Raw genomic sequence first — 56,753 nt, 5'->3', positions numbered from 1 at the left:
TTGAAAGCATATCCATCATAATCCTCATTCATGAACGGGGCACGGGTCGCATACGCCATCCCGAGCACCGAGAACGTCTCTTCGTCTAGTTCGGCCAATCGTTCTTTGTCTTCACATTGGTTCAAAATTGTTTCGGCATTTACTTCCGGCTCTTGACTGTTTATCGTAACCCGTTCGGCTTGCCAGTGCTCCTCGACATGGCCGTAGCGGACGACGTCCACGTCTTCCGAGCAGCCTGCCGTCAACCATAACAGTGACAATGCCATCAACGCTCGTTTCTTCATGTTCAACCCACTCATTTCTTCTTCAAATCAGGGAAGTAGGACAAGAACGTCTCGGCCCCTTCGCTCGTCAGTTTATATGTCTCTTCGGTTGATCGGTCGGTCACGTAGATGTCCAACTTCTTCGATCGCTATTTATACGTCACCTCGAACTCTTGACCTTTGTGTCCATCGACAATCGTCAAGTATCTGTAGTCACCCTCATCGCCTGAGCGGTTCGTCGGTTCAGCAGAGTCGATCGCTTGGACGAGGTCGTCCATCTCGTTGCCGGCCGCTTTTAAGAGCGCTGGGTATGACAACGGAGATTCTGTATTGAACGGTTGTTGGTGAAGGTAAACGAGTGGACCGGTCACAAGTGGCATGTAGTCTTCCTCAGGCTGTGTCTCGAGCTTCTTTCGTTCCGCTGTCGACAATAAATCCGAGGTGCGGTAGTTGAACCCCATCGTCTCATTGACGACTTTTCCATCGCGGGTATAGGAGAACTCATACAGCGGGTAAGTCTTGTCCGGGACGAGCTCCGTCTCAAGCGGGAGACGTTCGACGGTTAACGCCTCATATGTATGTCCTTCTGTGGTCGGGTCAATCATCGACTCGAGCGGAGTCACAGAAATATAAAGATCCGCAAACATGAGCAGCAAATACGGTTTCTCAGTGAGCTTGTCATAACCAATTGCCAATTTGATATCAGTCATGCCGGCCATCGACGGGTCGAACGAGAACAACGGATATGGACTCGGCATTCCTCCGACCTCCAATTCAATCTCACCGTACAGAGCCGGGGAAAAGGCGACGAGCGTATCGAGGAACGGTTCAATCGGGTTACCTGACTCATTCAATTCATCCGCATTGCGCAAGGCGGTTTTGGCGGAATCGTCGGCCGGTCCGACTACGGGATAGCGATTAATCGGTGTACCTGTCTTCACGTCCACATCGTCAGGGAACGACTCGATCACTTGCGCTGAGAATCGATTTGATGCCATATCACGACAAATGGCATAATTTTCATCTCCTTTCATATACGATACGGCCTTGAACGCATACTCTTCACCCGTGTCCGTCATCGGATAACGGTTCGCCACAATCGTATCGAATACGGTCAAGTCGCCTTTTAGCTCGGTCGTCAAGTCACCGGTACAGGCTTGAAGTGTCTCGTCCGCTGAATGAAGGGAAATCAGCTTCTCTTCGTCATACTTGTTAACGGTCCAATGCGCGTCGACGTACGACAAATTCACGACGTCTGGCTTTTCCCCATCGCAACTGGCCAATAAGCCCATGGATAATACGAGTGCACTGGCTAACTTTTTCAAATCATCCGCCCCTTACAATCTATTTGCACCAATTTTACCATTATATGACTTTAAGGAGGAACAGGAAAAAACCCGTCCACTCTCATGGACGGGTTCGCTCATTCAATTATACGGCTTGATCAATCGCACGCGTCAGTCGCGTCTCGACGTCGTGGGCAATCGATTGAAGCGACTCATCCTCAATCAGCTCGATCAGTTTCGTCGGCTTCGGCATCCCGACATGGGTCGCCCCGTCTTTCGTGAAGACAGCGAGCTTACACGGCAGGAAATAGCCGCCTTCCCGATGTGCCGTAATGACTTTCTTCGCTTCTTTCGGATTACATACTTCTAGGATCCGATAGTCCCCGTCGATCGCTTGGCCTTTCTCTGCGAGCGTCTCGCTCAAATCAAAGTCCCAGAGCACTCCGAACTCTTCTTCCTTGAGCGTCGCTTTCAGCTTCTCGACGACCGCTTCGACCGTCTGGTCTGTCTTGACCGTGTAATCAAACATGCGAATCCCTCCTCGGTTATGGTCTCTTTCGTCATGTACCCGAACTGACTGACGACAAATCGTTCGATGTGATAAAAAATATATGTGATTTGAAACATATTCGATGTCCGTTACGTATGTATGAGAGAAAATAAAGAAGTCCAACCTTACGCAAAGGAGAAGTGGTTGCCGTGACGGTCACCGTATTCACACATACAAGCTGCAGTTCTTCCCGTAAGACGATTGATTGGTTACGCGAACAGAACATCCCATTCATCGAGAAGAAATTGACCGATCAAGGGATGTCGTTCACCGAGTTCAAAGACATGCTCCGCCTCACCGAGAATGGGACGACCGACCTGTTGTCCGTCCAAAAGAGCGTGTACAAACAAGCGGCGGACCAACTTGACGAGATGTCGCTCCGTGAGCTGTACAGCTTTGTGGCGTCGCACCCCCAGATCTTGAAGAGTCCGATCGTCGTTGACGACAATCGGATTCAGATCGGGTTTAGCGAGAAAGAGATTCGTACGTTTATCCCGCGCCATGACCGAATCGCCGAATTGAAACGATTGCTCGACAACAAGTAAGAGCCCTGCCGAAGCAGAGCTCTTTTCTTATGCCTTCTTGAGCCGGGCCGCCAAACGGTTCCCGAACGATTGAATCGATTGGACGAGTAGGATGAGGACGAAGATCGTCACATACATGACCTCCGGCTCGAAGCGGAGATGGCCGTACTGATAGGCGATATCGCCGAGCCCACCTGCTCCGACGAGACCGGCCATCGCAGTCGCCCCAATCAAACCGATCGTCGCAATCGTCAACCCGAGCACGATCGAAGAACGCGCCTCCCGAATCAATACATACCAGATGATTTTCCGGGTCGAGATGCCCATCGCCTCATACGCCTCGACGACACCACGGTCGACCTCGAGCAGCGCTGACTCCATGAGACGTGCGATATACGGTGCCGTGAACACGATGAGCGGCAACAGTACGCCTTGGACACCGATTGTCGTCCCCATGATGAAGCGGGTGAACGGCAGGATGAAGAACAAGAGGATGATGAACGGGATCGAGCGGACGACGTTGATGACGCTTGATAAAATACCGTAGAAATAACGGTTGGCGAGTCGGCCGTTCGGACGCGTCAAGACGAGGAACGTCCCGAGCGGCAAGCCGATCAACGTCGAGATGACAAGCGCGATGCCGGTCATCGTGAGCGTCTGAATCGTCCCCGTCCAAATCAAGTCACCCCAATTTCCCCAAAACTGAACCATGGCTCGTCACCTCCTTCACTTTCACGCCGCTCGCTTCCAAGAAGCGGACGGCTTGGTCGGTCTGAGCCTCATCGCCGTCCAAGTGGACGAGCAGATTGCCGACGAGACCACCTTTTAGCTTTTTAATGCCACCCCCGATGATATTCGGGAGCAAGCCGAACCGTTTCGTCAACTGGGCGAGCACGGCCTGTTCACTTTGATGGCCGATGAACGACAAGTTGACGAGTGTCCCATGTGTGCTCAATTCTTCGACGACTTCTTTCGGCACGTCGAGGTTCGTCTTCAAAAATTTCCGTGTCGTGCCGTGCTGCGGGTCCGCGAACACGTCGAGCACGTTGCCTTCCTCGATGATTCGTCCTGCCTCGATGACGGCGACCCGGTCACAGATTCGTTCAATGACTTCCATCTCGTGGGTGATCAGGAAAATTGTTAATCCGAGTTCACGATTGATGTCGAGCAAGAGATCAAGAATCGACTCGGTCGTTTCCGGGTCGAGCGCGCTCGTCGCCTCGTCGCTGAGGAGGATATCCGGCTCGTGCGCTAGGGCCCGGGCGATGGCGACACGTTGCTTCTGTCCGCCCGACAGTTGTTCCGGGTAGTGTTTTCGATGCGCCGTCAATCCGACGATGTCGAGGTACTTATCCACTCGTTCACGGATCGTGCGCTTATCAAGTCCTTCGAGACGGAGCGGGATGGCGACGTTCTCTTCGACAGTCGCCGTCTTGAGCAGGTTGTAATGTTGGAAAATCATCCCGATCCGATGACGGAGTTTTGAGAGCCCACGTTTGTCGAGCTTCGTGATGTCCTGTCCCTCAATTTCGACATGGCCCGACGTCGGCCGTTCGAGCAGATTGATCATGCGGATGAGCGTACTCTTGCCGGCCCCGCTGCGACCGATGATGCCGAAGATCTCGCCTTTCTTAATCGTGAGCGTGACGTCGTCCAGTGCGGTCACAGTCCCTTTGTTCACCGTGAACGTCTTCGTGATTCCGTTAAGTGCAATCATAGGCCCTCCTTAAAACGCCGGGACGATCGAGCCGTTGAACGTCTCTTCGATGAACGTCCGGACCTCGTCCGAGTGATAGTACGATTTGAGCGTCGCGACGACTTCGTCATCTTTATTGTCGGTGCGGACGACGACGTAGTTCGGATACGGGTTGTCGACCGTGTCCTCGTGGAACAAGGCATCCTCGTTGATCGACAGACCGGCACCCATCGCGAAGTTTGTGTTGATGGCCGCGAGTGCGACTTCCGGGAGCTGGGTCGGGAGCTGTGATGCCTCGAGTTCGATGAATTCAAGGTTGAGCGGGTTCTCGGCGATATCACGTTTCGTTGCCTTGTCCGTCAAGCCTTCCTTCAGCGTGATGAGGCCCGCTGTCTCATAGAGACGGAGCGCGCGTAGTTCGTTCGCCGGGTCGTTCGGGACGGCGACCTTGTCGCCTTCTTTCAAGTCCTCGATGTCGGTCAATTTCTCTGAGTAGAGACCCATCGGGAAGGCGACAGTCTTGAACACGTCGTCGATTTTATAGCCTTTGTCGGACTTTTGCAGTTCAAGGAATGAGAGCGTCTGATAACTGTTCACGTCGAGGCTGCCCTCGGCGAGCGCCGTGTTCGGCGTATTATAGTCGTTGAACACTTTGATATCGAGTTCGAGGCCGTCTTCGGCCGCGAGTTCTTTCACTTTCTCGGCGATCTGTTGGTGCGGCCCGCCCGTGACGCCGATTGTGAGCGACTCCGTGCTGAGCGCCTCGCTCGCGTCCGATTGTCCGCACGCCGAGAGGGCGATGGCGGCGAGTAGTGATGTTCCTGCTAGTACTGTTTTCTGTTTGATGTTCATGTGTTTTTCCTCCTCCAAAATGAAAGCCCGCTACTCATGAAGAGTGGCGGGCACGACAAGACGAAGTCGGACACGCTCATCTCCCAGACGATTTCGTCTGTTGGAATTAGCACCATGATCATAATGATCTGGTTGCCGGGTTTCATAGGGCCAGTCCCTCCACCACTCTTGATAAGCAATCGGTCTATTTAATTGTTATCATCTTACTTTCAATTCTTTTATTTGTAAATAGGTAATTGTAAATTTTCAAAAATTATTTTCAAATAACCTTTATCAAGTGGTGCCGGCAACTGTTGTAACTCCGTCTCGGTTATGACGGAATCGACGAGAATCGGGATGTCACTTGTCCTAACCCCTAGCGTTTCGAGCGTCGTCGGGGCACCGAACCGTTTCAACCAAGCCTCCAAATACGGGACGTCAGCTGAACGACGCAACCGCTCTTGGACGATCAGTCCAAACCCGACCTTGTCACCATGCAAGAAAGAGTGGCTCGATTCGAAGCGGCTGAGCGCGTTATGGACCGCATGGCCCACGGCGACACGTGTCCCGGCGTCACCAAAGCCACCGACGGCTCCGCCGATGGCGATCACGTGATCGACCGCGAAGCGGACGGCATCGTTATACGACTCAAAAGCGTGCTCGCTCAAATCAAGTTCGACGAGACGCCCGCACTGCTCGGCCAAGGCGAGACCGGTGTTGACACCGGCGTCAATCGAGCTGTCGCCACTCAAATAGCGGGCCTCGTAAAATTTAGCGACCGTGTCGATGACACCGGCTCGGAAGTACTCATAGGGGGAGCGCATCATGACCCGCGAGTCGACGATGACCCGCTCGATGACGACGCGGAACATGTCGTACCGGTCGTAGCTCCCATCCTCCTCATAGACGACGCTGAGTGGTGTGAAAGCGGCACAGTTCGAGGCGAGCGTCGGGATGACGATGAGCGGGACGTTCCGTAGAGAGGCGACGAGTTTGGCCGTATCGACGAGCTTACCGCCTCCGACAGCGATCAACACGTCGGCGTCAAACGAATTGATCCGCTCGACTTCAGCGTCCGTACACTCTCCGCGGAACGCCGTGGCTGGATAGTCCGCAATCGCCGGATGGATGTCCCGGACAACGGCATATCCGTTCTGACCGTGCAGGACATGGGCCCGACGACCGTCAATCAAGTCGTCGAGACGGTCGAGCGCGTCATCGGAGTGGTCATACTCGAGCACTGCTTGACGAATCATGCCCGTACCTCCTCATAAGCGGCGAACAATCGTTCAATTCGTTCGACAGCCTCGTCAATCTTTGGTTCCGGTGAGACAAGACCGAAACGGACATAGCCGTTCCCTTCCGAGCCGAAGAAATAGCCCGGCGTGACGGCGACTCCCGCTTCATATAACAGCTTCCGCGAGAATGATTTGGCATCGCCCTCAGGCACTTTCGCCCAGACGAAGAATGAGCCTTCCGGCGGTTCGACGGCCCAACCGGCCCGATTCAATCCGTCGACGAGGCGATCACGACGGGCCTCGTACAGTCGTGCCAAATCGTCGCGAATGGTGCGCGGCGCCTCGAGCGCGGCGACGGCGGCCGCTTGGATCGCTGAGAAGACGCTGACGTGGACGTGGTCCTGATACGTATTGATTGCTTCGATGATGTCAGCGTTCCCGACGGCAAAGGCGACGCGCCAACCGGACATGTTGAACGCCTTCGACATCGTGTACACTTCAATGCCGACGTCTTTCGCCCCTTCTGCTTGCAGGAAGCTCGGCGGGACATGTCCATCGAATCCGATGCTGCCGTATGCGAAATCGTGGACGACCATCAAGTCCCGCTCCTGGGCGAACCGAACGGTGTCGTCAAAGAATGCTGGTGTGGCGACGGCCCCCGTCGGATTGCTCGGATAGTTCAAGTACATGAGTCTCGCCCCTTCCGTATCGAGCGTCTCATAGTCGGGGAGGAAACCGTTCTCCTCGCGTAAGATGAGATCACGGACGACGGCACCGGCGAGTCGTGCCCCGGAGATGTAGTCGGGATAGCCCGGGTTCGGCAGCAAGATCCCGTCCCCTGGCTCGAGCACGCATTGCGGAAGTGTGATGAGTCCGGATTTGGAGCCGATCAGGATTGCGACTTCTGTCTCCGGATCGAGCTCGACCCCGTACTCGTTCAAATAGAACGTAGCCACCGCTTGCTTCAGACGGGCCTGTCCTCGGAACGGACCGTATTGATGGGTCGAAGCGTCGAGGAGCGCCGTCTGGAGTGCATCACAAATCGGCTCCGGCGTCGGTAGGTCGGGCGTTCCTTGACCCAGTCGGATGATATCGCGACCTGCCTGTTCGAGCTCGGCGACTTCAGCGGCGAGTCCGACGAAATGTTGGGGCGGTAACGTCTTAAGTAAGTTTGAGCGTCTGTCAGTCATGAATAGTCCTCCTATGCAAAAAACACCCCTTTCCGCGGAAAGGGGTGTCGAGATACGGACGTATTCAAACAACCACCTTCCCATCTCTCAAGGTCACCTTGCTGGAATTAGCACAGTATTGAATCAATCTGTTGCTGAAGCTTCGTCGGGCCAGTCCCTCCGCTTCTCTTGATAGAAAGTGTTTTATATGCAATTTGTCTTTTTGTAATATGTCACTTAGTTAACCAAACGTTACCAATCTTGTCAATCCTTTTTCGAAAATGTGTGCCCCCTATTGAATCCCGGTAAAAAAACGGTCATAGTAAAAAGTGAACACTATTCTACAAAATTTAAAGCATGAGGGGATGGACCATTGGAACTAAATCGTCAATTGATTTGGAAGTTGAGCGTCATCGGCCTGATTTTACTTGTCCTCTGGAAGGTCATCAGTGAGCCGGATACGATTTCTCGTGTGCTGCACTACGCGTTCCAGTTGCTGACACCGATCATTATGGGAATCGCCATCGCACTGCTCCTGAATACCGTCCTGTCCTATATAGAAGAACGGTTTCACTTAAAACGTTATCAAGGCTTGCTGATCGTCTATGTCACGTTCATCGGAATTCTCGTCATCTCTGCGGTGACGTTGTTCCCGCGCATCTATTCGAGCGTCGCCTCGCTCATCGAGGAGCTCCCATTCTACATCCGTCAGATCGATGGGTTTCTCGCCCAGCTGAACACGTACTTGAAAGAGTACAACGCAACGATCGCCCAGGCCATCGACTTCAGTCGCTTCGAGGAGCGCTATTCCGGTTGGGTCGAGACCGCCGTCTTGTCATCGGTCAGTTACGTGTCGAGCTTCACGATGACGCTCATCAATTTCTTGATCGGAATCGTCATTTCAATCTATCTATTGAAAGACAAAGAGGTCTTTGCCCGTATGTTCAAGCGTCTGTTGTACGCGATGTTCCCTGTCGCATCAGCCAAGACGACGATCGATATCTTTCAAGAGATGGACTACATCTTCAAGCGCTATATCATCGGAAAGTCGCTCGATTGCCTCATCATCGGGGTGATGGCCGTCGTCGGTCTGTTGGTGATCGGTGCGCCTTATGCGCTTCTCCTAGGCGTCATCATCGGAGTATTGAACTTCATCCCGTATGTCGGTCCGCTGCTCGGGATGATCCCGGCGTTCATTATCACCTATTTCTATGACCCGTTCACGGCGCTCATCGTCCTCCTGTTCATCTTCTTGCTGCAACAGTTCGATGGCCTTTGGCTCGGTCCGAAGATACTCGGCGACAGTGTCGGCATCACCCCGTTTTGGGTCATCACGTCGATCATCATCGGGGGTAGCCTGTTCGGCCTCGTCGGCATGTTCATCAGCGTGCCGGTCACGGCGATGATTCAAGTCGTATTGTCTCGCTTGATCGATTATCGGCTCAGTCGTAAGAATTTAAATGAATTATTATGACACATTGATGATTTAGGTTGACACATTTCACAGAAATATCATAATCTTGAAGAGAAGACAGTCCAATGTAGAAAGGAGAGGTACCGATGTCAGTCATTCAACGCTCGCACGTAAAAGTCCATATTGACCGGCAGGCGCCTCTCCGTGATTTGAATCCGTGACGTTCGCCTGCCTTCCGAGGCATGTCTAAGATCGTAGGGACGCGTATGCCTTTGTGCATGTTGCGTCCCTTTTTTCATTCCAAAAATTAAAGCAGGTGAACCTAATGATTCAATCACTTAAACGACTCGACCGCAATATTTGGATCCGTTTCCTCGGGGAGACGATCACCGGCGTTATGATGTTCATGATCGCGCCGTTCCTCGTCCTCTATTACAGCGACAAGCTCGACAGTTACATCCAGGTCGGCGTCATCATGGCGACCGGACCGATCATGGCACTTATCGGCTCGGTCGTCGGCGGACGACTCGCCGATCTATATGGCCGCAAACCGATCATGATGGCCGCCATCCTTGGAGATGCGCTCGCCCTCGTCGGTTTCGCCTTCGCCGAGACGTTTTGGCCGCTCTTGCTCTTGAACGCGATGCTCGGACTTACGAACTCGCTGTTCCATCCCGCCGCGAGCGCGATGGTAGCGGATGTGACCGAGCCTGAACAGATGAACGAGGCGTTCGGACTGTTGCGGATGGGCCATAACATCGGGGCGGCGTTCGGTCCGCTCCTCGGTAGCGCCGTTCTCTTTATCGACCGACAGTACATCTTTTATTCGGCCGCGTTCGTCTTCGTCCTGTACGCGCTCGTCCTCGGCCGCTACATCCGGGAGTCGCTCCCGGAGTCGACCGATGCCGACACGCCGTCGAACCGGGACGTCTTGCGCGTGTTCTACAATGACAAGGTGTTCCTCGTGTTCATCTTCGCCGGCGTCTTCATCTCGATGGGCTTTTCACTCATCGAGAGCATGTTGCCCCTGTTTTTGCGGGAATCGATGCCGTCGTTCACCGATCGCGAGAACCCGTTCGCCTACATGCTAGCTTTGAACGGCATCATGGTCGTCTTATTCCAGTTCCCGATCGCCTCGAAACTTGGCCGCAAGCCGTTCGGAAACGTCATGCTCGCCGGTGCGACCATCTTCGGTGTCGGCATGATCTTGATCGCCGTCATGCCGCGTCTCCTCTACTCACTCGGGACACCGTACCTCGTCCTTGTCAGCATCTTGCTAGCGGTGTACGCGTTCTATACGCTTGGCGAGATGATCATGTCACCGGTCCAACAGACGTTCATCGCCTTGATCGCACCGGAGAACATGCGCGGCGCTTATAACGGGGCCGCTAGTATCCAATGGTTGATCGGCGGGGTGACCGCTCCCATCATGGCGAGTTTGTTCTTCGACCAGCGGGCCGGTCACATCGCCTTGATACTCGTTGGAGCCGCTAGCTGCGTGTCAGGGCTCATTTATTGGCAACTCGGACGACGCATCAGTGCGGCCGAAGCGAAACAGAAGACAGCTTGATGTATAAAACCACACTGAACCTAGTCGTTTAGTGTGGTTTTTGATTTCGTTTCAAAATCGTTAAATTTTGAATTTTTCATTCATTTATTCTTTACAAACATAATGATTCTTTTTATGATAATACGGTCAAGGAGGGATCTTTCATGGAAAGGATCGATAAACAGAAAATTGTGGACAGCGTGCCACAAAAAGGTTTTTTCGGACAGCCTAAGGGCTTGTTCACGCTATTCTTTACAGAGTTTTGGGAACGGTTCTCGTATTACGGGATGCGTGCCATCCTCGTGTTCTACATGTATTACGAGGTATCCGAGGGCGGTCTCGGTCTCGACCAGAACGTCGCTCTGTCGATCATGTCCGTGTACGGCGCACTTGTTTACATGTCCGGGGTCATTGGGGGATGGCTCGCCGACCGCGTCTTCGGGACGTCCCGCGCTGTCTTCTTCGGTGGCGTGTTCATCATGCTCGGTCACATCGTGCTGTCGATTCCTGGCAGCCTGACGTTCTTGTTCATCTCAATGGCATTGATCGTCATCGGTACGGGCTTGTTGAAACCTAACGTCTCGAGCATCGTCGGTGACTTGTATCACGAAACGGACCGTCGTCGTGATGCCGGGTTCAGTATCTTCTATATGGGGATTAACCTGGGTGCCTTCATCTCGCCTTTGATCGTCGGCGGGGTCCAGAAAAGTTACGGTTTCCATTGGGGCTTCGCACTCGCTGCGGTCGGGATGTTCATCGGTCTCGTCGTTTTCCTCGTCACAAAGAAGGGCAACCTCGGTCTAGCCGGCTCATACGTGCCGAACCCGTTGACGCCATCTGAAAAGAAAAACGCCATCAAATATACGACGATTGCGGTGGTTCTCATCGGTGGCCTGTTGGCCGTCTTGATTCCACAAGGATTATTCACGATCAACACGTTCATCGGTCTCGTCGGTGTGTTCGGGATCGCCATCCCGACGATTTATTTCATCATCATGTATCGTAGCCCGAAAACGACAGAAGTCGAGCGGTCACGGATTATCGCCTATATCCCGCTCTTTATCGCCTCGGTCATGTTCTGGGCGATTCAAGAGCAAGGGGCGACGATTTTGGCCAGCTATGCCGATAAGCGGACCGACCTTGAATTTTTAGGGTTCACCCTCTCACCGGCCTGGTTCCAGTCGCTTAACCCACTGTTCATCATCATGCTCGCGCCGGTATTCGCATGGCTTTGGGTCCGACTCGGTGATCGTGAGCCGAGCATCCCGACGAAATTCGCATTCGGGATCTTGTTCGCAGGGTTAAGTTTCTTGGTGATTTTGCTGCCGGCCTACTTTGGTGGACCGGACACGCTCGTGAACCCGCTCTGGCTCGTTCTCAGTTACTTCATCGTCGTGCTCGGTGAGCTCAGCCTGTCGCCTGTTGGTTTGTCAGCGACGACGAAGCTTGCCCCGGCGGCCTTCTCGGCCCAGACGATGTCACTCTGGTTCTTGTCGAACGCGGCGGCGCAAGGGATCAACGCCCAGCTCGTCCGTTTCTACTCACCGGAGAATGAAATGCTCTATTTCGGAATCATCGGTGGTGCGGCCATCGTGCTCAGCATGATCTTGTTCGCACTCGCCCCGGTCATTAAAAAGTATATGCGTGGGATCCATTAATCAAAAAGCCCATTCCTCGGCCGAGGAATGGGCTTTTATATGCTTCGTTTATTTACGGACTTGGATGAGCGACAAGTAGCGGTCAATCAAGTCGTGGTTGAAGTAATCATGGAACCGGTCCGACTTGAGCGATTGAATCGACTCATGGAATGTCGCCGGGAGTGACGAGATGCCTTGGCTCTCGATTTGTTTCGCCGAGTACTCGAACAAGTCGTCTTCGTTCGGTGACGACGGTTCGAGCTGTTGCTCGATCCCTTCGAGTCCCGCATAAATCAAGGCCGCGAGGGCAAGATATGGGTTCGCGCTCGGGTCTGGGTTCCGGACCTCGACACGTGTCGCGCTACCGCGTGACGCCGGGATACGAATCATCGAGCTGCGGTTCGACGGGCTCCAGCAGATGTTGACCGGTGCCTCGAAACCTGGCACGAGACGCTCATATGATTCTGGGAGCGGATTCGTGAAGATGGCCGTCGCACGGGCATGTTTCAGAATCCCTTCGATGAAGTGACGGGCTGTGACTGACAGGCCGTAATCCGACTCAGGCTCTTCGAACGCGTTGACCGTCGGTTTGCCATCCTTATCGTTTTTCCAGACCGAGATGTTGAGGTGCATCCCCGACCCGTTCACGTCGCGGAGCGGTTTCGGCAAGAACGACACTTTTGCGTTTTTCTCTTGGGCTGCCAATGTGACGATTTCTTTGAAGAACTGAATGTTGTCGGCCGTGTGTAACGCGTCATCATATTTGATACCGATCTCGTGCTGGGCCGGGGCCACTTCGTGGTGGACTGCTTCGATGTTGAAGCCGACCTCACTCAACCGGTTGGCGATATGTTGACGTACCTCATAGCCTTTGTCTTCTGAACGTGTCGAGAAGTATCCCGCCTCGTCATAAAATTCTCCGTTCTCGTCGAAGATGAAGAATTCCGGCTCGGCGCCGACGAAGATCGAGTATCCGTCGCCAGCTGCGCGCTCGAGGGCATCTTTCAAGACGTTACGCGGGTCGAACTCATACCGTTCCCCGTCTGGTGTGCATACGTCACAGAAGAACGCGAGGATGCTCTCGTCCCCGTCCTGTTCGTAGCGTGGACGATCTAAATCCGGTCTCAAGAATAGGTCTGAGTTTTTGATGGAAGAGAAACCTGCGATGGATGAACCGTCAAACATCGTCTTCCCTTCAAAAACTTCCGGCAACAATTTTGCAGAGAGAGTCAGTAGCTTCAAGTCTCCAAGCACGTCGGAGAAGTACATATGGATTTGAGTGATCCCTTTCTCCTGAACCGTTTTTTCAATCTCTTCTTGCTTCTTCCTGTTGCCATCCTTGTCAGTTCCGAATAGATTAGCCATGATTCTAAAAAACCTCACTTAAGTTATTTGACAGATCAACACTGTCATGACGTACCTTGCGTACGCTTCTCCTTAAGTCATAACCCACTTTAAAAAGTGTTAAACCCCAAATTTGAAACATCGGGTTGAAAGTGGCTCATTCTGCCGTCGCTTGTTATGATGGAAAGAGACTGAAAAGAGAGGAAGAACGCTGTGAATATTTTTATGACCGGTGCGACCGGATTTTTAGGAGGACGACTCGCCCGCGAGTTGATTCATCGAGGCCATACGCTTTGTGTCCTCGCCCGTACGCCTGAAAAAGTGAAGGCGATGTTCTCGCAAGACGAACTGAGCTCGATCACTGTGCTTTCAGGTGATTTGACGGCCCCGCTCCTCGGTGCGGACGATGAATTTATCGCACGCCATGACGAATCGTTCGACTTGGTGCTCCATATGGCTGCCCTCGTCAAATTTGATGAGGAGCTTCGCGACGAGCTGTTCGAGACAAACTTAACCGGGACGAAGCAAGCGCTCGGGCTCGCAAAAGCGCTACATTGCCCCCGCTTCTTCCACGTCAGCACGGCGTACACGCTAGGAGCGCGTGAAATCGGCGATGAGACGTTGTATGCAACCGATCAAGCGTTCCATAACCCGTATGAAGAAAGCAAGGCCCATGCCGAACAGGCAGTATGGGCAGCGCGACGCGATTTGTCCGTCTCGATTTTCCGCCCCGCCATCATCGTCGGTGACTCGAAAACCGGCGAGGCTGATTCGAAGTTCACGATGTATGGTTATATGCGCGCCCTTGAGGTGTTCAAGCGCCGACTCGAACGAAAAGGTGCACCCGTTGGCCCAATTCGCCTTCTCGGGTCCGAGACAGGCACGTCGAATCTCGTCCCGGTCGACTACGTGGCCGACGTGTTGCTGGCGGCCATCGAGCACGCCCGACCGGACACGATTTACAACGTGACCAATGATGCCCCGCCACGCAATGAGACGATGCTTGAATACATGAAGCAGGCGCTTGAATTCCCGCATCTGAAAATCACGGAGACGGCGAAGTCTTCGCTGAGTAACGTCGAACAGACGTTCAACGAGATGGTAAAAGTGTTCAATCCGTATTTAAATCGCAACATCTCATTCAACGACACGAACACGAAACGTCTATTACAGGACGCCGGATTTAAAACGCTTGATTTAAACGAGCGTTCGCTTCGTCGAATCGTCAACGCTTATTACGAAACCAAATGAAAACAGCCGGGACTGATCCTCATCAGTTCCGGCTGTATTGTTTATGACTTGTCACAGACGAGGACGATTTTTCCGGCTTGAATCTCATTCTCGAGTGATTCGACCATCTCTTTCGTCAGACCAAGACTCTCGAATTGATCGATACGGTCATCCGAGTTTTTGGAAAACTTCGACATGAGCGATTCCCAAAGCCCTTTCTCGGTGATCCGATACGGTTGGACCCCTGCTTCTGCTGCGAGTCGCACCGTCAACTCTTCATCCTTGGCAAATAAATAAATATTTTCGTTCAGACATCCTCCTGACACCATTCCGTTCACTTCATGGTCCACCGAGGTCATATCTCGCACGATTCTTGTTTCTAACATATTCATCCTCCTAAACGTCCGCTGTTCTAAAATCGAATAATATACTATTCCCGAAAAATGAGTCATAAAACCCGTTTTCCGCCAGCGATTTATAAAAGAAAGATTCAAGAAAACGTGACGGTCCAATCTTCAATTTCGAAATGGTCGACGATCCCTCGGATTCGAGCCCGTTCGTCCGGTTCAGACGATACATCATCCCGACTAAGGCGTACGATGTTGATTCCAGTCTGCCAATCGATTTTTCCGCCCCGATAGCCCGCTTGTCTTAACAACCCCGCAATGATCTCCAACTTCTCCCTTTCGGTCGATTTCAATGTATGGGTCACTCTCACATACTCCACTCCTTCCCATTCCAAGCCGTATTGTACCATACTGCCTCTTCATGCACGAAGGTGCGACACCGATTTCAATGGTGGTATACTATAGACATTGAGACAAGGAGTGATGTAGATGCCGAGACAGGATATGAATACGATCATGCTCGACTATATGAATGAGAAAGAGGATTACGAGGCGTTCGCCGCTAAGTTGAAATCGCTCCTTAGCGAACTATTGAACGACGCGGGGATTCAATTTCACTCGATTGTCGCCCGGGCGAAGGAAACGGAGAGCCTTTACGCCAAACTGTCACGTAAACCGTACCAATATCGGTCGTTACGTGACGTCCAAGATTTGGCAGGGATTCGAATCGTGACGTATTTCCATGACGACGTCCGGGCCGTTGCCCGAATTCTCGAGGACGAGTTCCGAATCGACCGCGAACAGTCAATCGACAAATCCACTCTGCTCGACTCAAACGAGTTCGGTTACCTATCCGTCCATTACGTCGTCGGTCTGAGTGACAAGCGGCTCGCTCTCGGGGAGTATCGTCGCTTTGAGGACAAAGAGGCGGAGATTCAAGTTCGTTCAATCTTACAACACGCATGGGCCGAGATCGAGCACGATCTCGGCTATAAAAACCCGAACGCCGTCCCACCGGAAATCAAACGTAGTTTTAGTCGTGTCGCCGGATTGCTTGAGATTGCCGACTCCGAGTTCGTCAATATCCGTAAACAGTTGCGGACGTTCGAACAAGAGACGGTCGAACGGATTGTCGAGTCACCAGACAAGGTGAGCATCACCCGGGACAATTTAAACTATTATATCGCCAACGACGTCACCGTCGAGAAACTCGACAATGCCATCTTCCAGAGCGATTGGCTGCTCGACACCGACCTGTCGACGATTATCGAGCTGACGCGTATGTTCCATTATGCCGAGATTCGCACATTCCAGGATCTGAGCGACACGCTCGATCTCTACTTCAATCGTGCCGTCCAATGTGCGACGCTATTGCCATCGTCGCTCCTGCCCCGTCAAGGGATGGGTGTCGTCTACGCCGTCCTCGCGAAATTGCTCGCAGAAGGGGATGACCAGCAGATCGAGTTCTTCTTCCGCCGCTTCTATCCGGACTTGAAACACTATGATGAAGTCATCCAAGAACTTCGTACCCGAGAAGAGCCATCATAACTTTACAGACTTCATGTTTTTGTTGTAGAATGTTTTTATGTTCTGAAATATATGCAAATAATGATATTTACCTAGGAGGTACGCTTGAGGATGACAACACCTGTACAGACAGCATCCCGCCGTCAGCTCGTCGCTGATGCTGAGCGAGGGATTCGCATGAACTATCGCGGAGTGAAAAAAAACCTCCGGTCGATGTTCTCACAATATTTGACGCGAAACGAATTTTTCATCCTTCGGTCGCTTTGTCAAAATAGTCCTCAAATCGCCTCGGCCCTATCGAACGAGTTTCAATTCTCTGCTTCGATGATCACTGCCCTTGCGGATGAGCTCACGAAAAAAGGATTGATCTCACGCGAACGCAGTGAACGTGATCGTCGCGTCGTCGAATTGCAAGCGACCGAAGAAGGTCGTGCCTTGTTCGAGACGTTAGAAGGCATGAAAATCGAGTACTTGATGGACGTGTTCGAAGATTTTTCAGATGATGAATTGATTCTTCTGTCAAAACTGCTTGACCGAATGGACGCATAAAAACGACTAGGCCGATTATCGCGGCCTGGTCGTTTTTTGTTTCTTCACGATACGACACAAAAACCCGAGTGCGGATAACCCGCACTCGGGTTCATTCTTGATTTAAGACTTGGCGATCGCCGTGACGACGATTCGGTCCCGGTATCCGTGTTGCGGGTCATAAGGTCCCGCGCATGTGATGAGCTGAAGCCGTGTCGATTGTGTCGCCGCAAAAATTGAGGCGAGTGGCACGTCTTCAAGTCGATACCGTTCAACGGAGACGACTTCATATTCGATCACCTTTTTACTACGCTGGAGCGTCACCGATTCTCCGAGGCGCAGTTCGCCAAGGTTTGCGAAGATGGCCGGTCCGCGAAGGTCATCGAGATGACCGGATAGGACGACATTGCCTGTCGCGCCTGCTTTCGCCCCGTAACGATACCATCCGACCTCATCAGCGTCTGTCGGCGTATCCATCCGGTCGAGTCGGTCTTTCCCGACCGGTTGAATGACGGCATCGACATCAATTGACGGAATCTTCAATCGTTTTGGGACGAACGTGTTTCTGTGAAAAGATTGACGGTCAATCTCGGTCGCTGACAAGACGAGCGGTTCGGCGAAACCGACGGTCGTCAGTTTCGCGTTCGCGTCCGGGGCGCCGGCGACCGGTGCAAGCATGAGGAACGATAACGTTCCAATCAAGAGAAGCTTAAGCGTCTTGCTTCTGACGACGAAAGACGTAGAAGCCAGCCGCTGCTGCACCAAGAACCGCTGCTGCGAGCAACCAGTTCATCGATGCTGTCTGAGCGAGACCACCTTGTCCTGTTTCAGGAGCTCCGGCCATTTCACCGCCGTCCGCTGCGAGAAGGACTTCAAATGCTGGTTCACCTTCAAGAAGTCCGATGGCGAACGCCGTGTAGTTTTTTCCACCTTCGAGGGCAACACCGTCGAGTGCCTTCACGACATCAGTCGCGCCGGCTGGACGAACCTCGAGGTCATACGTGCCAGCATCGAGTGTACCGTAGTCGCTGACCGCTTTGAACTCAAGGTTTGAGAAGAGTGGGTCGCCGCCTTTAGGTGCTACATCGACTGCCGGTGCGTCAGGTGCGAAATGAGCGACACGGACTTTTGATTTACCATCTTCAAAGTTCGCATCGTCTTCCATTGCTGCAATCTCGATATTTTCAAGTTGGCCGATTGCTGCCGCTGTATAGAACTTGCCTGCTTCGATCGAGAGGTCTGCCGCAACGACGACCGTCTCTGCATCACCAGCCGGCTTGATCTCAACATTGTAATCTCCGGCTGGGAGAGTTAAATAATCGGTGAGCGCTTTGAACTCTGCGCCTTCGACCGCTACTTCACCGTTGACATAAACATCTACCGCAGGTGCGTCAGGTGAAGCATGGAGCACACGTACCATCGCGTTCTCGTGTCCATCTGCACTGACCGGTACGATGAGTGCAAACGCCAGGGCGAGTGTACCAAGTAAAGACATCAATTTCTTCATGTGAAATTTCCTCCTTTTTCTGCTTGGGTTGACCGATTGACTGCATACAACAAGTTTGATGTGGTGCTGCAACGTGTGCTACATCTGATTGCTATGTAGCTGGTGACATCTTAAACTTAAGACAACGGAGCAATGGCGTAAAGGTGACGGTGTGCTCTCAATATGCCGTTCAGCACATTTGCAAGAGACCGCTTTCTTTACATTAACCACACTTCCCTTTCGTCTTTATTTAAAAACCCCGTAACGCGTAACGTTACGGGGTAGAATGTGCTTTCGCCCAGTCGATGTCGTTTACGAACACCGCGTTGACCTTGAGCCGGTGGAATCGGTCAAGGTCGTGGACCGTTTTCACAGTGTAAGGGCGTACGGCGAGCCCTTCAGCTTGAAGCTGAAGGATTTCTTCATCGGTCATCGTTCGAACGTTTGGATGTACGGCGGTCGCACCGACCTTCTGACAGTAAGCCACAAGGTCATAAAGAGGTTGGGCCAAGAGAACCGCACACTCAATGTCTGGCGCTAACTGGTTCAAACGTTTTAGCGTCATGTGATTGAATGACGAGAACACGACTTGTTCAGCAGGGACACGTCGGTTACGGATCGTGTCAACTAAGCGCTGCTCGATGCCGGGATAGCGTTCGATATCGGTCTTGACCTCGAGGTTCAACACGACCGACGTCCCTTGACACAGGTCGATTAGTTCATCTAACGTCGGGATCTGCTCATGAACCGCGAACGTGACGCCCGCATCGACCCCTCGCAGTTCCGATAAGGTCATGTCGGCCACTCGGCCTTGGCCATCCGTCGTCCGATTGATGGTCTCGTCATGAATGAGGACGAGTTTTCCGTCCCCCGTCATATGAACATCTGCCTCGATTCCGTCCGCTCCTGCCTCGAGCGCAGCCTGGAATGCTGTCATCGTGTTTTCCGGATGGTGAGCCATCACCCCCCGGTGTGCGAAGAATCTCATCAGGTATCGCCTCAGTTCGTTTTATATTTGCTCGTCAAGTAACGGACGAGTGGTCGGACCGAGATGTTTTGCCCGGTCACTTGCTTGATGAGTTCATTAGGCGTCAGCGCTTTTCCATGACGATGAACATTGTCCTCGAGCCACTGTTTGATTGGACCGAACGTGCCAGCGCTGACGAGCGACTCAAAATCTGGATGGTCATCGCGGAGCGACTCTGTCAACTGAGCGGCATAAATCAGACCAAGGGCGTAGCTCGGGAAGTAACCGAACGACCCACCGGCCCAGTGTACATCTTGCAGGACGCCCTTCGCGTCACTCGGTACGTCGACGCCAAGGTATTCCTTATAGAGTGCGTTCCATGCCTGTGGTAATTCCTCGACCGATAAATCACCTTGGATCAGTTTCTTTTCAAGCTCATAGCGAATAATGATATGCAGGCTATATGTTAATTCGTCCGCCTCGATTCGAATCAAGGAAGGCTTCGCCTCGTTCACACCGGCATAAAACGTCTCGAAAGAAACGTCTTGAAGCGCCGGATTTTTTGTTTGAAGACGCGGATAGACGCTCTTCAAGAACGCTTCGCTACGTCCGACAAAATTCTCGAAGAAGAGCGACTGTGATTCATGGATTCCCATCGAGGCACCGCCTCCGAGACCGAGCTCGTCGAGTTCCGAATCGATTTGTTGCTCATACGTCGCATGCCCCGCCTCGTGCATCGTACCGAACAAGGCGTTGCGGAAGTCGGCTTCGTCGTATTTTGTCGTAATGCGAACGTCACGCCGATTGATTGTAATCTCAAACGGATGCACCGTCGCGTCGAGTCGGCCTCGCGTCAAATCATAGTCGACGACCCGCATCCAATCCTCACATAATCGCTGTTGGACCGACTTGTCCATCGTCCAGTCGAGCCCTTGGACGGGTTCCGGCAATTGGCGGATGAGCGGGACGAGTTCATCCCTCAGTGTCTGAAACAACGCATCGAGCTGTTCGACCGTCATGCCCGGTTCATAATCGTATAACAAGGCATCGTACGGGTGCGACTCATAGCCAAAATAATCGGCGAACTTGCGTTGAAACCCGATAATCTTCTCCAAATATGGGGCAAACATCTGCCAGTCATCCTGATCTTTCGCCTTCTCCCATGCCGTCTCAGCCTCGGAGACGAGCGTCACGTACGCCTGATACTCAGATGACGGGATTTTTGCATTCCGCTCATACTGGGTCTTGGCGACCGCGACCGACCGCACTTCGACCGGGGTCAAGTCCTCGGTCTCGATCATCTGTGCGAGCAATTCTTTGAAAGACTCGCTTGTCTGGCGTTTGAACGCCTCCGTCGACAGATAACCAATCGTCTCGGCCCGAAGCGGGGCCGATTGCTCCGGCATCTGGGTCCGCATATCCCAATACAATAAAGAAATCGCCTCGTCGAAAGCACGTAATTGCTTGAAATGTTCACGCCACTGCTTTGTTAGTTCCATTCTGATTCCACCCCTATGACAGTTGTATCGTTACTTCTCTACTTTAATATAGACGGGGCGAGTTGCCTATGCTTTCGGCACATCGGTTTTACGTTCGTACGAGAGCGGCTTGGTCGCTGGCCCCTCGAGCACATTCCCTTTCGTATCAAATCTTGACCCATGGCACGGGCAATCCCACGAGCGCTCGGCGTCGTTCCAATTGACAGTGCACCCCATGTGCGTGCACCGTGTCGAGACGAGGTGGCATTCATTATCAAGGTCGCGATAGGCGCCGACTTTCTTCCCGTCGACTTGGACGATGCCTCCTTCATCAAGTTGCAAGTCGTCGAGCGTACCGGATTTCTCGAGAGAACCTTTGACGAACTGGGTCGCCGTGTCGAGGTTCGTTTTCAAGAACTGACCGACATCCGTCGGCTTGAACTTGGAACGGAGTGGATTTAATAGTTCTCGGAAACGGTTATCCTGACCGGTCAACAGATCAGCCAAGAGGAGACCAGAGGCGATCCCGTTCGTCATCCCCCATTTGGCGAATCCCGTCGCGACGAACAAATCTGGCTCCCGGCTAAACATTTGTCCGACGTACGGCAAATGGTCGAGTGTAATCAAATCTTGGGATGACCATCGGAAGCTTGCTTTTTTCGTATCGAACGTGTCATGGGCGAACCGGTCGAGGCGGTCGTAACGCGAGCGTGTCTCTGTCACGTGACCACTCAAATGACCTTCGCCGCCAACGAGCATATACGTTTTATCCCCTTCCTGGAACGTACGAAACGAACGACTCGGTGTATCGACGCTCAAATACATGCCTTCCGGTACACTTTGCTCAGTCTCACAAGCCACGATATACGAGCGTTCGACCTCGAATTTCGAGAAGTAAAGTCCTCGGATATCATTGAACGGGTAATGGGTGGCGACGACGACTTGATTCCCTTGGACCCGCCGCCCTGTCGATGTCGTGACGATCGGCCGGGGTCCACCACTGATTTCGGTCGCCCGCGTCTTCTCATAGACTTGACCGCCAGCCTCGACGAAACGACGTGCGAGCTCGTTTAAGTACTTGACCGGATGGATTTGAGCTTGATCTCGGATGACGAGCGCTTGCTTCACTTGCAGCGGTAGGGCGGCATTCACTTCTTTTGTCGCGTCCCCACCGAGAAGCTCGAGTTGCTCATACGCCTCGCGTTCGGCGACGAGTTGACTCGAGCCGTCGATAGAATATAAGTAAGAATCTTTCGCCTCGTAATCGATATCAAACCCGTCTGTGACCTGACCTCGCAGATATTGGAGTGCTTCTTGGTTGAGCTCGTAGTAGAGTCGGGCCGTTTCTAGATTGAACGTCCGGATTAATTTGGAGTAGACGGTCCCGTGCTGCACAGAACATTTCGCCGTCGTATGGCCGGTCGTGCCCCGTCCAATCTCGGCCGCCTCGAGCAGGACAACTTGTTTACCGCGTTGCTGTAGTTCATAGGCTGTCACGAGCCCGGCGATGCCCGCCCCGATGACGACAACGTCACAAGAGACCGAGCTTTCTAGTTTTGGATACGGAAACGTCTCGTCGTGCTGACGCCATAGCGAATTGGTGAATGGATAACGATGCATGAAGGTGCCTCCTTTAGTAGGTTGAGTGTCTGTTATTGTGTATACCCATTCCCCTTCATTTCATACGCGTCAATTATTGACCTGATTCTTTATTTTGATGACGATTTCAAAGGGCTTCATCCATTATGGTAGAAAAGTAAACAATGAAGGAGCGAATACATAGTGAAACGAAACCGCAGACACCGTAGAAAAACGTACATCATGAGGCGACTCACTGTCGGCCTCGCCTTGGTTGGACTACTCGCCATCATCCCGGCCTTGATCGGCTTCAAACAAGAACCAGAACCGAAAGCCGCACCTCCCGTCTCGGCAGTGGTACCTGTCAAACAAGGACCGACCTTCCCGGAGATCCCGATCATGGATTGGACGAACCAACCGATTGCAGCATCCGATACGGCCGACCTACTTGTCGGTTCGATGGCGTTTGTCAATTTGACGGACGGTGAGATCCTACTAGACAAGAACGCATCGGAGCGCGTCTTCCCCGCTAGTACGACAAAATTGATGACTGCACTCCTCGCATACGAGGCAGCGGTCGACAAGAACGAGCTCGATCAAGACGTCGTCATCGTGAAACAGTCGACGCTCGATATTCCCTGGGACAGTCACATCGTCCATCTTGCGGTCGGTGATCGGCTCACTGTCCGTCAAGCCCTCTATGCGACGTTGCTCGAGTCGGGAAACGACGCTGCCAATAGCCTGGCCGAATATGTGAGCGGTTCGACGACCGAGTTCGTTGACTTGATGAACGCCCGCTCGAAAGTACTCGGCTTGACCGGCACACAATTTAGAAATGCGCACGGCTATTCCGACCCGGAACATTTTACGACCGCTCTCGACATGGCTAAGATTGCTTACGCGTTCGGCACGTATCCGGAACTTGTCGAAATTGCCGGGACGTACGAATACGAGGCGAAATTTGTCGATCAGAACGGCGATTTGAAGCGACGCTGGTGGTACCACCTCGGGTCGGCGGTCAACGAGCGCAGTATCCATTACTCCGAGCTCGTCAAAGCGACAAAGACCGGATACACGGACGAATCAGGTTATACGATGGTGTTTTTGATGGAGCGTGATGGCAAGCAGTACGCATTGGTGACGATGCAAGCCAAGTCTGGACAAACGTTCCCGACGATGCGCTCGGTCGAACAGATCGCGTTCGGAATCACCCATGAATAAAAATACCAGTCAACGACCCGCTCTTCCCTCTAGAGGGAAGAGCGGGTCGTTGCGTTAAACGTTAAGTAAAATGACGATTTATATGACAAACAGATGACACAGGAGTAACACTGGCATGACTAATTGTCAGAATATTTAAACTTTTATAATGAAAAATATCGTGCTTATCCGTTGATACAATGCGCTTTAGAGCCCTTTTTCTGAAAAGATGACAGTTTGCAATGATTCTTTAGGTCCGTTATGGTTAGTCACAAGTTCGCCTAGTCATTCGAGTTTGACCAGTTTGTGTGAGTCTCACACATGATTAAACTGTAATTGATTAAACGACAACAATTGAACACGTACAGGAGGTAATCAAATGTTATGGCAAGAATGGGTATCCATCGCGCTTTACCTCGTGATGATGCTCCTCATCGGATACGTCGCCTATAAGCGAACGACCGATTCATCAGATTATATGTTAGGTGGCCGCAAGATGGGGCCAGGAGTTACTGCCATGTCAGCCGGGGCTTCGGATATGAGTGGTTGGATGTTAATGGGACTTCCGGGGGCAATGTATGCCACGGGATTATCAGCGATTTGGTTAGCCGTTGGATTGGTCATCGGAGCTTACTTGAACTACTTGTTAGTCGCTCCCCGTCTACGCGTCTTCACGGAGATGGCAAATGACTCGATCACGATTCCTGACTTTTTAGAGAATCGGTTCCGAGATCACTCGAACTGGCTACGGATCCTGTCTGCATCCGTCATCATCATCTTCTTCACGTTCTACACGTCAGCCGGACTTGTGTCTGGCGGGAAGTTGTTTGCAAGCTCGTTCGGGCTTGACTATCAGACAGGTGTCATCGTGACGATCAGCGTCGTCATTCTGTACACGCTCTTCGGCGGTTTCACAGCCGTTAGCTGGACAGACTTTGCGCAAGGCGTCATCATGTTCCTCGCGCTCGTCCTCGTCCCAATCGTCGCCTTGACTGACGTCGGTGGTGTTTCAAACGCCGTCAACACAGCAACGACGCTCAACACTGATTTGTTCGACCTCTTTAAAGGGACGTCGACGCTCGGGATTATCGGCCTCCTCGCTTGGGGACTTGGTTACTTCGGTCAACCACACATCATCGTTCGCTTTATGGCAATCCGTGATGTGAAATCTTTGAAGACGGCACGCCGTATTGGTATGGGTTGGATGACTGTCTCAATCATCGGTGCTGTCATGACCGGTCTTGTCGGGATCGCTTACTTCCGTGGTCAAGGGAACGCCTTGGCTGACCCAGAAACGGTGTTCATCCGTTTCTCTGAAGTATTGTTCCACCCGTTCATCACTGGTTTCTTGCTCGCTGCGATTCTAGCCGCAGTCATGTCGACCGTATCGTCACAACTTCTCGTGACATCGTCAGCGTTGACAGAAGACTTCTATCGCAAATTCTTCAATAAAGAAGCAAGCGAGAAGACGATGGTGCTCGCCGGTCGAATCGGTGTATTGACTGTCGGACTCGTAGCGACACTCATGTCGCTCAGCCCATCGAACACGATTTTGACGCTCGTCGGCTATGCATGGGCCGGATTCGGTTCTGCATTTGGTCCAGCGATTCTCTTGTCTCTATATTGGAACAAGATGACGCGTCAAGGTGCCCTCGCCGGTATTCTCGTTGGTGCCATCACCGTTATCCTTTGGATCGTGACTGGACTTTCGAGCGTCATCTATGAGATGGTACCAGGGTTCTTCCTCAGTATGCTTGCCATCGTTCTCGTCAGCACGTTCACGAGCCAAAAAGAACAAAAACGAATCAACCGTGAATTCAGTGAAATGGAAGCTGAACTCGCCGTTGCGAAAAAAGAATAACGACATCAAAACGCGGGCATTTGCCCGCGTTTTTTGTTGGGTCCGACTTGACCGCGTCACAGTACTCCTCCTGACGCGGCTTTAATCATCCCTATGACCGTCTCCCCGTTCGAAACAATAAACGCGAACGAAAAAAAGGCCACAGACAGTATACTCTCTGCGGCCTTAAGATTCGATTACATCGCTCTCGCCATGAACCATAACTGAATGAAAAATGGCACTAATACGAGGACGAGCATCGCATTACGCATCCATCGGTTGCGGTTCCAGTAGTACGCCATCAAGACGAATGGATGGAGCGCCGTCAGCTGATAAGGGTTGAACCAGAACCAGGTAAGGATCAATGCGATAAAGAAATATAACACAGAACGTTGCTTCGTGGTGCGCCATTCGCGCCACATATCGAACGCCCCTTTAAAGAATACGATAAACGTCACGATCCAAAACACCATCACAATGACACTATTCAATGACTAGACCACCTTCATGAGACATTTTCGATATAGAACCCGCCCCAGTAAATATGCCGATACGTGAACTCTTTCCCACTCTCTGCCGTGATGATGATCTCATCCTCTGTCAGCACGAGCACATGCACTGGAATCTCTCCTTTTCGTAACATCGGGCTAAACAATTGAAACTGCTTGTTCAACCACTTCCGTTCCGTGAAGTCACGATAATGATGCAAGGCGAGTGACGGATGGACCAAGAATACACCGATCATCAAGGCGATGGCACTTGGTGAAGCAGATACTTCAAGCAGTAACGAAAGGACGAGCACAAGCGAGAGAATCGCATAGCCGAATTCGAGAAGCTCCATCAAAGAAGCTCGACTGGCAATCACGTACTGCATGACACGAAATGCCACGTACAGCAAGAGACTGACCATCACATACTGGGTGAACGGAGCACTACTCATCTCAACGTCCAAATAAAACAAGACCGGTAGTAACATGACCCACTTCCATAATTGTAAGGCGAGGTAAAACAATGTTTGATCGATGAAACGACGATTGTGTACGAGCCGTTGCATATCCATGTTTCCCACCTCCGATTAAAAGATGTGACCTTAAACGTAACATTCCCTGAATCAAAAAATGATAACAAGCAATTACACGTCAACCGGAAATTTCTTTTTGTTCGATGAGCGTGGCGTTCAGAAGTCCTCCGAGGAGGATGACCGAGGCCGCCAAGTAGAACCAGATCAACAGGATGATAAAGGCACCGAGTTGACCGTAAAACTGTTCATAGTTAGCATACTGTGAATAGTAGCTGAATACGTTCGAAACTGTCAAGATACCAATTGTTGCAAAGGCCGCCCCGGCCCAGCTGTCCCGAAACGTACCGCGATGGCTCGGCAACCATTTATAGACGAGCAGGAAGACACTGAACAAGATGAGCGTCCCGATAATCCACCGGAAATAGAACCAAATCTGAGCATATCGGGCAACGATATCATCGATAAAGATGATGTGGGTCGCCAGCTCTCGTAGTGCCGTCTCGATGACGGGAACGAGCAATGAGAACGGCAGGACGAACATAAGTGCGAGTGTGACGGCGATGTCTTGTAGCACCCCACGCCAAAACGCTTTATTCCGGATTAGACGGTAGGCGTCGTTCAATGACCGGACGAGCGACTGGACGGCCATCGAAGAGATCCACAATGCCGGCAAGATGCTGAGCGAGGCGAGACGCAGTCTCGAATCATCAAAAATGGCTTCGATGTTTCCTTGCAACAACCGATAACTCGCCTCCGGCATGACCAAGGACAGTGCGGAAATGACGTCACCGCTCGAAAAAGGCAGCCAACCGACGATCCCGAGGACGAACAATAAAAATGGAAACGTCGAGAGGATAAAATAGTAGGCCAACATCGCGGCCTGATCGAAAAAACGTTCGGCAAAAAATCGTTTGAATGTATGAAGGAATGGTTGTATCATTTCGTGCACTCTTTTCTTTTTTATAATATAATTGCGGTATTTGAAATAAAATGAAGCAAAAAGGAAAGGCAAGAATGGCGCAACGCGTCAATTCTTGCCTCGGTCTTAACTGATGTTCTCTCGCTTCGCTTCCCAAGCCTCGATATGCTCTTTGCCGGGCAACTCGACGTCGTCCCGATTGAACACCGGGTCGCGTCCCGCCCGTTTCTGCGCCACATAATCGTCGAGCAACAGTTTCGCAACCTTACTGAGGCGGAAGATCGCATACATATTGACGAGTGCCATCAACCCCATGAATATATCAGCGATTGACCAGACGAGGCCGGCTGAACGGACCGATCCGAACAATACCATCCCGACGACGGCAATCCGGTAGAGGACCAGATACACTTTTCGCTCCGAGATGAACTCGATATTCGTCTCCCCGTAATAATAATTCGCCAAGATCGAGCTGAACGCGAACAATAAAATCGCAATCGTCATGAGCGATGTCGCAATCGGCCCAATCTCTGTCAAGAGCGCCTCTTGGGCGAGCTCGATGCCTTGGAAGTCCTCAGAGCCCGGCACGCCGGAGATGAGGACGATCATCGCCGTCGCCGTACAAATGAACAACGTGTCGACGAAGACGCTTAGGGACTGGATGAGACCTTGCTTGACAGGGTGACTGACCTCCGCGGTCGCTGCCGCGTTCGGAGCTGACCCCATCCCCGCTTCGTTTGAGAACAGGCCGCGCCGTATCCCTTGCAAGACGGCCGCACCGACCGCCCCTCCAAGAAGTTCTCGGAGCCCGAGTACCCCTTCTGAAAAAATGGCCGAGAAAACAGCCGGCACGACGTCCAAATTCGTCAAAACGACCCACAAAGCAAGTAAGATATAACCGCCGGCCATAATCGGGACGATGATTCCTGACAGCGTCGAGATAGAACGAATCCCACCGAAGATGACAATCCCTGTCACCACCGCCAAAATAATCCCGATCCAAAGCGTGTCAATATCGAAGACGTTATTGACCGACAAAGCGATCGTGTTGGCTTGGACCGAGTTGAACGCAAATCCAAAGGCGAACGTGATCAGAATGGCGAACACGACGCCGAGCCATCGTTGTCCGAGCGCCCGTTCGATATAATAAGCCGGTCCGCCACGCCATGCCTTGCCGTCGTGCACTTTATACACTTGGGCGAGCGTGCTCTCGACAAACGCTGACGCCGAACCGATCAACGCGATGAGCCACATCCAAAATACGGCACCCGGGCCACCGAGTGCAATCGCGGTCGAGACACCGGCGATGTTGCCGGTCCCGACCCGTGCCGCCGTCCCGATAGCGAAAGCCTGGAACGACGAAACTTGTCCTTTCTCGTGTTTCATCCCTTTGACGAATAAGAGCTTGAACATCTCCGGTAACATCCGGAACTGGACGAATCCCATCCGAATCGTAAAATAGAGCCCCCCGGCAATTAATACGAAAATGAGTACGTACGTCCATAACAAATCATTCGCTTGCATGACGAGTTCACGAATATCCATGCGCATCCCCTCCTTTTAAGAAGTTCTTACCCGCTCCTGGAAGCTTGAAAACGAGACGCTTACCGCGATGCTTTTTCCAAAATCCGCTCACAGAGGGCATGTGTCGTCAGACTGTCTGCGGCGAGCACCGACTCGTTCGGTTGCCCGTTCAGCAACTTGATGAACGCATCGATCATCGTCGTGAAGCCGCGACGCATAAGGTTCGACTCCCACGGACTCAGAGCTCGCTCGAGCATGCCATCGCGTGTGAAGTCATATACGCGCTCTACGTCGCGTGACACTCGCTTCAGGTGCGGGGACATCACTTCCATCACTTCCTCTGTACAGCCGTTGTCGCGGTTCATGATTCCGATCGCTTCGACCCCACCCGCAGTGAACTGAATCTGCAACTGCTTCAGCTTCCCGTCTTCGTGGCGCGTCCGCACCGCCAAGTCTTCGACCGGTGCGAGTCCCGTCAAATATCGTAGCGTGTCGACGACATGGACAAAATCCTCGATGATGAACTCTCGGAGTGTCGCCGGTTGATACGTCCGGTTCTTTTGAATGAGGACGAGGTTATGGTCCGTGACTTCCTTCAAAGCTGCCGTCGCCGTCGCGAAACGACGATTGAAGCCGGTGACGAGTTCGACCCCATGTTCTGCCGCGAGTCGGACGAGCCGCTCTGTTTCCTCGAGTGAGAACGTGACCGGCTTATCGATGAACACATGGACACCATGCTCGAGCACGTAAGCGACCTGTTCCGCGTGTGCCGACGTCGTAGAATGGATCAATACACCGTCCACCTCATCGAACGGCACGTCCTGTAACGACCGGTAATGGCCCGTAAAGCGGTATTTGTCGACGAGCTGCCCCGCTTTCGCCTCATCTCTCGAGACGAGATAGACATCCACCCCTTCTAATCCGGCATAGACTGGTAAGTATGCTTTCTTCGCGACGTCCCCTAACCCAACAACCACAATCTTCATTTCGACATCTCTCCTATTCGATGGACTGAACAAAACCCCAAGGCGTGCGCCCGGGGCCGATGAAATAGTTAATGGACGGCAAGTATCTCAAAACTCGTGATCGGCTTACGAATCGCATCCGACACGATTTGATAGAGGTCGGCCAATTGCTCGTTATCGTTTAAATCTGGTGTCCGATCGAGCTCGACCTCACACGTCCGGGTCGTCTGTTCTTTATCTTGAAATGCATATTCAATCGTATATGTCTGCATGACACGTCTCCTCTCAAGCGATGTATAACGTATGTATAGCCTGAAACGAAACGATTGAAACGCCACAAGTATGCGCATGAATCGATTGGGAGCTACATCCGCTAAGCCATTTTCGATTCTTTCTACTCTATTGTACCATTCGTTCTTGACCGAACACCTCCTCAATCTGTGACAATTTTGCCTAGTATGTCGAGGCACGACCAAAATCGTCTTTAATTTAATTGCTTGTAAATGCCAGGAAAGATTCCTAGAATGGACAAGTATGCATCAAAGACATAGGAGCTAAACGATGAAAAACAATCTTACTTATCTTACCTTGCCATTGGCCCTTCTACTTTTGGGCGGTTGCACGAGTGAAACGGATCAATCCCCCTTAACGAAGACGGAACCTCAGGAACAAGCCCCTGTCGAGACGAAGCCCACCGAACAGACCGAAACGAGCGATCGATTCTCGGGCTATGACTTGATTGAGGTCGAAGGTGGAGATTTGTCGGGCGAACGTGAAAAGAATGTCGTCGTCGATATCGGCTACGGGGAGCGCGAGTATTGGGCATTCACGAACGAGTACGGACAACTCGTGAAAGTGATTGCCGACGAGATCGTCCTGCAAAATGATGAACTCGAGAACGTCACGTCGTCCGGGCGCTATTATTCAGACGAAGCGAAAGTTCCTGGTGTCGAACATCAAGACCTCGACGAAGGTCACGTCATCGCCGACTCGCTCGGCGGCGTCTCGAATGCGTTTAACATCACCCCACAAAATAGTACGCTCAATCGGCATGGCGACCAGGCGTACATGGAGAGCGTCATTCGGAGTGCAGGCGGGGCCACAGACTTCGAAGCCCTCATCACCTATCCGGATACGAAGACACAAATCCCCTCGAGCTATCAATACACGTATACGCTCAAAGGGAACGTCATCGTCGACAAGTTTGACAACGTGAACCCGGACGAAGTGAACGATTCACTCGGGCTGACCGAGAGTGAGCCCGAAGCCGCGACTTCGTCTGAAGCAGGCGACATCGCGAGCGTCGATACGAACGGGAACGGCCAAGTGACGATCCAAGAAGCGAAAGATGCCGGGTTCGGCATGCCGATCACAAGTGATCATTGGCTCTATCCTCACATGCATGACAATGATGGTGACGGGATGGTCGGAGAATAAAGTTGCCCGCATGATCCGTATCGCTAGGATCGAATCATCGACGCCACGCTCTTCCTAACTTAAAGGGAGAGCGTTTCTTTGTGACGAGTCTTGATTGAATTTGGAAAACACACATCAAACCAAAACGGACCATAGACGAATGTCTACGGTCCGGGGGATTATGTGCCTTATTTCGTGTCTGTCGAATCGACCGGACGTCTCGGCGGACGTTTTCCGAAAAATTGGTAGTATTGTGTCTCGATATTCCCGTTGTACAGCTTACGGCGTTTCGTCGCCGGGCGGCCGTACGCCTTCTCGAAGTCCTCATAACTCGTCAGCATATAGACGCTATAGCCCGGATACTTGGCGAACTGTTGCCCGATCCGCTCGTACAGGTCGATAATCTCTTCCTCGGTCTGCAACCGTTCCCCATATGGCGGGTTACCGATGATGATGCCATACTCTTCTTTCGGCTTCAAGGCGGCCGCGTCACTGTGGACGAACGTGATCGCGTCACGGACGTCGGCGAGCTCGGCGTTGTCCTTGGCGAGCTTGACCATACGTGGGTCGAGGTCGATGCCGTAAATTTTGAGCGGTTTGTCCCACTCGGCTTTCTCGTTCGCTTCATTGATGGCCTCGTACCAAGCCTTCTTCGGTACGCACGGCCAATCTTGTGAGCAGAACTCACGGTTTAGGCCAGGCGCGATGTTGCGGCCGATCAGCGCCGCCTCGATCGCGAGCGTCCCTGAACCGGTGAAGACGTCATAGAACGGCATGTCCGGCTTCCAGTTCGTCAGCTGAATCATCGCTGCAGCCATCGTTTCTTTGAGCGGAGCCTGTGAGTGGAGCTCACGGTAGCCACGACGGTGAAGCGCGTCACCTGACGTGTCGATCGTAATCGTCGCCACATCTTTCAACAAGGCGACTTCAATCGGATAGTAGGCGCCCGTCTTCGGGAGCCACTCGCCTGGCTTATCGTAGCCGCGTTGCATCGCGTCGACGATCGCCTTCTCCGTGATTTTCTGACAATCACGAATCGAGAACAGCTTCGACTTGACCGAACGGCCGTCGACGATGAACCGAGCGTCCCACGGCATGAGATCCGTCCACGGCAATTCGACGACACCGTCGAATAGTTCCGTGAACGTCGTCGCCTTGAACTCGGCGACGACGAGTTTGACGCGGTCTGCCGTCCGGAGCCATAGATTTAACCGTGGAATGTCCTCCATCTCCGCGTCGATATAAACGCGGCCGTTCTCGACCTCACACGTGTAGCCGAGGTCGCGCACTTCTTTGGCGACGAGCGCCTCGATGCCCATCGCCGCGGTGGCGATCAGTTTTCGTTTTGCCATACTATCCCTACTTTCTATAAGTGTTACTCCTAAAATGGTCATGTAAAAAGGAGCTCAAGTAGGATTGCTTGAACTCCTGGTCAATGTTAAATGAGAGACTATGCTGCCCTGTAAGCCATGTTCTGTACTCCGGTGCTCATAACGGTCTCCCTGGCACGATGGAGTGACAATCATCTATCTGCGCCGATTGGCGCCTTCCGTCCCGTTCGGTTCCAGTCAGGAAGTTCCCCTACCATAGTTTGGGTTTCTCGCTCGTGGGGTTTACCTCGTTCCACTCTGAACGTTTCCGATCAGACTCCGTCACTGTGGCACTTTCAAGAAGCTTGCACCCTATCCGAGGACTTAGGTGCTTCTTCTGCCGTCAACTTGCGTTGCCTACACTTATCGTTTCGTGTAGCACGATCACTACAGCCATCACAGGCTGTGCGAGCATGGACTTTCCTCAAGACTTGCGTCCCGCGATTGCCCAGACCTCATAGTCACTTTATCCATTGTAGCGGATAACCTGCGAAATGACAACCAAGAACCTGAACTTGATTTTCATTGGCGTCAGCGCTAAAATAAGGCGTGTTCCATTGAACAAGGAGGGATTTTGATGCGTCAAGATGCAAAAAACGGTTGGATTCAACGACTGACCTATGTGATTGAAATCGATGACATTAAAGCGCTCCACCCGAACAACGGCGTGTTCGCCTTTTACCGAAATAATCGACTCGTTCGAGGATTCGAGCCGTTTGACATCAAAGCACCGAATGAGCTGTCCAAACGTCCGTATCACTTCGACCATCATAACTTGGCCCACTTACAGGAACGTTTTCCTGAATCAATTCCGACGTTCGACGCGTCGACACAGACGCGTCGTGCATGGAGCGACGACGTTCGCGTCGGCCTCTGTGAGATTATCGTCGACGGGAAACTGAGTTTTGAACATATCGACGATAACGGCAATGTCTTAGAAGCGAATATCCGTTGGAGTGGTGAAGCCATCACGAAAGCATAAACGAACACCCGAATCCATTTCGATGGATTCGGGTGTTTTTTAGCTCGATTCGGTCACCAGTAGTCAGGTTGGTCAGGGTCACGCATCTCATACTCGACGATTTTACCAATCGTCAAATACGTATAATAGCGCGCCAGTTCCGTCCGATACGGGTCGGGCGTGAACCCATCCAAGTCCTCGCCGAGCGGTGAGCCGTCGATCGTCTCGAACTGTTGACAAAAGAACGATTCCGTCTCTTTGTCCCAGACGATATTGTCGCCGATGTAGCCACTCCCGAATCGGATATAATCGATGATAGAAGGCACGATTACCTCGGCCGGAAGCCGCTCACTCATCCGGCCGACCAATTCATAGCGGTCTCGGTCAGCATACTCGGCCTGATCGAGGGACGTACATTTCAAGACCTCTTTATTGATTTCAATCAAGACGACATAGTCCCCCGGATCAATCGATAGCTTCATCTCATCACCTCATCTCAACATCCACATAGCTCTATCTTAACAAATATTCGGAACGAAACCGCGAAATCCTGTACGCCTGTAAAATTTTCCATCTGGTCGATTCATACAACATGACGAAATCTGTTTTTGTTATACTGAAAGGGATGACATGAAGAGAGGAAGTGCAGTATGGCCAAACGTCCTTTGACCCCTCGCGAGAGTGAATTGATCGCCACAGCCTTGTTCGTCGTCGGGAACGTCCCGTACGCTGGGCATATCGACCGGCTCGAGTCGATCACGCTCCGGGATATCGCAGACGACTATTTGAGCGGTAACCATTCCGTCGCCAATGCCGTCGAGGCACTCGACCAATACATCTACGTCCGCCGCCACCGTTTCAAAAACGTCACGCCGAACAACCTGTGGACGCTTGACGACCGAACCGAACAGGAGGCACTTCGCTATATCGTGCGCCGGCCTGAACTGAAGAAAGGCGAGACGCTCAATAAACAAAATCAGCCTTTCACAATCGGCCAAGAGATCGAGTTCAAAGTTGACAAACAACTCGACCGTGGTCAATTTCGGATTTACATCGGCAAGTTGAACGGTTATACCGTCAAAGCGCAGTCAAAAGACAAAGATAAACTGAAATCGGTCAAAGGTTGGATCACCCACCTTGACCGGAAAGACCGACTCGTCTTCGTCAATATCTCCGAGTTTGGTCGAGAACCGATTGACCCGGCCGCAAAAATCCGACTCGAGGAGATGAGCGCCGCGCTTCTCGGCTGGTTCGCCACCGCCACGTTGCCGTCCGAGGAGGAAGCGACGACGGCCAAGCAGATGATTGCCACCCTTCAGCGTCGTGACCAACCGTACTGGTTCACGTTGACCGTCGCGATGAATCATCCGAAGCCCGAGCACATCAAACGGTGGGGCACGGTCGTCAACCTGCTCGTCAAGGCGAGCACCGGCGACACGTCCGCACTCGAGACGCTCGAGGCCCAAGAAGACAAGTATTTCAAAGACGCCTTCTTGCGGGCGCTTCGGGCCTTGCATAAAGAGCTGACCAAAACGGCATAACATGCAGGTGGCCTGAGATAGGTCACCTGTTTTCGATGTTGACTTAGAAAGGAAGAGTGCGATGCACGTACTGATTGTAGAAGACGATTTAGCAATCCTTCACCTCGTTGAAACCACGTTACAACGGGTCGGCCATACTGTAACGACGGCCACGAACGGCATTGACGCCGAACGACTATTTATGGAAAACCCAGCCGATGCCGCAATCATCGACATCCTGTTACCGGGCCTCGATGGACGAACGCTCTGCTCGCGTCTAAAACAACTGGTGGATGTTCCCGTCATTCTATTGACCGCCCTCGGAGAATGGGAAGAAAAACGAAGTGGCTTCGAACACGGGGCTGACGATTATATGACGAAACCGTTCATCCCGGAAGAACTCCTGTTCCGCCTGCAAGCCGTCGCAAAGCGTTACGCGAAAAATGCGGCCACGCTCGTCACGGCCGGACCGCTCAAGCTCGACTTACGCGACTATCGCCTCGAACTAAACAGAGAGACAATCCACCTGCCTAAGAAGGAGTTTGAGTTGCTTTATCAGTTGGCGGCGTTTCCGGGTCGGGTGTTCACTCGAGATGAATTGATCGAGCAAGTATGGGGCCTCGACTTCGAAGGCGATGACCGGACCGTTGACGTTCACATCAAGCGGTTGCGGAGCCGCCTGCATGACGAAGGGATCACAATCCGAACGGTACGAGGCGTCGGCTATACGTTCGAGCTCAATCAATGAAGACGCTCTATACCCGGATCGTCCTGACCGTGTTCATGATTTTACTACTGTCCGGCGCCATCGCCCTCCTCGTCAGCAATATCGCCTATCACGTCTGGTGGCAGCCGACCTACAGCGAAAAGACCGAACAGACGGCACAAGCCGCCCTTGACTATTTTGAGACACACACGGATGGCGAGGCTTCGGCCTTTTATGCACTGCTCGCCCAGACCGGCTATCAACTCCTCGTCGTGCGTCCTGACGACGACATCGACCGTTATGGAGGTTCGTTCCGGGACGAGTCTCTTGACGCCGACATCATCGCCTCGGTCCAGGACGGTGAGCGCTACGACGGGATGCGCAGCTATCCGTTTCACTTGTTTTGGCTCGGATTGTTCGACAACGAAGTCGTCAACACGTACGGGTTCAGCGTGGATGGAAACGAAGGGACTGACGCCGTCTTCATTCGCCCCGACCTCAGCGCCCAAATCCGAGAATTGCACTTGTTCGTCGGCCTGTTCTTCGCACTTCTGACCGGGCTCGCCTTCATCTTGATCGCCCTGTCGACGAGTCTGATCGTTCGCCCGGTGCGAACGTTGACTGAGGCGACCCGATCCGTCGCTTCCGGCGCTCGTCCGCTCAACCTGCCGACGGAGCGCTACGATGAAATTGGAACACTCGCCCGCCGTTTCTCTGATATGGTCGACTCACTTGAAAAATCAGAGGGTGAACGGCGCCGTTTCGTCTCGAGCGTCTCGCACGAGTTCCAGACACCGCTCACGTCGATCAAAGGATACGCCTCAGAATTGGTCATCCGAACCGAAGGGGATGCACGCAATTATGCAAGAATCATCCACGATGAGACGGAACGACTGTCGGATTTAACGAGACAATTGTTGCTGCTCGCCCGACTCGACGAATCGAACGTCTCACTCACCGAATCGGTCGACATCAGCGCGTCGATCAAGGACGTCATCCGTCGCCATGCGTTCCAATTGGACGAGAAAGGGATTGCCGTCGCGACAGATTTAGATGAGACACTCGTCGTCACGGGCGACTCGCTCTTGTTGGCCCAAGTCTGGACCAATTTGTTGACGAATGCGATTCACGCTTCTGACGACGGCGGACTGATCACCATCAAAGCATATGCTGCCGACCGCCCGACCGTCTCAATCGAGGACGACGGCGTCGGAATGGACGAAGCGACGCAAGCCCGCCTGTTTGAACGCTTCTATAAAGGAGACGCCTCCCGGACCGGCCGAGGAACGGGGCTCGGACTTGCTATCGTCCAAGATATCGTCCGCCTTCACGGCGGCGACTTGACGGTCGAATCTCGCCTTGGTAAAGGGAGTGTGTTTTACGTCCGGCTCTAGTCCCGTTCATATTCCGTTCACATCCATCGGTTATGCTTCCTTCATCGCTATGAAGGAGGCTTTTTTGTATGAATTTAGCATTTAAAGAAATGTGGCGGCAAAAACGAAAATTTTCGCTCATTTTTGTGATCACGTTACTCATCGTCTTATTGTCGACATTGATCACCGGGCTCGCAGACGGACTCGCTTACGACAATGGGGCCAGCCTGCGTGAACTAGAAGTGGAGACGTTTCACTTGGCCGATGACGCTGACAATCAATTGACCCGGTCGTTCATCGAGTCGTCGACGCCTGAGTCCCTCACCCCGCTCGGCGTCAAACCGATGACGCTCGTCCACGGTAAAGACAAACAAGATGCCACACTGTTCACGTTGCCAAATGATTCCAAGGTCGGACCTACTCTTGACCTCGACGTTGGCGAAGTACTCGTCGACCCAAGTTTTCTTGACACCGTGACAGTCGGCGATACCGTACGCGACTTCGCGACCGGTTACCGGTTCACCATCGCCGGAACGACGGAGGGTCGATACAGCCATGCGCCTGTCATGTGGGCATCGATGGAAACGTGGGAGGCGTACCAAGCAGACAGTGGACAACCAACATATGTATCCGCTTGGCTCGGGGAAGCTGATACATCGCTCGCAACGCTATCTAAACAAGATGTTGTAGAGGCCGTCCCGGGCTATACGGCCGAGCAAGGCACGTTTACCATGATGCGCGGATTTCTTCTGTTCATCGGTGCTTTCATCTTGACCGCATTCTTTTATATGTTGACGCTCCAAAAATTACCTGAACTCGGCATCTTGAAAGCAATCGGGATCCGTCCCCGCGTGATCGGCACAGCGCTCGTCACACAAGTCATGGCGACGGTGCTTGTCGCGAGTCTTTTGGCTGCGACGTTGACCGCCCTCGTCGCGACGCTCGTTCCGACTGACATTCCATTCCGCTTCGACGCGGGTCACGTGCTGTTATATGGTGCAATCATGTTCGGACTTTCACTCATCGGTACGCTGTTGCCACTTTGGAAACTACGTCACCTTGACGCCGCCGATGCTTTAGGAGGTACATTACAATGAAATTGAAGAACATTAGCCATGCCTATGACGGACAATCCGTACTGCGCGGGATTGATTTAGAAGTTAAAGCCGGGGAATGTATCGGCATCATCGGTCCAAGCGGCAGTGGGAAAAGTACATTGCTCCAAATTCTCGGCCTGTTGAAACGTCCGGTAGCGGGGAAAATTGAGCTCGAGGGCCGAGACTTGCTCGATGCCGGTGAAGAAGAACGACGCCTCTTGAGGTTGAATGAGATCGGGTTCGTGTTCCAACAGGCACATCTCGTGCCTTATTTGACGGTCCGGGAACAACTCGAGCTCGTACAGGCAGACAGCGAATCGAAACAAGACCCGATTCGCCTGCTCGAGGCGCTCGGATTAAGCCATCGTCTCAACCAGCTGCCTCAGCACCTATCCGGGGGTGAACGTCAACGTGTCGCGGTCGCCCGGTCCTTGGTCAATCGCCCGCGACTCATCTTGGCCGACGAACCGACTGCGAGCCTCGATTTCGAGAACGGTCGGCGTGTCATGGAGCTACTCGTTGCCGAGGCACGGATGAGCGCGCGACGTGTCATCGTCATCACCCATGATGAACGGATGCTCGACGTCTGTGATCGGGTGCTCTTACTTCAAGACGGGCTGCTCCAACCGTCGCCCCGCCATCAAAACAGGGAAGACCGCGATTGAAGCGGCCTTCCCTGTTGTTTGTCAGATGACGTGCGCGTGAAGCCGATCCTCGATGCATTCACTCGCAAGTTTTCCGAGGTGATGCGTCAGCCAGGCATTAAAACAGATGATGAGCGTCATCTTCCCTGTCTCATCGATTCCTGCCGAGTCGACCCGCATCAGTCTTTCCTCGATATGTTGCGAGACGAGAGTGATGCGAGCGAGCTCCATGACAGAGCGAAAGACCTCGTCCGGCGGTATGCCAATCGAAACCGCGATGTCTGGCACCGACAGTTCGATCGGTTGCCCCGGTTCTCGTACGTAGCAATCGAGCAACACATCGAGTACAATCGCATGTTGGCGATGATTGCTCATCGGGGCTCGATAGAAAGTCACCCCTTCGGCGGTCTTGTAGTCCACCTGTCCCGTCAAGCACGCTTGTAACAGCCGATCCATCACCTCTCGCCCCATCGCTTCATACCCTCCTCTGTCACCTGGATGATTGTTCAGACTCATCATACCCGTACATCACCGAACAAACGAACGAGGATATCATCGATAAATCCCACGCTAAACCGTACTAACTCGTTGTCGAATTCACACGGAAAGTGAACTGTTATCGCATTTTCGGGTACAATAATGGAGAAAGGAGCGGTTTAAATGCAGAAAAGATGGAAAGTTGGACTTGCCACATTACTCACCGGTTACTATGCCATCAGCTATTACGCGTTCAAGCGCATGACTCGAGGTAAGCGCAAGACACCCGAGATGCTCTTGGCCCCCTATACGAAGGAAGATCAATCGTTTTACCATGACGTGCCGTTCGAACACGTCTCGCTCCGTTCTCAAGACGGGTACCGCCTGTATGGGCGTGTGTATCGCAACGAAGGCTCGACGAAATGGATTGTCTTCGTTCACGGTTACACTGCCTCTCACAGTTTCATGGCCCCACATTTGGCGATGTTCCACCGCCTCGGTTACAATCTGCTCGCCGTCGATTTACGTTCCCACGGTGAATCTGAGGGCGTCTACGCGTCCTACGGCTATCATGAGAAGCATGACATCGTGGACTGGGTCGATTGGTTGCGGGCCAACGAAACGGTCTCGGAAGTCGGGTTACACGGTGTCTCGATGGGTGCCGCCTCGATTTTACAGGCCGGACCGCTGACAAAAGTCGACTTCTTGATTGCCGAATGCCCGTTCGACGATATGAGACAGCTCATGCGTCATCAGTTGAACGTGTTGCATCGTTTGCCTGGTGACCTGCTCTTACCGGGGATTGACTACTTCCTATGGACACGAGCCGGTTTCCGGATGCATCAAGTACGTCCGAAACACGAACTCTCAGCGATTGATGCACCCGTGTTGTTTATTCACGGAACGAAAGATGATTTCGTGCCGACATGGATGTCGGTCGAGATGAATGCGCTCAACCGGCAAAACGAGATCGCCCTCATCCATGGTGCCGAACACACGAACTGTATTTTGAAAGACCAGCCCGCCTACGAGGCGGCCGTCAGTCAGTTTCTGAATCGGCGACATGAACCGGCCCTGCGATAAGGTCGAGTAAAGTGTGGACGACCATCACCGGCCATAGCACGCCCATCGTCAAATAGAGATAGCCGAGACCCCAACCGACGAGCCCGGTCACGAGGGTCCCTCTGACACCTTGATAGGCATGGGCCAATCCGAACATGGCCCCGCCGATGAAGGCGAGCATCGGGGAAGACACATCGAGGTAAAGTGATATCGTGTAGAGCAACACACCTCGGAAAATGAATTCCTCGGTCACACCGGCCGTCCACGAGACCGCGCCCCACGCCTTCGCCTCAATATTCGTTCGGGGCAAGAGCAACCGCTCAATCTCGAGATCGTAATACGGTCGTAACTTCCGCCGTAAATGTGTTGAGGTTTTGACGAGCAAATAGAATGCCAACAGCACGGAGATGAGCACGGTCGTGAAAAAGAAGAACTTCCAAGCCCGGACGTCGCCCACAATCGGAGCAAATCCGAGCCCGACCGCCTCGGGCGGGACATTAAACAAGAAAACGAGGGCGAGCAAGAGCAAGGTCAGCCCCCACGACGACTTGACCGTCTGTTCATAGACGCGTCCCCTTCCGAGCGCTTCAATCATCGGCTTCATCAGCCGGGCGTTGAACAATTGGACGATCAACAAATACATGAGAATGATTGTAAAGACGGCCTGTTCGAGCATCGATATCCACTCCTGTCCTTCCTGTTAGCTATATGCTACACTATTCGGGTATTGTCTAGAAAGCTAGGAGGCGGAATCTTGAAACGATTGATTTTGCGACTGACCGGTCTCATGCTTGTGATCGTGCTGTGCCTCGGCGCAATCGGCTGGTTTGGTCAACATGATAAAGTGAACAATGCCCTTTACCGGGCCTACTACGGGGATCACGGGGTCCCAGCCATCCATCGCGATGTCTACGAGGATGCCGCGTCCACGTATGACGTCGATTGGCGTCTGCTCGCCGCCGTGCATCGTGTCGAGACGATTTTCTCCCACAGTTCATCGATGCGTTCCTCGGTCGGGGCAATCGGCCCGTTCCAATTCATGCCGCGGACGTGGCTCGGTTGGCAATATGACACGGACGATCAAAAAGGCGATGTTCCTGAGGACGAGGTTGATTTGACAGATCTCGCGCTCATCGAACAATACGGTGGTCTCGGACGCGATGGGAACAATGACGGCAAGGCGGACCCGCATAGTCTCGTCGACTCGGCCCATACAGCCGCTTACTATTTGAGCGAGCACGGCGGGACGACGGCAGACTCGACGGACTCGATTCGAAACGCCATCTTCGAGTACAACCGCAGTGAACAATATGTCAATGATGTGATGTCATTTTATGAATCCTATCAAACCGATGTGTCTTCTTTACCGGACGACAAAGCGTCGGTGACTCAACGTGTCGCGCGCTACACGATCCGCTACTTGGAATGGTTCGCAGGCTGGGTCTGACCTGGCACTATTTGATTAAAAGTGAGGAAATCTTATGAATACCCATATCGAGGAAGTGACGATTCGCGTCAAGTCGGTCTTCAATGAGGATAAGACGAAACGCTACCTGCGCTCGTACGAATTCACCGATGTCATCGACGGCGTCATCTGTGCCGTCATCATCTACTCGCCCCGAATGAGCGATGCCTTCTTGTCCGGTACAACGACACAACGGGCGTATATGCTCATGCGGAACCATCTCGATCAACCGATCCGTGAGATGCGCGTGATCAGTCTCGTCCCGACACTTGCCATCAATGACAATCTTCCCTACGTCGAATCGCAACTCGACGAAGTGAACTTTCATTACGTCGAAGAAACGCTCGACGAAGTCGAAGCAAGCGGCGGCATGATCATTGTCGGCTGGGGCTCGCCAGGACGCCTGATGCACCACGCAACGCCATACAAGACGCTTTTCGCCGACCATGAGGCGCACATGTTCTGTATCGGCACGACTTCAAAAGGCGAGCCGCAACAGATTCGCATGGCCAATGAGAACACGGTGCTCGAGGCGTTCAATAATGAATCGATCAAACCGAAATTTAGAATCGTGAAAGAAACGAAACAGGACGACTCCAAGTGAGTCGTCCTGTTTTTAACGTACGCCAACCCATGTGCTTACTCCGAACAATAGGAACAACAGTGACGCCAACAGAAAATCGTTCCTCGTGACGGCGACAACTTCATACGTAGCTCGAGGTTCCCCTGTAAATCCGCGCGCCTCCATCGAGAACGCGATTCGTTCCGCTTGTCGGATCGATCCGGCAAGCAGCGGAATGATTAGTTTCGGGGCGTGGCGAATATGATCGAGACGTGTCTCTAAGCGCACGCCACGTAACGCATGTGTCTCATACAGTTGCATCAGTTCATTCTTTAAAATCGGGAAGAAACGAAATCCGACGAACACACTGTAGGCGATTTTTGGTGACAATTTCCCTTGTTGCATCAAACTGTAAACGAACCGCTTTGGATCCGTCGTCAGCGTGAACAGAAGCGACAAGGCTGTGAATGCCAACACACGTAAGGAGAGCGTCGCTGCTAACCTCACATTCTCGTCGGTCACATCATTGCCAAACAGCTTGAACATGACATCTCCACTTGTCTGCTTTCCAAAGACGAGCGACGTCCAAAGCGTTCCGAGCGCGGTCAATAGAAACGGAATCATGAACAATCCCCATCTTCTCCAGCTCACGGCAGAGAAGAGCGTTTGAAGGGCCAACGTACCGAGAAAAACAACAAGTGGCGTCCAAGGATTATACATAAAGGCGAGACCGAACATGAGACACGTCACGGTCAAAAATTTAATCGTCGGGTTCATTTCATGAAACGTCATCACGATTCCTCCATCAATAAGCCGTGGGACCTTAGTAATCCCGGATCATCCCAAAGTGAAGGATCATATGGCCCGCTCAAGTTGCCGTCACACATCAAGTAATAGGTGTTCGCAATTCGGGCAAAACTGAGGTCGTGCGTCACAAACAAAACCGTATGGCCGGCGCGTACTCGTTCAGCCATCAAGTCATAGAGCGCACGAAGCGACACCTCATCTTGACCGGCGGTCGGTTCATCAAAGGCAATCAATCGTTTATTCGAGAGCATCATCACTCCGATCGCGAGCCTTCGCTTTTGACCGTGACTCAGAGAGAGCGGGTGGTGGTCACGCATCGAACCGAGCCCGAGCCGCATCAAGATGTCCTCAATCGGGCGATTATGACCGTATGATAGTTCATGTGTCACATCACTCGTAACGAAGAGATGGGCCGGAGATTGCGGGACGAGGCCGACTTCATGATATTCCCGGGCGAGGCTTCGAAGCCATGTCGACTTCCCGCTGCCGTTTCGACCGAGCACGGCAATGAGATCGCCCTTGGCGACTTTCATTTTGCTCGCTGCTAAGTGAAATGTTTTTCTTTCACATTTCGGTATGTGAAATAAAAATTCTTTTCCACGTTCGGTTCGAATCGGAGAGAACACATAATCTGGTCGGACGATGAACGGCCCGTCATAGTCAATGCGCCCGTTCACGAGCTTCACTTGTCTGTCAAAGAAGTCCCCCCATATATATGGCCGATGCTCAATCACGACAATGTTTATCGTCTCCGCGATGTCGTCGAGCCATCGAACGAAATAATGGGCGGTCTCAGGATCAAGGTGAGCGAGCGGCTCATCAAGGAGGAGCCACTCCGGACGGCCAATTAACGCACACGCGACAGCAACTTGTTGCTTCTCACCTCCTGATAGGTCATGGATGTTACGGTGCCGATAGTCCGTCAACTGTAACGCCTCTAGCATCTGGGTGACACGATCCATCATCTCGTCTCTCGCGACGGCAAAGTTTTCGAGCGTGAAAATCAATTCTTCTTCGACCGTCTGCATGACGAACTGACTGTCCGGGTCTTGAAACACCGTTCCGACGCGACGATTCACTTCGCCAGCTTCATACGTATCATAGGAGCGGTCAAACAAGTGCAGTCTGCCCGTCACGATTCCATCGCAATTGTCTGGATAGAGACGATTCATCAAACAGAACAGTGTCGATTTCCCTGACCCGCTCGCCCCTGTGATCAGCGTTCTCCCTTTTGTGAGACGGAGTGTGAGATTCGTTAAGACATCGGATGTTTTGTCCGGATAACGAAACGACAAATATTCTGCGTCAACCATGGATACGGCCTTGACGCGCGAGGGCATACCCTTCAAGCGCTCCCGTGCGAAGCAACAAGTCACTTAAAAGCTTCCCTCCAAGGCCAGCGATGAGCATCCCACTCGTCGCGCGTAGTGCGAACATGGTCGCCACGTATGTCGGACTGAGGGCGGTAAGACCTCCCATGACGTATGTATACGCGAAACTTGTCACAGCCGCTCCGAAGCCAGCGAGCATGAGCACCCAAAGGTCATAGCGTCTATAACCGGTCAATGCGAACGCCGCCTCTGCCCCGAGTCCTTGTATGATCCCGACTAAAATGATGCGCGGTCCGATGGCGTTGCCAATCATCATCTCAATCGTCGCCGCAAGCACTTCGGACAAAAATGCGGCGCCAGGTCTGCGAATGATATAGGCCGCGATAATCGAGACGATGAACCAAATCCCAAAGATCCACTCGTACGCGATCGGTCCGATCAAGCCGGCCCAAAGGTTCCCGATATGGACGAACGCCAAATAGACGACAGCGAACACGACCGATAAAATCGACAATAAGACGATTTCTTTTAACTTCCATGATTTAAGCATCGATGCGTCCCCCGTGTGACGGACTGTTCACGCTGAACGTGACCGTCATGACGACATGGCTCGTTTTCGCACGAACCCGGTCGAATGTCGCCTCATAGAAAGCGAACACCGGCTCGATGTCCCCATGAATGCCTGAGGCGTAGTGCATCGAGTCGTTGAAGACGCCTCGCTCTCTCGCAAAGTCAATTTCCTCGTAGATGATATCCATATAGTTTGCGTCACCAAGCGGATAGAGCGCAAATTGTGAAGACACGTATTGCGAACCCACCTTGCCATTCACCGGCTCTGTCGTCACGTCGAGAAGATTGTCTCCTGCCGTGTCGCCTGGACAGCCGACCGAGAACGTCCCGCTCATCGAGACGTGGGTCCCTGTCTTCGTCGCATGTGACAGAACGGCCTTGGCCACGTCGAACACATGCTCACTGCGGCCACGGATGACCGTCGAGACGTCATCGGTATGCCGCCAGACGTTACGAAGATCCGTCTCCTTCAATGCCCCTTTGATGACGCTCACGAAATCGGATGTCATCGGGCTCAGCGTAAAGCGGAACCCGACGATCGGGCTCGTCCCACATTGCTTGTTCATAATTCATTCCCCCTATGGTTTGTTACACAAAAAAAGCCGCATCCATGAGAATGCGGCCACTCGTCCAATTTAAGTCCATTAGAAAAAGTGCCACACTTCCTCACGCCGGTATTACCCGGATCGAGTCATAAGGGATTGGAGCCATGCTCACATCTCAGCCGAAGCACCCCTAGTGTAGTCCAATGTATGCGGTTGTCTATGCAACGAGAAGTATAGACGAACACGCCAAGTTTGTAAACGGTTTATGTGAAAGTCACGATACCATTTCCCGGAAGCGTATCCTGCAACGTCGTCCAGTCAGAAGTCATCTCCTCGTCTGTCAACAGACAATCATCTAATTCCGCCTCGATGACCGAACGCTCCATCCGCTGCCCGATCAAGACGAGTTCTGTCTGGCGATCCCCGTACGGCTCGACGTAGTCGGCAGTGAGCTCCGGTTCTGCCGCGAACATAAGACGACGCTCTTCCTCCGGAAGCGTCGCGAGCCAGCGACCAGCATGTTCAAGCGTCGAGGCATAACCTGCCTGTGAGAACAGGCAAGCGAGGTCGTTCCGGGAAGCGATCCATAAAAAGCCTTTGGCGCGGACGACTTGCTCCGGGAACGCTTCAATCCAGGCGTGGAGACGCTCCGGGTGGAACGGTCGACGTCGCCGATACACGAACGAGCTGATCCCGTATTCCTCTGTCTCCGGTGTGTGTGCTTCCGCCTCAAGTTCTTGAATCCAGCCAGCGGCGTGCATCGCCTGGTCGAAATCGAACAACTTGACGTCTAACAGCTCGGTCAATTCTACGTTCGCATGGACCGACGTCAACAGTTTGGCGGTTGGATTGAGCGCCTTCAACAGCCCGGCCATCTCGTCGAGTTCCGTCACGGTCACCCGGTCCGCTTTGTTCAAGACGATGATGTCCGCGAATTCGATTTGGTCGACGAGCAGGTCGACGACTTCGCGTACATCTGTCGCGTCAATCGCCTGTTTGCGTTCATGGAGCGACTCGCCCGAGTTGAAATCTTTCAAGAATCGAAACGCATCGACGACCGTCACCATCGCATCGATATAGACGCGGCTCGTCAAATCGATGCCGAGGACGTCATCGGCGTATGTAAACGTTTGAGCGACCGGAATCGGTTCTGAGATGCCTGATGACTCGATGATCATCCCATCAAGGTCACGGTCGTTCGTAATTTCCTGCACCGCCTCGAGCAAGTCCTCACGGAGCGTACAACAGATGCAACCGTTCGATAGCTCGACCAATTTCTCGTCCGTCCGCGAGAATCCACCCTGCTCGATCAATCGCTCATCGATATTCAACTCGCTCATGTCGTTGACGATGACGGCGTACTTCTTCCCATCCCGATTGTTCAATATATGGTTCAATAGTGTCGTCTTACCGCTCCCTAAATAACCGGACAGCACCGTGATTGGAATTTGCTTCATTATCCCCACTCCTAAATCGTAATCATTACTTTTTAGATAATGACGGGTCGTTATCATATTGTCAAGAAAAAACACGCCCGTTCACGGACGTGTTCCTCCTCTCTATTCCTCTAACGCTCTCCGTTCAGCTTCTGAGCGCGGATAGGCGTTCGCCTGCCATTCGGCCCGATAAATCGAATCGAGCTGAGTCAGACCGACCTCATCCATGTCTTTGTCTGCATCGACACTCGGCGTCTCATCCCACCGCGGCTCCAAATACGTATGATCCTCTTCCCGGTTCGCCCCCAACAACTTTTGAATACCGACCCGGGCCACCGCGGCAAGAGCCAAACCGATTCCCGCCCGAACGAGCAATCGCTTCACCATCTTCGTACCTCCTTATCGTCCAAACCGATAGAGCGGCATCCCTTTCACGTCTGTATCAATTTTAAAGACCGAACCTGCGTCAGGATGAGCCTCAAGCGCCGCTTCATCCATTCCTTCACGTGCCGTCGTAATAGCGAGTTGTTTCAAGTCGTCGCCGACGAAACAGCACGACGTGACGTTCGGAGCAGGGACGCTCACCTCGAGCACTTTCTCACCGGTTTGTGGGTTCCATCTCGACACTTTCCCGCCGGCAAAATGGGCGATCCACAAGAAACCGTCCTCATCAGATGTCATGCCGTCCGGGAATCCTTCCTCGTCTTTAAAATCAATGACGACTTCCCCTTCCCCGAGCGTTCCCGTTTTCAAGTCGAACGGGTATTTACGGACCGTCTCGGTCGGTGTATCGATATGATAGAAAATCGAGTGGTCCGGGGACCATGTCAGTCCGTTCGATAATGTCAACTCGCTCAACATGACCTCGGTCGTGCCGTCGCGGTTCACGCGATAGAGCGTCGCCTCGTTCTCCTCGTCGTCGAGGTGGAGCGTTCCGGCGAAGATACGGCCGTACGGGTCGGCTTTCCCGTCATTGAAGCGAAGGTTTCCTTCCGGGTCGTCGAGTTCGACAATCTTATCGAACTCTTTTGACGTCTCGTCCCACTCATAAATCCCGTCTTTCAACCCGACGACGACGCCGTCTGTCACTTTCGGGACCGCAAACCCGATCTGTTGTCCCATATCGAACGACGACAGTTCATCTTCCTGTTCATCGTACCACCAAAGTGTATGTCCCTCGATATCGACCCAATAGAATCGTTTTAGCTCAGCGTCCCAACACGGGCCCTCCCCAAGCGTGTTTCTGACTCGAATCCATAACGCAGCGTTTACTGTCTCCATTGAAATGCCTCCACTCTCTACATTGATTTCAACTGACTATTCCCTGAGCGGACGAGGTCTATTCACTATTTATCAAAATCGTTTCAGCGAGTTGTTGGCGACGACTCTTTTCCCGTCTTTGGAGCGTCTCTCCATAAAAAAACTCCTTGAATCGAGTGATTCAAGGAGTCCACTTATTTCGCACCTTCGACGTTCATATGTTTACTGCGCAATTGGCCACAGGCCGCATCGATGTCAGTACCGTGTTCGAGGCGGACACCCGTGTTGATGCCACGCTTCTTCAAGACGTCATAAAACGCCATGATATCCTCGGACGTACTGCGCTCGTATTGGATATGCTCGTTGACCGGGTTATACGGGATTAAGTTGACGTACGACTTGTCCTTGATGTCGTCGATGAGCGCCGCCAATTCTTCGGCGTGCTCCGGCAAGTCATTCACTTTCGACAATAGAATGTATTCGAACGTGATCCGTTTGTTCGTCTTCTCGACATAATACCGAATCGCCGGCATGAGCTTGTCGAGCGGGAACGCCCGGTTGATTTTCATGACCTGCGTCCGTAGCGCATCGTTCGGCGCATGGAGCGACAGCGCCAAGTTGATGCGAAGATCGAGGTCCGCGAACTTGTAAATCTTGTCGGCGAGTCCACTCGTCGACACGTTGATTTTACGTGGCGCGATGGCGAGTCCGCGCTCGTCTTTGACGACGCGCAGGAAGTCGACCAAGTTGTCAAAGTTATCGAACGGTTCGCCGATTCCCATGACGACGATATGGCTGACCCGGGCGCCTTCGCCGACTTCGTCCAAGTAATGTTGGACGGTCATGATCTGTTCGACGACTTCACCGGCCGTCAAATCACGTGTCTTTTTCAAAAGTCCGCTCGCACAGAAGCTGCAGCCGATATTGCATCCGACCTGCGTCGTCACACAGACCGAACGTCCATATTTGTGACGCATGAGTACGGTCTCGATATAGTGACCATCATGTAACTTAAGTAAGAATTTGACCGTCCCGTCGCCCGCCTCTTGCTTGACGAACAGGTCTTGTGTCGAGATGACGTACTCGGCGGCGAGCGCCTCACGCACCTCGGCCCGAACCGAGATGTCCTCGATTTGCTTCACTCGGTCGATGTAGAGCGAGTCCCAAATTTGTCTCGCATGGAAGGCGCTGTATCCCCAAGCGACACACGCTTCCGTCAGCTGATCGAACGTCAGCCCGTATATAGATGGTTTCATTGCTATCTGTCCTTTCTTCAATCCGCATACGTACCATTGTAGCGGACGTGGACGACCGGTGCAACGTTCTTATAACGGTGGGACGGGACGTGTCACTTGTTGCTCGAACGCAAAGGCGATTCGGATCAAGTCACGTTCGGCATAACTCGTCCCCGTGAACGACAAGCCGAACGGAGCCCCGCTCGCTTTCAATCGAAACGGGATCGTGATGGTCGGATGCCCGGCTTTTGCAGCCATGTCATAGTTCAAATCGTGAGGCAAGACGAGTCCGTGCAACTGCTGCTCATTCAATAGGCGGTCGAGTCCGTCCGTTTTGGCGTCACGTACGTCATCGAGCCGGCGCGTCAAATAAGCCGGCTCAATGAGACGTCCCGACAGTTGTTCCGCTTTCTCGAACGTCTTTTGTCCATGCGGGATCGTCTCAGGATGCTCGTTGTTCCAGTCAATCAAATCAGACAACGTCTCGTATGGGAGCGTCGTCGTGGCGAGGTACGCCTCGATTCCGAGTTTGAACTCGTGGTACAGAATATCGCCTTGGTCGAGCGTGTCATGGGCGGGCAGTTCGACTTCGACCAGTTCAATGCCGCTCTGCTTCAACAGCTCGACCGCCTCACCGTATAAGGATTGTTCTTCTTCCGATAAGTCTGCTTTGACAATCCCGACACGCATCCCGACCGCTTGGCGCACGTCGAGGCACGTCCGATACGGCGGGCCGGCCGGGAGGTTTAGTGTCGACGGGTCCGATGGGTCTTCCCCGACCATCGCTTCAAGTGCACGTACCGCGTCTTCGAGAGTGCGTGCCATCGGTCCCGCCGTGTCTTGCGACCGCGAGATTGGGATGATTCCACTCCGGCTGATGAGGCCGACGGTCGGTTTGATGCCGACGATACCGTTGTGCACGCTCGGATGGATGATCGAGCCGCTCGTCTCGCTACCGACGGCGAGCAGTGTCAAGTTCGCTGCGACCGCTGACGCCGAACCTGAACTCGACCCTCCGACATTGAGCTTGTCACCATACGGATTGAGCGTCTGGCCACCAACCCCGCTCCACCCGTTCGGCATGCCTTCTGTCAAAAAGTTGGCCCATTCGGACAAGTTCGCTTTTCCGAGGATGATGGCCCCGTTGTCACGAAGGAGACGGACGAGGTGCGCGTCCTTTCCAGCGAAGTGATGTTCGAGCGCCACGGCCCCGGCCGTCGTCTTCATGAGTCCGGCTGTTTCGATATTGTCTTTAATCAAGACAGGAATGCCGAGTAGCGGCAAGCGTAGCCCGCGACGATACGCCCTGTCAGCCGATTCGGCCTCGAACAAGGCGTCCGGGTTCACTTGAATGACCGCCTTCAGTTTGTCGTTCAACTGGGCAATCCTTGTCAAATAGAAGGCAGTCACGTCACGGGCTGTGAACGTCCCTTCTTTATAGCCGTGATGGGCTGATTCGATATCAAGTTCCATAAAATCGTATGTGTCAGTCATGATGATTCCTCCTTTGGTCAATGGATGATATTCTCTAATGACGTCCCGATTCCTGTTTTTCATCGCCAATGAATGTGTAAGTTGATACACTGAAAGAAAAAGGAGGTAACCATGACCCGTTCTTATGTGCTCGTCTTACTCGCCGTCTTCGCCTTGTTCTTTTTACAACTGTACGCCCGAGAAGAGGCTTATTCGACGCCCGCCTCGATCGTACTCGTCATCCTGATTCTCGGTGCCACCTTGTTCCAACTTCGACGCAAGCCAAACCGTTGACGCCGCTTCAAATCTGATGGTATGATGCTGTCACCAACTACATATCGATATCTTGAGTGAACGAGAGACCTGGCTCTATGACTTCACAGCAACCTGCTTCGGCAAGGTGCTACTACCAGCAAGGCATCTGCCTTGGCCGATATGACGAAGCGCTCATGTCGATGACATGGGCGCTTTTTTTTGGGAATGAATAGGAGGGGGACAAGATAATGGAGAAAGCAACATTCGCAGGCGGTTGTTTTTGGTGCATGGTGACACCGTTCGAGGAACAGCCGGGCATCGAATCGATCGTATCAGGCTATACGGGAGGTCACGTCGACGACCCGACGTATGAGCAAGTGAAGACAGGGACGACGGGTCACTATGAGGTCGTCGAGATCACGTTCGATCCGACGCTGTTCGCTTATGAGCGACTGCTCGAACTGTATTGGATTCAGACCGACCCGACCGATGACGGCGGCCAGTTCCAAGACCGCGGGCAACAGTATGCGCCGGCCATCTTCTATCATACGGAAGAACAACGCGTGAAAGCAGAACAGAGTCGCGACGCGCTCGCGGCGAGTGGACGTTTCAAACAGCCGATCGTCACGAAAATCTTGCCGGCCGACACGTTTTATCCGGCCGAGGAATACCATCAAGACTTCCATAAGAAGAATCCGAAACATTATAAGGAAGATCGGGCTATTTCAGGACGCGATGAATTTATTGATGTGGCGTGGGCTGAAAAGGTTTAACTCATATAATTTAAAATGAAAAGACGCGGCCATCTTGATTTGGTCGCGTCTTTTCATTTATTCCAGAATTAACCACTGTAGTGCGGTGAGAATTTATATTGATTTAGCTAACTTGTGAGTTTCCTATATTATCACAAGTTAGTGGATTGAAAAATATTACTTTTTGTATTATAAAAATCAGAGTGCAGTCTTCGTACACAAAAAACTGCACTCTGATTTTTGAAGTGCTCCCTGTCAAGTAGACAGGACAAATAATGAAAACCAGCCTAGGCGGCTTGAGACCTGTATTCGACAGGGCTCAAGCCGTTTAGTCGTTTCTGGAAACGATCGTGGTTGTAGAACGATATGTAGGTCTCGATGGCCCTCGTGAGTTCGCTATAGGCCTGGAACTCACGCAAGTAGTACATCTCCACTTTCAAGGTGCCCCAAAAACTCTCGATCGGGGCGTTGTCGATGCAACGCCCGACCCGGGACATGCTGCGGGTCATTCCCGCGTCTTCTACCATCCGTTTGAACCCTCTTGAGGTATATTGGAACCCTCGGTCGCTATGGATCATCGGACGTGCTCCTGTACGGAGCCCCGCGATGGCTGGCATCATCGTCTGGAAGACGAGCCCGTTGTTGTTGGACCTTCCGATGCGGTAGGCGACGATCGAGCCGTCATACAGGTCGATGATCGCGCTCAGATACGCCTTCTTCCCGGTCCCATACTTGAACTCGGTGACGTCGGTGCACCATTTCTCGTCCGGGCGGGACGCACTGAATTCTCGGTTCATCAGGTTCTCGGCCACATGTTGCGGCGTTGACTTCTTATGTCTCTTCCGCTTCCGGCGGATGACCGATTGGATCCCATGGCTATGCATCAAGCGATAGATTCGCTTTTCATTGAATGGGGACAGGCTCTGTTGCCGGCGCAGCCGATTGATTGTCATCGTGATCCGACGGTACCCGTATGTGCCGTTCGCCTGGTCATAGAGTAGACGAATGTCCTCCAGAAGCTTCTCGTTCTCTTCTTGACGCACCGGTATGGTGCGGTTCAACCATTTGTAATAGGCCGCCCGTGAGATGCCGGCGACTCGACAGAGGAGGACGATCGAGATGGCCTCATCTTCGTATAATTCTTTGATGGCGATATATCGTTGCTGTAGCCGTACCTGGCTGATCACGACCTCCTCTCGATCTCCTCTAACTTTTTTAGGAACAGGTTGTCCGCACGAAGAAGTTCGTTCTCAAGCTCCATTTGCCGGATCCGGCGTTTCAGCTTCTCCTCTTCACTTAGTTCGTTCTCTGGCTTCGTACGCCCACGGCGGTCCAGGAGCGCTTCTGCCCCGTCCGTGTCATACTTCTTGACCCAGCCATAGATTTGCCCATAAGACACCTGATATTGTTCCGCGGTCTGTTGGTAGTTGCGTCCATTCTCCAAACAGTATTTCACGATCTCGAAGCGCTCTTCGAATGTAGTTTTTCTTCCTTTTGTCATAGCTCGATTCATCCCTTTTCTCGAATCTGTTAACTCGCTATGACTAGTATACTTCTTAATCCATTTTCGAAGAACAGATCCATCACTGATTTGATGGTTGGAGAGGACTTCCACCGTGGTGGCCCCATCGAGATAGTCACGGACGGCGGCAATCTTTTGTTCCTTGGTGTAATGTCTCCATGTCCTCGATTCCTTCAACGCGTCGATCCCGCCGGTATCGAATTTCACTTTCCACACCCGGAGGGTATTCTCAGAGACGTTATGCGCTTCCATGATTTCCTTCCACGTATAGGTTTCTTCTTCCACCATGCGCAGCGCAGCCAGTTTTTGTTCGATCGAATGCCGACTTCTCGCCATAAAAAAACACTCCCCAATCAGATAAACAGATTTGTTATTTTATCTGTCTACCTATTGGGGAGCATATCATTTAGAGTACAGTTTTTTCAGTTTTACTTTTTAGACAAAATTAACTATTTGAGTTCGAACTAATCAAGTCATCTAAAGATAATTCTGCAGTAGAAGTTTCAAATTGGTTCTTTAATGTGATTAATTTTGCGGTTAAATAATCATAATCTTCTTCTATCAATTTTCGAATTTCTCCATCAGTTAATTGAATTAATTCAATTGAAAAATTAACAAGAGGATATTCATTAGTTAATCGGTCTAATATCTGATTTTTTTGAACGCTTATCGCTTCGTTGTGAAAATAAAAATATACAAATAAGATTTTTTCAATTTCTCCATCAATTGCTTGCGCATATTTTTTTTCTCTCTCTAAGAAATCAAATAGAAATCTTTCAGAGGGTCCATTTATTAAAAAGTTTGATGAATTATTAAGTTGGAATCTTGAGGATATTATAAATTTTGAAGTTGAAATGGCGTTAGTCATATTTTTCAAATCTTTATTGATTTCTCTAGTTATTCGATTTTTGTTTCCTTCAAATAAACGTAAAATCAATTCATTGTAGGCCACAGATCGGTTTTGATTGATGCTTGGAAGACCGATTACTATGCTAGCTTCTTGTGAAATTACAGCCTGTAAATCTTTATTTACAAGTTCTCTATTTATTAATTCTTCTAAGTAATAATAGTTAATTGTTTTATAAATATCTGAATGTTTTGATATTTTCGAAAACTCAACATCTATTCTAAATAACCCTTGAATAGAAATTGAAATATAACATTCTAAGGTGGTTCCAAAAAGTTTTTTGCATAAAGTAATATTTTCGGTGGAAGACTTTAATTCAGAAAAAGTTCCCATTTGATTCATCAATTTATACCCTTTATTAGAATATAATTTTTTAATAATTTCTCCGAAATCAAAACTTTTGTCAATGATTATTCCAGTTATTGTCATTAAGTTGTTTTGATAATCTATTTCATGATTTTTTAATATTTCTAGAGAACTTTTGGCATCTAATTTCTGAATTCTTGAAGCACTAGATTCTGAATCGATTCTATTTTCCTTGAAATAAATTTCTTCGATGAAGTCTAGAAAATTAGATGTTACAATTGTCCAATTAATTATTTCTTTATATGGTATTTTGACATCAAATAATGAATCGTAATCAGCAGACTGTCTTAACATGTATCCGTAAGAAAAAAAAGCTGACAAAATTAAGTAACTATTTTTAGGTGAATCCGAATCAGTTAGTTCATTTTTCACATCATCTAAGGCTACTTTGAGTTTACTTTCAAATACAGATCTTCGAGACTCAGAATCTGCTCCAAGATTATTTAAATTGACAATTTTTAAAGAATCATGCATTGCAAGTATGACTTTTTTAAAATTGTCATCGTTTACATGCTGAGAAAAAACAGGAATAATCCATGTATAAGGATTTTCGTGAATTTTGGTTCGATTCACATGCATAAATTTATGCTCTAAAAACGTTTCTTCACTCTTATTAAGTAAGGTATCTATATTATTAAGATATACCTGAAATAAATCAGGGTTAAAATGATCAATTTTGGCCTCCTCTTCACCTGAAAAATCAACTTCCAAATTGTCATCAGACATAATTTCATTTCTATAAGACTCGATCAAAGAAGATAAACTGTTATGTAAAGCATAATACATATTACTCAGGCATGGTCTTCTTTGATTCTGTATTAAATTTATTTTTGCAGCACTAATATTATGTACAGCTGATTCATAAAAAATTTTGGACCTAGAGATCAAATACTTATAAAATTTTTGTCTGTAAGGCTCTCTCAAACTTGGCTCAAGAGCTACAAAAGAAATGAACATTTCTGTAACAGTTACTTTATTTTCATCTTTGTATAAAATATAAGAGTAATTACTTGATTCGTGAAGACTAATTTCGTATTGATTATCCATAAGAAATCTAACTATTTTGTATAAAGGAAATTTTACGTCATCAGCGTTTGCAGATACTTTATAAATTACTTCATGAATAAAGTCCGAACTCTCAATAATTAACTCACTCACTTTAGTCCACTCCTTAATTAATTTGATCAATGGCAATACATCTTTTATAGTACAGCAAAAAACGAAATAATCCCTTTATTATCAAAAAAATGTATCCTTAAAATGCTTTTTTACTGTTACTGATTACGGCCACGAGTTTTTACCGCCTCTGACATTTTATTTACCACCAAATGCCATGTTCGGTACCACTCAGTGACATATGTCGACCATCATGTGACTCAAAGTCCGTTGGATAAGGGATTGCGGCATTGTGAGCCATCGATTGCGGACGACTGAGCCACCTAGTGCGAAGAAAAGAGCCATCACTTGGATGGCTCGGACGTCAGCGTGTTGATATGCCATGGCGTTCCCTCATCGATATTTCACCGTCGA

59 protein-coding genes, 1 other RNA gene and 4 riboswitches (1 of these 64 running past the window's edge) are annotated in these 56,753 nt (G+C 51.6%); of the genes, 21 read left to right on the top strand and 39 right to left on the bottom strand.

Annotated features, from left to right (window positions below):
• The 3 genes from EVJ34_RS00290 to EVJ34_RS00280 all read right to left on the bottom strand — a co-directional run.
• On the bottom strand, positions 1-284 hold the start of the coding sequence (locus EVJ34_RS00290) for a hypothetical protein (protein ID WP_131484406.1). Its footprint begins 973 nt before the window's first position; the window shows 284 of its 1,257 coding nt (coding positions 1-284); its start codon is at positions 282-284; its stop codon lies beyond the left edge, outside the window.
• A 128-nt stretch (positions 285-412) separates the two neighbouring features.
• Positions 413-1,588: a hypothetical protein gene (locus tag EVJ34_RS00285; protein ID WP_131484405.1), complete on the bottom strand. Its 1,176-nt coding sequence runs from the start codon at positions 1,586-1,588 to the stop codon at positions 413-415.
• Between the two features lie 106 nt (positions 1,589-1,694).
• Positions 1,695-2,078 (bottom strand): DUF302 domain-containing protein, encoded by a 384-nt coding sequence (locus EVJ34_RS00280; RefSeq protein ID WP_131484404.1) that lies wholly within the window; start codon positions 2,076-2,078, stop codon positions 1,695-1,697.
• 170 nt (positions 2,079-2,248) lie between these two features.
• Here EVJ34_RS00280 and EVJ34_RS00275 point away from each other — a divergent pair, with 170 nt between their 5' ends.
• A complete protein-coding gene (locus EVJ34_RS00275; protein WP_021067479.1) occupies positions 2,249-2,644 on the top strand; it encodes a Spx/MgsR family RNA polymerase-binding regulatory protein in 396 nt (131 codons plus the stop codon).
• 27 nt (positions 2,645-2,671) lie between these two features.
• On the opposite strand, the gene EVJ34_RS00270 is transcribed toward EVJ34_RS00275, so the two are convergent.
• From EVJ34_RS00270 to EVJ34_RS00250, 5 genes are all read right to left on the bottom strand, one after another.
• Positions 2,672-3,334 (bottom strand): methionine ABC transporter permease, encoded by a 663-nt coding sequence (locus EVJ34_RS00270; RefSeq protein WP_131435082.1) that lies wholly within the window; start codon positions 3,332-3,334, stop codon positions 2,672-2,674.
• Complete coding sequence (locus EVJ34_RS00265) at positions 3,306-4,340, bottom strand: methionine ABC transporter ATP-binding protein (protein WP_131435084.1); 1,035 nt, start codon at positions 4,338-4,340, stop codon at positions 3,306-3,308. The genes EVJ34_RS00270 and EVJ34_RS00265 overlap by 29 nt, the downstream gene beginning before the upstream one ends.
• Positions 4,341-4,349: 9 nt before the next feature.
• Positions 4,350-5,171, bottom strand: a complete 822-nt coding sequence (locus tag EVJ34_RS00260) for a MetQ/NlpA family ABC transporter substrate-binding protein (RefSeq protein ID WP_131435086.1) — start codon at positions 5,169-5,171, stop codon at positions 4,350-4,352.
• 73 nt (positions 5,172-5,244) lie between these two features.
• A riboswitch (SAM riboswitch) is annotated at positions 5,245-5,349 on the bottom strand.
• 40 nt (positions 5,350-5,389) lie between these two features.
• Entirely contained in the window at positions 5,390-6,406 is a 1,017-nt protein-coding gene (locus EVJ34_RS00255; RefSeq protein ID WP_131484403.1) for an iron-containing alcohol dehydrogenase family protein, read from the bottom strand.
• Complete coding sequence (locus tag EVJ34_RS00250) at positions 6,403-7,578, bottom strand: aminotransferase class I/II-fold pyridoxal phosphate-dependent enzyme (RefSeq protein ID WP_131435090.1); 1,176 nt, start codon at positions 7,576-7,578, stop codon at positions 6,403-6,405. The genes EVJ34_RS00255 and EVJ34_RS00250 overlap by 4 nt, the downstream gene beginning before the upstream one ends.
• Before the next feature lie 77 nt (positions 7,579-7,655).
• Positions 7,656-7,756: riboswitch (SAM riboswitch) on the bottom strand.
• 174 nt (positions 7,757-7,930) lie between these two features.
• Here EVJ34_RS00250 and EVJ34_RS00245 point away from each other — a divergent pair.
• From EVJ34_RS00245 to EVJ34_RS00235, 3 genes are all read left to right on the top strand, one after another.
• Positions 7,931-9,031 (top strand): AI-2E family transporter, encoded by a 1,101-nt coding sequence (locus EVJ34_RS00245; protein ID WP_131435092.1) that lies wholly within the window; start codon positions 7,931-7,933, stop codon positions 9,029-9,031.
• Between the two features lie 265 nt (positions 9,032-9,296).
• Positions 9,297-10,541, top strand: coding sequence for an MDR family MFS transporter (locus tag EVJ34_RS00240; RefSeq protein WP_131484402.1), 1,245 nt, complete (start codon positions 9,297-9,299; stop codon positions 10,539-10,541).
• 143 nt (positions 10,542-10,684) lie between these two features.
• Entirely contained in the window at positions 10,685-12,178 is a 1,494-nt protein-coding gene (locus EVJ34_RS00235; protein WP_131435096.1) for a peptide MFS transporter, read from the top strand.
• A gap of 48 nt (positions 12,179-12,226) precedes the next feature.
• Here the strand turns inward: EVJ34_RS00235 and EVJ34_RS00230 are convergent, their stop codons facing one another.
• Positions 12,227-13,522 (bottom strand): glutamine synthetase family protein, encoded by a 1,296-nt coding sequence (locus tag EVJ34_RS00230; protein WP_131435098.1) that lies wholly within the window; start codon positions 13,520-13,522, stop codon positions 12,227-12,229.
• A gap of 192 nt (positions 13,523-13,714) precedes the next feature.
• Here EVJ34_RS00230 and EVJ34_RS00225 point away from each other — a divergent pair, with 192 nt between their 5' ends.
• Entirely contained in the window at positions 13,715-14,752 is a 1,038-nt protein-coding gene (locus tag EVJ34_RS00225) for an SDR family oxidoreductase (RefSeq protein WP_131435100.1), read from the top strand.
• A 41-nt stretch (positions 14,753-14,793) separates the two neighbouring features.
• Here the strand turns inward: EVJ34_RS00225 and EVJ34_RS00220 are convergent, their stop codons facing one another.
• Together EVJ34_RS00220 and EVJ34_RS00215 are read right to left on the bottom strand one after the other, a co-directional pair.
• Entirely contained in the window at positions 14,794-15,117 is a 324-nt protein-coding gene (locus EVJ34_RS00220; protein WP_236634540.1) for a YflT domain-containing protein, read from the bottom strand.
• Between the two features lie 104 nt (positions 15,118-15,221).
• Positions 15,222-15,449, bottom strand: a complete 228-nt coding sequence (locus EVJ34_RS00215; protein WP_131435102.1) for a hypothetical protein — start codon at positions 15,447-15,449, stop codon at positions 15,222-15,224.
• A gap of 118 nt (positions 15,450-15,567) precedes the next feature.
• On the opposite strand from EVJ34_RS00215, the gene EVJ34_RS00210 reads away from it, so the two are divergent.
• Complete coding sequence (locus EVJ34_RS00210; protein WP_201739661.1) at positions 15,568-16,626, top strand: GTP pyrophosphokinase; 1,059 nt, start codon at positions 15,568-15,570, stop codon at positions 16,624-16,626.
• A 90-nt stretch (positions 16,627-16,716) separates the two neighbouring features.
• On the top strand, positions 16,717-17,154 hold the full coding sequence (locus EVJ34_RS00205) for a MarR family winged helix-turn-helix transcriptional regulator (protein WP_131484401.1): 438 nt from the start codon (positions 16,717-16,719) through the stop codon (positions 17,152-17,154).
• Positions 17,155-17,256: 102 nt separating this feature from the next.
• On the opposite strand, the gene EVJ34_RS00200 is transcribed toward EVJ34_RS00205, so the two are convergent.
• The 5 genes from EVJ34_RS00200 to EVJ34_RS00180 form a co-directional block, all read right to left on the bottom strand.
• On the bottom strand, positions 17,257-17,895 hold the full coding sequence (locus tag EVJ34_RS00200; RefSeq protein WP_236636604.1) for a class F sortase: 639 nt from the start codon (positions 17,893-17,895) through the stop codon (positions 17,257-17,259).
• Positions 17,843-18,640 (bottom strand): DUF4397 domain-containing protein, encoded by a 798-nt coding sequence (locus EVJ34_RS00195; protein WP_131484400.1) that lies wholly within the window; start codon positions 18,638-18,640, stop codon positions 17,843-17,845. Before EVJ34_RS00195 ends, EVJ34_RS00200 begins: the two co-directional genes overlap by 53 nt.
• 253 nt (positions 18,641-18,893) lie before the next feature.
• Entirely contained in the window at positions 18,894-19,607 is a 714-nt protein-coding gene (locus EVJ34_RS00190) for a glycerophosphodiester phosphodiesterase (protein WP_131484399.1), read from the bottom strand.
• An 11-nt stretch (positions 19,608-19,618) separates the two neighbouring features.
• Entirely contained in the window at positions 19,619-21,085 is a 1,467-nt protein-coding gene (locus EVJ34_RS00185; RefSeq protein WP_131484398.1) for a carboxypeptidase M32, read from the bottom strand.
• Positions 21,086-21,151: 66 nt separating this feature from the next.
• A complete protein-coding gene (locus EVJ34_RS00180) occupies positions 21,152-22,684 on the bottom strand; it encodes an FAD-dependent oxidoreductase (RefSeq protein WP_131484397.1) in 1,533 nt (510 codons plus the stop codon).
• 201 nt (positions 22,685-22,885) lie between these two features.
• Here EVJ34_RS00180 and EVJ34_RS00175 point away from each other — a divergent pair, with 201 nt between their 5' ends.
• Together EVJ34_RS00175 and putP are read left to right on the top strand one after the other, a co-directional pair.
• Positions 22,886-23,863 carry a D-alanyl-D-alanine carboxypeptidase family protein gene (locus tag EVJ34_RS00175; protein WP_131484396.1) on the top strand — a complete coding sequence of 326 codons (978 nt, stop codon included), beginning with the start codon at positions 22,886-22,888 and terminating at the stop codon, positions 23,861-23,863.
• 358 nt (positions 23,864-24,221) lie between these two features.
• Positions 24,222-25,703, top strand: a complete 1,482-nt coding sequence (gene putP / locus EVJ34_RS00170; RefSeq protein WP_131435113.1) for a sodium/proline symporter PutP — start codon at positions 24,222-24,224, stop codon at positions 25,701-25,703.
• A 176-nt stretch (positions 25,704-25,879) separates the two neighbouring features.
• Here the strand turns inward: putP and EVJ34_RS00165 are convergent, their stop codons facing one another.
• The 6 genes from EVJ34_RS00165 to EVJ34_RS00140 form a co-directional block, all read right to left on the bottom strand.
• Positions 25,880-26,173: a hypothetical protein gene (locus tag EVJ34_RS00165; RefSeq protein WP_232819561.1), complete on the bottom strand. Its 294-nt coding sequence runs from the start codon at positions 26,171-26,173 to the stop codon at positions 25,880-25,882.
• 14 nt (positions 26,174-26,187) lie between these two features.
• Positions 26,188-26,742 (bottom strand): hypothetical protein, encoded by a 555-nt coding sequence (locus EVJ34_RS00160; protein WP_131435115.1) that lies wholly within the window; start codon positions 26,740-26,742, stop codon positions 26,188-26,190.
• 79 nt (positions 26,743-26,821) lie between these two features.
• Positions 26,822-27,643 (bottom strand): YihY/virulence factor BrkB family protein, encoded by an 822-nt coding sequence (locus EVJ34_RS00155; protein ID WP_034777670.1) that lies wholly within the window; start codon positions 27,641-27,643, stop codon positions 26,822-26,824.
• Between the two features lie 105 nt (positions 27,644-27,748).
• Entirely contained in the window at positions 27,749-29,167 is a 1,419-nt protein-coding gene (locus EVJ34_RS00150; protein WP_201739905.1) for an alanine/glycine:cation symporter family protein, read from the bottom strand.
• A 59-nt stretch (positions 29,168-29,226) separates the two neighbouring features.
• Positions 29,227-30,132 (bottom strand): Gfo/Idh/MocA family protein, encoded by a 906-nt coding sequence (locus tag EVJ34_RS00145; RefSeq protein WP_131484394.1) that lies wholly within the window; start codon positions 30,130-30,132, stop codon positions 29,227-29,229.
• Positions 30,133-30,200: 68 nt separating this feature from the next.
• Positions 30,201-30,383 (bottom strand): hypothetical protein, encoded by a 183-nt coding sequence (locus EVJ34_RS00140; RefSeq protein ID WP_131484393.1) that lies wholly within the window; start codon positions 30,381-30,383, stop codon positions 30,201-30,203.
• A gap of 289 nt (positions 30,384-30,672) precedes the next feature.
• Here EVJ34_RS00140 and EVJ34_RS00135 point away from each other — a divergent pair, with 289 nt between their 5' ends.
• On the top strand, positions 30,673-31,548 hold the full coding sequence (locus EVJ34_RS00135) for a DNA/RNA non-specific endonuclease (protein ID WP_131484392.1): 876 nt from the start codon (positions 30,673-30,675) through the stop codon (positions 31,546-31,548).
• 167 nt (positions 31,549-31,715) lie between these two features.
• Here the strand turns inward: EVJ34_RS00135 and EVJ34_RS00130 are convergent, their stop codons facing one another.
• Positions 31,716-32,879, bottom strand: coding sequence for a THUMP domain-containing class I SAM-dependent RNA methyltransferase (locus tag EVJ34_RS00130; RefSeq protein ID WP_131435122.1), 1,164 nt, complete (start codon positions 32,877-32,879; stop codon positions 31,716-31,718).
• A gap of 106 nt (positions 32,880-32,985) precedes the next feature.
• Positions 32,986-33,353, bottom strand: an RNA gene (rnpB, locus tag EVJ34_RS00125) — RNase P RNA component class B.
• Between the two features lie 121 nt (positions 33,354-33,474).
• On the opposite strand from rnpB, the gene EVJ34_RS00120 reads away from it, so the two are divergent.
• Positions 33,475-33,879 (top strand): hypothetical protein, encoded by a 405-nt coding sequence (locus tag EVJ34_RS00120; RefSeq protein WP_131435124.1) that lies wholly within the window; start codon positions 33,475-33,477, stop codon positions 33,877-33,879.
• Positions 33,880-33,932: 53 nt separating this feature from the next.
• Here EVJ34_RS00120 and EVJ34_RS00115 read toward each other — a convergent pair whose 3' ends face one another.
• The gene (locus EVJ34_RS00115) at positions 33,933-34,340 is read right to left on the bottom strand and encodes a hypothetical protein (RefSeq protein WP_131435126.1); all 408 of its coding nucleotides are present in this window, start codon (positions 34,338-34,340) and stop codon (positions 33,933-33,935) included.
• A gap of 168 nt (positions 34,341-34,508) precedes the next feature.
• Here EVJ34_RS00115 and EVJ34_RS00110 point away from each other — a divergent pair, with 168 nt between their 5' ends.
• The 5 genes from EVJ34_RS00110 (at position 34,509) to EVJ34_RS00090 (ending at position 39,219) form a co-directional block, all read left to right on the top strand.
• The gene (locus EVJ34_RS00110; RefSeq protein ID WP_131435128.1) at positions 34,509-35,399 is read left to right on the top strand and encodes a hypothetical protein; all 891 of its coding nucleotides are present in this window, start codon (positions 34,509-34,511) and stop codon (positions 35,397-35,399) included.
• Between the two features lie 61 nt (positions 35,400-35,460).
• Positions 35,461-36,126, top strand: a complete 666-nt coding sequence (locus EVJ34_RS00105) for a response regulator transcription factor (RefSeq protein ID WP_131484391.1) — start codon at positions 35,461-35,463, stop codon at positions 36,124-36,126.
• Positions 36,123-37,478, top strand: coding sequence for a sensor histidine kinase (locus EVJ34_RS00100; RefSeq protein WP_131484390.1), 1,356 nt, complete (start codon positions 36,123-36,125; stop codon positions 37,476-37,478). Before EVJ34_RS00105 ends, EVJ34_RS00100 begins: the two co-directional genes overlap by 4 nt.
• A gap of 68 nt (positions 37,479-37,546) precedes the next feature.
• Positions 37,547-38,554, top strand: a complete 1,008-nt coding sequence (locus EVJ34_RS00095) for an ABC transporter permease (RefSeq protein ID WP_131484389.1) — start codon at positions 37,547-37,549, stop codon at positions 38,552-38,554.
• Positions 38,551-39,219 carry an ABC transporter ATP-binding protein gene (locus EVJ34_RS00090; RefSeq protein ID WP_131484388.1) on the top strand — a complete coding sequence of 223 codons (669 nt, stop codon included), beginning with the start codon at positions 38,551-38,553 and terminating at the stop codon, positions 39,217-39,219. Before EVJ34_RS00095 ends, EVJ34_RS00090 begins: the two co-directional genes overlap by 4 nt.
• Before the next feature lie 21 nt (positions 39,220-39,240).
• Here the strand turns inward: EVJ34_RS00090 and EVJ34_RS00085 are convergent, their stop codons facing one another.
• Entirely contained in the window at positions 39,241-39,669 is a 429-nt protein-coding gene (locus EVJ34_RS00085; protein ID WP_131484387.1) for a hypothetical protein, read from the bottom strand.
• 189 nt (positions 39,670-39,858) lie between these two features.
• On the opposite strand from EVJ34_RS00085, the gene EVJ34_RS00080 reads away from it, so the two are divergent.
• Positions 39,859-40,758, top strand: a complete 900-nt coding sequence (locus EVJ34_RS00080) for an alpha/beta hydrolase (RefSeq protein ID WP_131484386.1) — start codon at positions 39,859-39,861, stop codon at positions 40,756-40,758.
• Here EVJ34_RS00080 and EVJ34_RS00075 read toward each other — a convergent pair.
• On the bottom strand, positions 40,715-41,413 hold the full coding sequence (locus tag EVJ34_RS00075) for a CPBP family intramembrane glutamic endopeptidase (RefSeq protein WP_131484385.1): 699 nt from the start codon (positions 41,411-41,413) through the stop codon (positions 40,715-40,717). The genes EVJ34_RS00080 and EVJ34_RS00075 overlap by 44 nt on opposite strands.
• Positions 41,414-41,491: 78 nt before the next feature.
• Here EVJ34_RS00075 and EVJ34_RS00070 point away from each other — a divergent pair, with 78 nt between their 5' ends.
• Together EVJ34_RS00070 and EVJ34_RS00065 are read left to right on the top strand one after the other, a co-directional pair.
• Positions 41,492-42,184: a lytic transglycosylase domain-containing protein gene (locus EVJ34_RS00070; RefSeq protein ID WP_236634542.1), complete on the top strand. Its 693-nt coding sequence runs from the start codon at positions 41,492-41,494 to the stop codon at positions 42,182-42,184.
• Positions 42,185-42,218: 34 nt separating this feature from the next.
• Positions 42,219-42,806 (top strand): DUF1643 domain-containing protein, encoded by a 588-nt coding sequence (locus EVJ34_RS00065; RefSeq protein ID WP_131484384.1) that lies wholly within the window; start codon positions 42,219-42,221, stop codon positions 42,804-42,806.
• Between the two features lie 12 nt (positions 42,807-42,818).
• Here EVJ34_RS00065 and EVJ34_RS00060 read toward each other — a convergent pair whose 3' ends face one another.
• The 9 genes from EVJ34_RS00060 to EVJ34_RS00020 all read right to left on the bottom strand — a co-directional run bounded on the left by EVJ34_RS00060 (position 42,819) and on the right by EVJ34_RS00020 (position 51,442).
• A complete protein-coding gene (locus tag EVJ34_RS00060; protein ID WP_131435145.1) occupies positions 42,819-43,556 on the bottom strand; it encodes an energy-coupling factor transporter transmembrane component T family protein in 738 nt (245 codons plus the stop codon).
• Entirely contained in the window at positions 43,556-44,884 is a 1,329-nt protein-coding gene (locus EVJ34_RS00055) for an ABC transporter ATP-binding protein (protein WP_161568874.1), read from the bottom strand. Before EVJ34_RS00055 ends, EVJ34_RS00060 begins: the two co-directional genes overlap by 1 nt.
• Positions 44,877-45,452, bottom strand: a complete 576-nt coding sequence (locus EVJ34_RS00050) for an ECF transporter S component (protein WP_131484382.1) — start codon at positions 45,450-45,452, stop codon at positions 44,877-44,879. The genes EVJ34_RS00055 and EVJ34_RS00050 overlap by 8 nt, the downstream gene beginning before the upstream one ends.
• Positions 45,445-46,038, bottom strand: a complete 594-nt coding sequence (locus EVJ34_RS00045; RefSeq protein WP_201739663.1) for a YkoF family thiamine/hydroxymethylpyrimidine-binding protein — start codon at positions 46,036-46,038, stop codon at positions 45,445-45,447. The genes EVJ34_RS00050 and EVJ34_RS00045 overlap by 8 nt, the downstream gene beginning before the upstream one ends.
• An 80-nt stretch (positions 46,039-46,118) precedes the next feature.
• Positions 46,119-46,219, bottom strand: a riboswitch (TPP riboswitch).
• Between the two features lie 61 nt (positions 46,220-46,280).
• Positions 46,281-47,474, bottom strand: a complete 1,194-nt coding sequence (locus tag EVJ34_RS00040) for a GTP-binding protein (protein ID WP_131484381.1) — start codon at positions 47,472-47,474, stop codon at positions 46,281-46,283.
• Between the two features lie 102 nt (positions 47,475-47,576).
• Complete coding sequence (locus tag EVJ34_RS00035; RefSeq protein WP_131484380.1) at positions 47,577-47,840, bottom strand: hypothetical protein; 264 nt, start codon at positions 47,838-47,840, stop codon at positions 47,577-47,579.
• A 12-nt stretch (positions 47,841-47,852) separates the two neighbouring features.
• The gene (locus tag EVJ34_RS00030; protein ID WP_131484379.1) at positions 47,853-48,734 is read right to left on the bottom strand and encodes an SMP-30/gluconolactonase/LRE family protein; all 882 of its coding nucleotides are present in this window, start codon (positions 48,732-48,734) and stop codon (positions 47,853-47,855) included.
• 173 nt (positions 48,735-48,907) lie between these two features.
• Positions 48,908-49,969 carry a dual-specificity RNA methyltransferase RlmN gene (rlmN, locus tag EVJ34_RS00025; RefSeq protein WP_131435159.1) on the bottom strand — a complete coding sequence of 354 codons (1,062 nt, stop codon included), beginning with the start codon at positions 49,967-49,969 and terminating at the stop codon, positions 48,908-48,910.
• 69 nt (positions 49,970-50,038) lie between these two features.
• The gene (locus tag EVJ34_RS00020; protein WP_236636603.1) at positions 50,039-51,442 is read right to left on the bottom strand and encodes an amidase family protein; all 1,404 of its coding nucleotides are present in this window, start codon (positions 51,440-51,442) and stop codon (positions 50,039-50,041) included.
• A 111-nt stretch (positions 51,443-51,553) separates the two neighbouring features.
• On the opposite strand from EVJ34_RS00020, the gene EVJ34_RS15780 reads away from it, so the two are divergent.
• The gene (locus EVJ34_RS15780; protein ID WP_201739904.1) at positions 51,554-51,715 is read left to right on the top strand and encodes a hypothetical protein; all 162 of its coding nucleotides are present in this window, start codon (positions 51,554-51,556) and stop codon (positions 51,713-51,715) included.
• 44 nt (positions 51,716-51,759) lie between these two features.
• A riboswitch (SAM riboswitch) is annotated at positions 51,760-51,860 on the top strand.
• Between the two features lie 64 nt (positions 51,861-51,924).
• On the top strand, positions 51,925-52,449 hold the full coding sequence (msrA, locus tag EVJ34_RS00015; RefSeq protein ID WP_131484378.1) for a peptide-methionine (S)-S-oxide reductase MsrA: 525 nt from the start codon (positions 51,925-51,927) through the stop codon (positions 52,447-52,449).
• 266 nt (positions 52,450-52,715) lie between these two features.
• On the opposite strand, the gene EVJ34_RS00010 is transcribed toward msrA, so the two are convergent.
• From EVJ34_RS00010 to EVJ34_RS15675, 3 genes are all read right to left on the bottom strand, one after another.
• Positions 52,716-54,286, bottom strand: a protein-coding gene (locus tag EVJ34_RS00010; protein ID WP_131484377.1) for an IS3 family transposase whose coding sequence is annotated in 2 segments (ribosomal slippage) — positions 52,716-53,647 and positions 53,647-54,286 — 1,572 coding nt in all. Because the reading frame shifts where the segments join, the coding sequence is not laid out codon by codon here.
• Positions 54,287-54,395: 109 nt separating this feature from the next.
• On the bottom strand, positions 54,396-56,381 hold the full coding sequence (locus EVJ34_RS00005; RefSeq protein ID WP_131484376.1) for a hypothetical protein: 1,986 nt from the start codon (positions 56,379-56,381) through the stop codon (positions 54,396-54,398).
• 189 nt (positions 56,382-56,570) lie between these two features.
• Positions 56,571-56,723, bottom strand: coding sequence for a hypothetical protein (locus EVJ34_RS15675; protein ID WP_161568873.1), 153 nt, complete (start codon positions 56,721-56,723; stop codon positions 56,571-56,573).
• Between the last annotated feature and the right edge of the window lie 30 nt (positions 56,724-56,753).

Source organism: Exiguobacterium sp. SL-9 (genome assembly GCF_004336985.1).
In the GTDB taxonomy this organism is placed as follows: Bacteria; Bacillota; Bacilli; order Exiguobacteriales; family Exiguobacteriaceae; genus Exiguobacterium.
The sequence above is the reverse complement of the archived record's forward strand: the minus strand, read 5'-3'. Positions and strand labels throughout refer to the sequence as shown.

Coding starts and splice junctions, on each gene's coding strand:
- EVJ34_RS00280 (WP_131484404.1), bottom strand. CDS start 2,078: ATGTTTGATTACACGGTCAAGACAGACCAGACGGTCGAAGCGGTCGTC.
- EVJ34_RS00270 (WP_131435082.1), bottom strand. CDS start 3,334: ATGGTTCAGTTTTGGGGAAATTGGGGTGACTTGATTTGGACGGGGACG.
- EVJ34_RS00265 (WP_131435084.1), bottom strand. CDS start 4,340: ATGATTGCACTTAACGGAATCACGAAGACGTTCACGGTGAACAAAGGG.
- EVJ34_RS00260 (WP_131435086.1), bottom strand. CDS start 5,171: ATGAACATCAAACAGAAAACAGTACTAGCAGGAACATCACTACTCGCC.
- EVJ34_RS00255 (WP_131484403.1), bottom strand. CDS start 6,406: ATGATTCGTCAAGCAGTGCTCGAGTATGACCACTCCGATGACGCGCTC.
- EVJ34_RS00250 (WP_131435090.1), bottom strand. CDS start 7,578: ATGACTGACAGACGCTCAAACTTACTTAAGACGTTACCGCCCCAACAT.
- EVJ34_RS00240 (WP_131484402.1), top strand. CDS start 9,297: ATGATTCAATCACTTAAACGACTCGACCGCAATATTTGGATCCGTTTC.
- EVJ34_RS00235 (WP_131435096.1), top strand. CDS start 10,685: ATGGAAAGGATCGATAAACAGAAAATTGTGGACAGCGTGCCACAAAAA.
- EVJ34_RS00230 (WP_131435098.1), bottom strand. CDS start 13,522: ATGGCTAATCTATTCGGAACTGACAAGGATGGCAACAGGAAGAAGCAA.
- EVJ34_RS00220 (WP_236634540.1), bottom strand. CDS start 15,117: ATGTTAGAAACAAGAATCGTGCGAGATATGACCTCGGTGGACCATGAA.
- EVJ34_RS00210 (WP_201739661.1), top strand. CDS start 15,568: ATGCCGAGACAGGATATGAATACGATCATGCTCGACTATATGAATGAG.
- EVJ34_RS00205 (WP_131484401.1), top strand. CDS start 16,717: ATGACAACACCTGTACAGACAGCATCCCGCCGTCAGCTCGTCGCTGAT.
- EVJ34_RS00195 (WP_131484400.1), bottom strand. CDS start 18,640: ATGAAGAAATTGATGTCTTTACTTGGTACACTCGCCCTGGCGTTTGCA.
- EVJ34_RS00190 (WP_131484399.1), bottom strand. CDS start 19,607: ATGAGATTCTTCGCACACCGGGGGGTGATGGCTCACCATCCGGAAAAC.
- EVJ34_RS00185 (WP_131484398.1), bottom strand. CDS start 21,085: ATGGAACTAACAAAGCAGTGGCGTGAACATTTCAAGCAATTACGTGCT.
- EVJ34_RS00180 (WP_131484397.1), bottom strand. CDS start 22,684: ATGCATCGTTATCCATTCACCAATTCGCTATGGCGTCAGCACGACGAG.
- EVJ34_RS00175 (WP_131484396.1), top strand. CDS start 22,886: ATGAGGCGACTCACTGTCGGCCTCGCCTTGGTTGGACTACTCGCCATC.
- putP (WP_131435113.1), top strand. CDS start 24,222: ATGTTATGGCAAGAATGGGTATCCATCGCGCTTTACCTCGTGATGATG.
- EVJ34_RS00160 (WP_131435115.1), bottom strand. CDS start 26,742: ATGGATATGCAACGGCTCGTACACAATCGTCGTTTCATCGATCAAACA.
- EVJ34_RS00155 (WP_034777670.1), bottom strand. CDS start 27,643: ATGATACAACCATTCCTTCATACATTCAAACGATTTTTTGCCGAACGT.
- EVJ34_RS00150 (WP_201739905.1), bottom strand. CDS start 29,167: ATGGATATTCGTGAACTCGTCATGCAAGCGAATGATTTGTTATGGACG.
- EVJ34_RS00145 (WP_131484394.1), bottom strand. CDS start 30,132: ATGAAGATTGTGGTTGTTGGGTTAGGGGACGTCGCGAAGAAAGCATAC.
- EVJ34_RS00140 (WP_131484393.1), bottom strand. CDS start 30,383: ATGCAGACATATACGATTGAATATGCATTTCAAGATAAAGAACAGACG.
- EVJ34_RS00135 (WP_131484392.1), top strand. CDS start 30,673: ATGAAAAACAATCTTACTTATCTTACCTTGCCATTGGCCCTTCTACTT.
- EVJ34_RS00130 (WP_131435122.1), bottom strand. CDS start 32,879: ATGGCAAAACGAAAACTGATCGCCACCGCGGCGATGGGCATCGAGGCG.
- EVJ34_RS00120 (WP_131435124.1), top strand. CDS start 33,475: ATGCGTCAAGATGCAAAAAACGGTTGGATTCAACGACTGACCTATGTG.
- EVJ34_RS00115 (WP_131435126.1), bottom strand. CDS start 34,340: ATGAAGCTATCGATTGATCCGGGGGACTATGTCGTCTTGATTGAAATC.
- EVJ34_RS00110 (WP_131435128.1), top strand. CDS start 34,509: ATGGCCAAACGTCCTTTGACCCCTCGCGAGAGTGAATTGATCGCCACA.
- EVJ34_RS00105 (WP_131484391.1), top strand. CDS start 35,461: ATGCACGTACTGATTGTAGAAGACGATTTAGCAATCCTTCACCTCGTT.
- EVJ34_RS00100 (WP_131484390.1), top strand. CDS start 36,123: ATGAAGACGCTCTATACCCGGATCGTCCTGACCGTGTTCATGATTTTA.
- EVJ34_RS00095 (WP_131484389.1), top strand. CDS start 37,547: ATGAATTTAGCATTTAAAGAAATGTGGCGGCAAAAACGAAAATTTTCG.
- EVJ34_RS00090 (WP_131484388.1), top strand. CDS start 38,551: ATGAAATTGAAGAACATTAGCCATGCCTATGACGGACAATCCGTACTG.
- EVJ34_RS00085 (WP_131484387.1), bottom strand. CDS start 39,669: ATGGGGCGAGAGGTGATGGATCGGCTGTTACAAGCGTGCTTGACGGGA.
- EVJ34_RS00080 (WP_131484386.1), top strand. CDS start 39,859: ATGCAGAAAAGATGGAAAGTTGGACTTGCCACATTACTCACCGGTTAC.
- EVJ34_RS00075 (WP_131484385.1), bottom strand. CDS start 41,413: ATGCTCGAACAGGCCGTCTTTACAATCATTCTCATGTATTTGTTGATC.
- EVJ34_RS00065 (WP_131484384.1), top strand. CDS start 42,219: ATGAATACCCATATCGAGGAAGTGACGATTCGCGTCAAGTCGGTCTTC.
- EVJ34_RS00060 (WP_131435145.1), bottom strand. CDS start 43,556: ATGACGTTTCATGAAATGAACCCGACGATTAAATTTTTGACCGTGACG.
- EVJ34_RS00055 (WP_161568874.1), bottom strand. CDS start 44,884: ATGGTTGACGCAGAATATTTGTCGTTTCGTTATCCGGACAAAACATCC.
- EVJ34_RS00050 (WP_131484382.1), bottom strand. CDS start 45,452: ATGCTTAAATCATGGAAGTTAAAAGAAATCGTCTTATTGTCGATTTTA.
- EVJ34_RS00045 (WP_201739663.1), bottom strand. CDS start 46,038: ATGAACAAGCAATGTGGGACGAGCCCGATCGTCGGGTTCCGCTTTACG.
- EVJ34_RS00040 (WP_131484381.1), bottom strand. CDS start 47,474: ATGAAGCAAATTCCAATCACGGTGCTGTCCGGTTATTTAGGGAGCGGT.
- EVJ34_RS00035 (WP_131484380.1), bottom strand. CDS start 47,840: ATGGTGAAGCGATTGCTCGTTCGGGCGGGAATCGGTTTGGCTCTTGCC.
- EVJ34_RS00030 (WP_131484379.1), bottom strand. CDS start 48,734: ATGGAGACAGTAAACGCTGCGTTATGGATTCGAGTCAGAAACACGCTT.
- rlmN (WP_131435159.1), bottom strand. CDS start 49,969: ATGAAACCATCTATATACGGGCTGACGTTCGATCAGCTGACGGAAGCG.
- EVJ34_RS00020 (WP_236636603.1), bottom strand. CDS start 51,442: ATGACTGACACATACGATTTTATGGAACTTGATATCGAATCAGCCCAT.
- EVJ34_RS15780 (WP_201739904.1), top strand. CDS start 51,554: ATGACCCGTTCTTATGTGCTCGTCTTACTCGCCGTCTTCGCCTTGTTC.
- msrA (WP_131484378.1), top strand. CDS start 51,925: ATGGAGAAAGCAACATTCGCAGGCGGTTGTTTTTGGTGCATGGTGACA.
- EVJ34_RS15675 (WP_161568873.1), bottom strand. CDS start 56,723: ATGGCATATCAACACGCTGACGTCCGAGCCATCCAAGTGATGGCTCTT.